Raw genomic sequence first — 56,240 nt, 5'->3', positions numbered from 1 at the left:
CGGTGCCACGTTGATGATGTGATTTAGGTCACACGACAGAAGATCACATCTCCCGGCGCCCCGCCTACGCCAAAGCGGTCGCTTCACTCTTGATCTGCATATATGTCATCGGGTCAGCAAGGATCCGACATCCAGCAGAAGATAACGGAGTGGTCACGCCGCGCGACGGCCGGAAAGACCTCTCGAAGCCGCTTCCACGCCGGAAGATCGCGCCTGTATGTTTCCTGCCATCCCTTTACTGACGCATGGGACGCAAGATGCGTTCCACGACAGCCCAAGGAGTTCCCCCCATGAAGCGCACTCTCGCTTTCAGTGGCGTCATCGCCGCCACTGGCCTCCTGGCCTCCGGCCTGGCCGCTCCGGCCCAGGCGTCGGGTGACGTCGCCAGCAAGCCGCTCGCCTCCACCGGCATCGCGGCGAAGAACATCGTGGGCTACTGGTACGCCGAGCACGCGGCGAACCTGATCGGCGCCACGCCGTACAACGTCGAGACCACGGTCCCGGCCAAGCACGTCTCGACCGGTGGTCCCGCCGCGGACACCAAGCCCGGTGTCGTCCCGGCGATCGGTGACGAGAAGAAGACCACCGCCAAGTCGAAGAACGTCAACCTGCCCAAGACCACGGGCAAGGTGTTCTTCGTCGCCAGCGACGACAAGCCGCACTGGTGCACCGCGACCTCGGTCCAGTCCGCGTACAAGAACCTGGTCGCCACGGCCGGTCACTGCGTGTACGACACCGAGTCCAACAAGGCCACGATGGACTACTGGGTGTTCGTCCCGGGTTACTACCAGGGCAAGACCCCGTGGGGCATCTACGTCGGCAAGCAGGCCTTCACGCACTACGACTACGACGTCTACGAGGACGCCGACCGCGACTACGCGTTCGTCACGGTCTACAACGGCCTCAAGGCGCCGCACGACGGTGTGCCGTACGGCGACGACAAGCCCAAGCCCACCGTCACCGGCGGCGAGGGCTGGGAGAACGTCGGCAGCTGGCAGGAGGTCACCAAGGAGGTCTACGACCAGTACAAGGGTTGGGACACCTTCATCGGTGACGTCCACGCCGTCAAGGACAACAAGGGTGTCTGGCACTACTTCGTCTGGAAGTTCGAGGACGCGGGTGCCCTGGGCGCCAACGTCGGCGGGCAGGGTCTGGCCTACAACCAGAAGCTCGGCAAGCCGGTCTTCGTCTTCGGCTACCCGAGCGGGTCGCACCCGGACGGCAACTACGCCTACTCCGGCAAGACCCTCAAGTGGAGCTACGGCAAGACCTTCGCCGCCACCGCGCCCTCCATCAAGGGCGACGAACTGCAGGGTGTCAAGTCCTCCTTCACCGGCGAGGGCTCGCTCGGCTCGGCGTGGCTGATCAACTACAACAACAGCCGTCGCCTGGGCTACCTGAACGGTGTCACCATCGCGGTGGCCGACCGTGACGGCAACAAGCGCATCGACACCAGCCTCTCCCCGTACTTCGACGGTGAGCTGTACGGCGTCTACAGCGCGGCCAAGAACCTCTGGTCCGGCTCGATCGCCTAGTCTCCGCTCGCGGAAACACGACGATCTCCCGAGGCAGGGGTCCAAACCCTGACTCACCAGGCTTCACCCGTAGGGCCCGGCTCACCAGCCGGGCCCTACGGCTTTTCCGCGAAGTAGTACGCGCGGGCCTGGACGCGCGAGCGAATTCCATGGACGCGCGATGTGCCGCTTCCGCCGGCTGGATTCCGACAAGGCCCGATGAGGGGCGTCAAGCGGATCACAAGTAACCGCTCACAGGTTTCACTTCCCCCTCCCCTCCCTCCCGGATGAATGTGAACTAATACGACATCCCGCATGGCTCCCGGCGGGGCGCCTCGGGCACCCCGAACGGCCTGATCGGCGACTCCGGGGCCGGCAACGGCCACGACACCGGCATCTCCCCGCACTCGGACGGCGATCCCCACGACGTCCACGAACACGCCGCCGATCTCCGATTCGACACAGATCGCCTGGCCCGACAGGCGAACATCGGGCAGGACCTCCCTCCTCGGAACGACGGAGAGTCCCCTGAATAGGCATTCCAATACCGATGATTCGCGCGACGCCGAGCGCTCACACCATTCACCGACGACCGCGGCATCGACCGCGAACCTGTGAAATCGCTCACGATCCATGCGTGGCCGAGTCGCCCCCGCCGGCTGGAATTCGCCCCCCCAGGCCACAAGGAGTTGACTTGGACTTCACTTTTCAGTGTTTCCATTCGTCACTTGGATTCGGCGGGTGTCGAGAGCAGGCCCCCAAGTGGATTACAAGTGCTCGCACCTACGGTGTGCTTCATCCCTTTCCTGACGGATGGGACGCATTGGGCGTCCCACGACAGACCAAGGAATTTCCCGAATGAAGCGCACTCTGGCTTTCGGCGGCCTCGTGGCCGCGAGCGGCCTCCTGGCCGCGGGCCTGGCCGTCCCCGCCAATGCACAGGTCCCCAACGACTCGGTCCCGACCGTCGTCCTGGCCAACACCAACATGGCCGCCAAGCAGATCGCCGCCTTCTGGTTCGGCGAGGCCAGGGCCAACCTGATCGGCGCCACGCCGTACAACGTCGAGACCAAGGTCGTCGCCAAGCACGTCTCCAAGGGCGGCCCGGCGGCTGACAGCAAGCCCGGCGTCGTGCCCGCGATCGGCGACGAGAAGAAGTCGACCGCCAAGTCCAAGAACGTCAACCTGCCCAAGACCACGGGCAAGGTGTTCTTCATCGGCGCCGACCACAAGCCGCACTGGTGCTCCGCCACCTCGGTCCAGGCCGCGTACCGGAACCTGGTCGCGACCGCCGGGCACTGCGTGTATGACACCGAGTCGAACAAGGCCACCCTCGACAAGTGGGTCTTCATCCCCGGCTACTACGAGGGCAAGACCCCGTGGGGCATCTACGTCGGCAAGCAGGCCTTCACGCACTACGACTTCGACGTCTACGAGGACGGCGACCGCAACTTCGCGTTCGTGACGGTCTTCGACGGCGTCCTGCCCGAGAGCGCGAGCTTCAACAAGGACTACTCGAAGGACTTCGAGACCGCGGCCGAGGCCGAGAAGGACGCGGCCGCGCTCAAGGCGGACAAGACCACCGCCTGGGCACGCGTCAAGGTCACCCCCTTCAAGACCGCGACCAAGGTCGCGCTCGACACCCCGGGCTCGGTGAAGGAGTTCGTCGACCGGGACAAGATCAAGAGCGAGTCCGGGGTGGCGGACAACCAGCTCGGCGACACGGCCAGCTGGCCGACCGGAACCGGCGCGGACGTCACCAGCATCCTCAAGACGGACTTCGACAGCGCCTACGCGGCCGCCGCCGCCGGCAAGAAGGGCACGGGGCCGGGGGACGGCGCCTGGGCGTGGAACGCGGATGAGACGATCCTCTTCCTGAAGCGCGGCACCACCTACACCACGCGCAAGTTCTGGGTGAACTACGACCTGGACTACAGGGTCACCGCGAAGGTCTTCTCCATCGGCCTCAAGAGCGTCGGCCGCCTGGGCGACAACGTCGGTGGCCAGGGTCTGGCCTACAACCAGAAGGTCGGCAAGCCCGTCTTCGTGTTCGGCTACCCGAGCGGCGCCCACCTCGACGGCAACCACGCCTACACCGGCAAGACCCTCAAGTGGAGCTACGGCAAGACCTTCGGCGTCCAGGTGCCCGCCATCAAGGGCGAGGAACTGCTCGGCACCAAGTCGTCGTTCACCGGCGAGGGCTCCATCGGCTCCTCCTGGCTGGTGAACTACAACAACAGCCGCCGTCTGGGCTACCTGAACGGTGTGACCATCGGCGTCGCCGACACCGACGGCAACAACCGCTTCGACACCAGCTTCTCCCCGTACTTCGACGGCGAGCTCTACGACGTCTACAAGCACGCCGCCAACCTCTGGTCCGGCAAGATCGTCTGATCGTTCGGCGCACGACGCCGATCCCGCACCGCGGGACATGATCATGGAGTAAAGGGATGTACTCCAAGGGCAAACAGCTCCACGCGCAGGGCCCGGCTCTCCAGCCGGGCCCTGCGCCTTTGGCCCGCGTGAAAGTGCGGGCTCCGACATCCACTGAACCCTGTGCCTTTTCCCGTCCCTCTCCGCTCCCGCCGGTCGCACAGGATCTTGCAAGTGAACTCCAAGTGCACCCTCATATGGTGCGTTCCATCCCTTTCCTGACGGATGGGACGCATGAGGCGTCCCACGACAGACCAAGGAAGATCAGCATGAAGCGCACTTTGGCTTTCGGCGGCCTCGTGGCCGCGAGCGGCCTGCTGGCCGCCGGCCTGGCCGCCCCGGCCAATGCCCAGGTCCCCAACGACTCGGTCCCGACCGTCGTCCTGGCCAACACCAACATGGCCGCCAAGCAGATCGCCGCCTTCTGGTACGGCGAGGCCAGGGCCAACCTGATCGGCGCCACGCCGTACAACGTCGAGACCAAGGTCGTCGCCAAGCACGTCTCCAAGGGCGGCCCGGCGGCTGACAGCAAGCCCGGTGTCGTGCCCGCGATCGGCGACGAGAAGAAGACGACCGCCAAGTCCAAGAACGTCAACCTGCCCAAGACCACGGGCAAGGTGTTCTTCATCGGCGCCGACCACAAGCCGCACTGGTGCTCCGCCACCTCCGTGCAGGCGAACTACCGCAACCTCGTGGCCACCGCGGGCCACTGCGTCTACGACACCGAGTCGAACAAGGCCACCCTCGACAAGTGGGTCTTCATCCCCGGCTACTACCAGGGCAAGACCCCGTGGGGCATCTACGTCGGCAAGCAGGCCTTCACCCACTACGACTACGACGTCTACGAGGACGGCGACCGCAACTTCGCGTTCGTCACCGTCTACAACGGCGTCCTGCCCACCGACGCCGGCCGGGCCAAGTACGAGAAGGTCTGGGAGACCGAGGCCGACGCCAAGAAGGACAAGCTCAGGATCGAGACCGACAAGACGACGGCGTACTCGAACATCGAGATCGAGACCGTCGTCACCGGCGACATCGTCGCCGTGGGCACGGCCGAGTCCAAGAAGATCGACGACATCACCGTCACCGAGTTCAAGCGGCTCAACCCGGACAAGGAACTCACCGGCGAGGGCCCGTGGGCCGTCGGCTCGGGCGCCTCCGTCCCGGCCGAGATCACCAAGGACGCCTACGCATTCGACGTGGACTTCTACGTCAGCACCGACGGGAAGGCCTACTACTTCCGCAAGGAGGTCAAGGGCGACAAGGTCAGCGCCATGCAGAAGCCCAACGAGGGCGGCAGCGGCACCAACGGCGACGGCCGTGGCGGTGGCGGCAACGGCGGTGGCGGCAACGGCGGTGGCGGCAACGGCGGTGGCGGCAACGGCGGTGGCGGCAACGGCGGTGGCGGCAACGGCGGTGGCGGCAATGGCGGTGGCGGCAACGGCGGTGGCCAGCAGACCAAGCAGTACAAGTACTTCAAGCGGACCTTCTGGGCGAACTACGACCTCGACTACAAGGTCTGCGCGCGGTACTTCTCGATCGCGCTGAAGGACGTCGGCCGTCTCGGTGACAACGTCGGCGGTCAGGGCCTGGCCTACAACCAGAAGCTCGGCAACCCGGTCTTCGTGTTCGGCTACCCGAGCGGGGCCCACCTCGACGGCAACTACGCCTACACCGGCAAGACCCTCAAGTGGGCCTACGGCAAGACCTTCGCGGTCCAGGTCCCCGCCATCAAGGGTGAAGAGCTCCAGGGCATGAAGTCCTCCTTCACCGGCGAGGGCTCCATCGGCTCCTCCTGGCTGCTGAAGTACAACAACAGCCGTCGCCTCGGCTACCTGAACGGTGTCACCATCGGCGTCGCCGACACCGACGCCAACAACCGCTTCGACACCAGCTTCTCCCCGTACTTCGACGGTGAGCTCTACGACGTCTACAAGCACGCCGCCAACCTCTGGTCCGGCAAGATCGTCTGATCGTTCGGCGCACGACGCCGATCCCGCACCGCGGGACATGATCACGGAGTAAAGGGATCTACTCCAAGGGCAAACAGCTCCACGCGCAGGGCCCGGCGTCCAGCCGGGCCCTGTGCCATGTCAAGGTAAATGCGCTGTAATCTTCCTCTTTACCGAGGCAAGGACGCGACGAGGCGTCCACGCAGAGCGCAAGGAGCGTCCGTGAAGCGCGTCGTCCTGCCCGCCGGGTGTGCGGCGGTCACCGCCGGGCTGCTCTGTTCCAGCGCGTTCGCCGGGTCCGGCACGCTCGTGCCCGCCTCCGCCCGGGCGTACGACATCACCGCCACCCGGGCCCTGGCCTCCGAGGCCCAGGTCCCCTCCGTGATGGCGTACTGGCTGGCCGGTGACGGCCAGGCCCTCACTGACGCGACGCCGTACGGGCTGCGGGCGAAGGTGATCGCCCGGCAGGCGCCCCAGGGCGGCGCGGCCGCGGACGGGAAGCCGGGAGGCGTGCGCCCCGCCGCGGAGAAGTCGGGCGGCGTCCGCCCCGCGGAGGACAAGAAGGCCGCGGCGACCTCCAAGAACGTCAACCTGCCCAGGACCGCGGGCAGGGTGTTCTTCACCGGTTCCGACGGCAAGCCCTACTGGTGCGCGGGAACCTCGGTCCAGGCCAGGTACCGGAACCTGGTCGCCACCGCCGGGCACTGCGTGTTCGACACCGAGAACGACGGCGCGCCGATGAGGAACTGGATCTTCATCCCGGGCCACCAGCGCGGCACGAATCCCTTCGGCGTCTACGCGGGCAAGCAGGCCTTCACCCACCACGACTTCGCCACCTATCGGGACCTCGACCGCGACTACGCGTTCGTCACCGTCTACAACGGTCTCGTGCCGCAGCCGTCCCGGGCTCCCGGCCGGATCAGGCTGGCCGACGGCGGCCCGCTCGCGGACGGTGTGGGCGGGCAGGGGCTCGCCTTCAACCAGGAGATCGGCCGCGTGGCCGTCGTCTTCGGTCACTTCGGGCCCAAGGTGCGCGGCGCGACGTTCCGTGCCCAGGATCCGTCCATCCGGGCGGACGAGCTGATCGGCCTGAAGTCGTCGCGTACGGCCGACGGGTCCGCCTGGCTGATCGGCTACCGCAAGGCCGGTCGCCTGGGCTATCTCAACGGCATCACGATCACCACGTCCGGCGGCGCCGCCGTCTCCCCGTACTTCGACAGCGAGTTGTACACCGTCTACACCGAGGCCCGGCGGGTCAGGTCCGGCGCGGTGCCCGGTGGGACCGTCCGCGAGGGCGCGAACGAGATCAACATTCTGTAACAAACCGCTCCGGCCATTTCAGGACTTATTGCTTCCTGAATGGGTGCTGTAGTTTTTTACCATCCCTTTACTGACGATAGGGGCGCAGTAGCGGCCCTCATCAGCGCAAGGAGCGAACCCCTCATGCGGAAGCGTCTGCTTCTCCCCCTCGGCGGCCTGGCCGCCACCGGCCTCCTGGCCGCCGCTCTGGTCACCCCCGCCACGGCCGCCCCGACCGTGTCCAAGGCGAAGCTCGCCTCGCCGGCCAAGGTCGCGGACATCATCGATTTCTGGACCGCCGACAGCGGCGCCAACCTCAAGGCCGCCAAGGCGTACGGCGCCGAGCACAAGCGCGTGCCGAAGCACGTCTCCACCGGCGGCCCCGCGGCCGACGGCAAGCCCGGGGTCATCCCGGCGATCGGCGACGAGAAGAAGGCCGGCGGCAAGTCGAAGAACGTCAACCTGCCCAAGACCGTGGGCCGGGCGTTCTTCGTCATCGACGGCGACATCTACGCCTGTTCCGCCTCCTCGATCCAGTCGCAGTACCGCAACCTGGTCGCCACGGCCGGCCACTGCGTCTACGACATCGACGGCAACAGCCAGACCGTGGACAGGTGGGTCTTCGTCCCGGGCTACTACGACGGCAAGGCGCCCTGGGGCGTCTACGTCGGCAAGCAGGCCTTCACCCACTACGACTTCGACGTCTACGAGGACGCCGACCGCGACTACGCGTTCGTCACCGTCTACAACGGCATCGGATACGACTACAAGAAGGACGTGCACGTCGACCTCGGTTCCCTCGGCGCGAACGTCGGCGGCCAGGGCTTCGCGTACAACCAGAAGGTCGGCCAGCCGGTCTACGCGTTCGGCTACCCGGCCGCGCCGCACGGCGATGGCGACTACGTCTTCACCGGCGAGAAGATGAAGTGGTGCTACGGCAAGCCGGTCTACCCGATCGTCGAGAGCAGCGTGAAGGTCGAGGAGCAGATCGGCCTCAAGTGCTCGATGACCGGCGGCTCGTCCGGTGGTCCCTGGATCCTCAAGTACAACAGCAACCGTCGCCTCGGTTACATCAACGGCGTCACCAGCCTCGGCGGCGACACCGACGGCAACAACCGCAGCGACATGATCACGTCTGCCTACTTCGACGGTGAGACCTACGGCGTCTACAAGGCCGCGCTCCCCCTGTGGTCGGGCTCGCTCGTGAAGAAGGACGGCTCGATCGGCATCACCGAGACCCGCTGATCCGTCCTTCCCTGAGGCCCGGCTCCGGCCGGGCCTCTTCTCATGCCCGGCCCCCCGGCCCCGCGTACGTCCGGCGGAGGCGCGGTGCGATCCCGGCGGGTTCGGATCCGGGCCGTGCCCTCCGATCACCCGTTTTGGGCACGGTCCCATCCCGCGCATACCGCGGACCCGCGATGTGACTCTTGTCACACGCGAGAAATGCAACCTTTTCGGTGTTCCGTGACCGCTTATGGCGTCGAATGCCGCTCTCATCAGCCGATCTGCGGAAACATCACCATTAGGTACCAGCACGCTGTGAGGCGAAAAATACCCGTTTGATAACGGCGTGATCACAGGATGCTGTGAGTCGGAGAGGGCGTCGAACGCCCCTTCGGGCGACAAGATCTTCGCTGTAGGGTCCCGGTCATCCCTTTACTGACGAACGGGACGCGGTCGCGTCCCGCGACAGCGCGAGGAGTGAACCCCAATGAAGCAGCGTGTGCTTCTCCCCCTCGGCGGCCTCGCCGCCGCCGGCCTCCTGAGCTCCGCTCTGGTCACCCCGGCCCACGCCTCCGGCGACGTCGCCGCCAAACCCCTGGCCTCCCAGACGCTCGCCTGGGAGATCGCGGCCTTCTGGTACGGCGAGGACAAGGCCAACCTGATCGGCGCCACGCCGTACGACGTCGAGACCAAGGTCGTCGCCAAGCACGTATCGACCGGCGGGCCCTCCGCGGACACCAAGCCCGGCATCGTGCCCGCGATCGGCGACGAGAAGAAGTCGACCGCCAGGTCCAAGAACGTCAACCTGCCCAAGACCACGGGCAAGGTGTTCTTCATCGGCGCCGACCGCGAGCCGCACTGGTGCACCGCGACCTCCGTACAGTCGAACTACCGCAACCTGGTCGCCACGGCCGGTCACTGCGTCTACGACACCGAGTCCAACAGCGCGACGCTCGACAAGTGGGTCTTCATCCCCGGCTACTACCAGGCCAAGACCCCGTGGGGCATCTACGTCGGCAAGCAGGCGTACACGCACTACGACTACGACGTCTACGAGGACGGCGACCGGGACTACGCCTTCGTCACGGTCTACAACGGCGTGCTGCCGGACAACAGCGGTGCCGAGGTCAGCGAGTCGGAGTACCGGAAGTACCCGCGCACCCGCGCGCTCCGCAAGCCCGAGGTCCGGGTCTACGAGACCAGGACCGAGGCCCTCGCCAACAAGGGCAAGGGCACGATCGAGGAAGTCGTCGACACCGGCCACGTGGTGGCGCACGGCACCCCGGGCTCGTCCGACTGGCTCGGCGTCACCCGCGGCGAGTACCTCCGCCTCACCGGGGGCGCGGAGGAGCAGATCGCCGGCAAGGTCGAGCGTACGGACACCAAGCTGGCCGCGGACGACCCCGCGGTGAAGGACAGGACGCTCCCCTACGCCAGTTCGGACGGCAAGAAGTACTACTGGGCCAAGGAGATCAAGCCCGCCGAGGGCGAGACCCCGGCCGAGTACGAGTACTACGTCAGCGAGTTCTGCGCGACCTACGACCTGGACTACAAGGTCACGCGGTACTTCGTGCGGACCTTCACCGACGTCGGCCGCCTCGGCGACAACGTCGGCGGACAGGGCCTGGCCTACAACCAGAAGATCGGCAAGCCGGTCCACGTCTTCGGCTACCCGAGCGGGTCACACCCCGACGGCGACTACGCCTACACCGGCAAGACCCTCAAGTGGAGCTACGGCAAGACCTTCGCCGCCTCCGCCAAGGAGATCAAGGGCGAGGAGCTGCTCGGCGTCAAGTCCTCCTTCACCGGCGAGGGCTCGATCGGCTCGTCCTGGCTGCTCAACTACAACAACGGCCGTCGTCTCGGCTACCTGAACGGTGTCACCATCGGTCTGGCCGACACCGACAAGAACAACCGCATCGACACCAGCGTCTCCCCGTACTTCGACGGCGAGCTGTACGGCGTCTACAAGGCCGCGGCCAACCTCTGGTCCGGCAGCATCGTGCCCAAGTACTAGAAAGTCGAAGTACTAAGAAGTAACGCGTGTCTGGTCGCGGTACGGAGCGACCGCTGATCGCCGGCGGCATGGTGCCCGCCGCCGGCCGGGCGGCGGTTCCACGACCGCGTGAGTGATCCGGTGACACGGGCGCCGCGTACGGGGCTCGGAAAGGGAACGGGGCCCGGCGACGAGCCGGGCCCCGTTCTCACGTACCGCTGTATGAGCCTGTGCCGACGCGAACCGCCGTCGCGCGGGTACGGCCCCGATTCAGCGCCGGGCGACACCGTCCAGGCGGGCCTGCTCGGCCACGGCCGTGATCACGGCGGGCGCGACGCGGGCGTCGAACGGCGAAGGGATGACGTAGTCCTCGGACAGGTCGTCCCCGACGACGGCCGCCAGCGCGGAGGCCGCGGCCACCTTCATGTTCTCGGTGATGGTCGTGGCCCGCACGTCGAGCGCGCCGCGGAACACACCCGGGAAGGCGAGCACGTTGTTGATCTGGTTGGGGAAGTCGGACCTGCCGGTCGCGACCACCCGCGCGTGCCTCCTGGCCACCTCGGGGTGGACCTCCGGAGTGGGGTTCGACAACGCGAAGACGATGGCGTCCGGGGCCATCGACATGATGGCCTCCTCGGTCACCGTCGAGCCCGAGAGGCCGATGAACACGTCCGCGCCGCTGAGGGCCTCCTCGGTCGAGCCGGTGAAGCCCGCCTTGTTGGTGTCCCTGGCCAGGGCCTCCTTGACGGGGTTGAGACCGTCGCGTCCGGTGTAGATGACGCCCTTGGAGTCCGCGACGGCGACGTCGCCGATGCCGGCGCCGAGCAGGATCCGGGTCACCGCCACGCCGGAGGCGCCGGCGCCCGCGATGACGGCCCGCAGGTCGCCCAGCGTGCGCCCGGTCAGCCGGGCGGCGTTCTGCAGCGCGGCGAGCGCGACAATGGCGGTGCCGTGCTGGTCGTCGTGGAAGACCGGGATGTCCAGCAGCGAGCGGAGCCGGTCCTCGACCTCGAAGCAGCGCGGGGCGCTGATGTCCTCGAGGTTGATGCCACCGAAGGACGGGGCGAGCCGGACCACTGTCTCGACCAGCGCGTCCACGTCGGTGCAGTCGAGGCAGATCGGGACGGCGTCGACGCCCGCGAACTCCTTGAACAGCAGCGCCTTGCCCTCCATGACCGGCATCGCCGCGGCCGGTCCGATGTCGCCGAGCCCGAGGACGGCGGTGCCGTCGGAGACCACCGCCACGACATTGGAGACCCAGGTGTAGTCGTTGACGAGTTCGGGCGTGTCGGCGATGGCGGTGCACACTCTGGCGACGCCCGGTGTGTACGCGAGGGAGAGGTCGTCCGCGTCGCGGACCGGAATGGTGGAGCGGACCTCCAGCTTGCCTCCGCGGTGGAGGGCGAAAGCCGGATCGACGTCGAGAGCGTCCAGAGAAGTGGAAGTAACAGTCACAGCGACCCCAGTGTCACGAGGAGTTCCTTCGGTAGACGCCGCAAGAGCGGACCGGCCCGGGCTTCGGTAGCCGCCCGGCGGCCGTCGCCGTTGACGGTCGTCTCTTAGGGGGTACGGGGGTCACCCGTTGTTTGATTGTGCCACATGTTGAGATGGCGCCTGCGAGCCCCTCTCGTTAACACAGTGTCAGAATTATTGCGTATGCAAGCTAACCTGCGGCATGTAATACTCGATGTCCGGTCTGATCACTTACAACCGTGGGTCGCAATTTGGACTTCACCTCATATGCCAAGCTCGCCGTACTCCTTGTCAACGGGCGCGACCAGCTGAAAACCCTCGATTCCCTACGCGAGCTGCTCACCGAGACCGGCCGCACCGAAGCCGCCGCCCGTGCCACCCGGCGAGATCTGGACGCGATCTGCGAGCTGCGCGAGGAGCTGACCGGCGTGTTCGAGTCCGCCGCGAGGGGCGACGGAGCCGACGCGGTCGAGCGGCTCAACGGGCTCCTCGTCCGCCATCCCGTCCATCCTCAGATCTCCGGCCACGACGGCCAACCCTGGCACATGCACCTGACCGAGGGCGGCCGGGTGGCCGACACTCTGGCCGTCGGCTCCGTCATGGGCCTGGCGACGGTCATCACCAGCCTCGGCATGGATCGGCTGGGCATCTGCCAGGCGCCGCTCTGCGGCAACGCCTACCTCGACACCTCGTCGAACCGATCGCGTCGCTACTGCTCGGAACGCTGCGCCAACCGCGTCAACGTCGCCGCCTACCGGGCGCGCAGACGTGGCACGGCGAGGCGGAAGGCGACCCGCGGCCAGTAACGCAGCACCACCCTTCCGACGATCTCGGACTCCGGCACCGATCCGAAGTCCCAGCTGTCCCGGCGTCCCGGGGCGCGCTGGTTGTCGCTCTCCAGCCACCAGCCCTCCCCGGTACGCCGGAACGCCCGCTTGACGATCAGGCCGTGCGGCCGCCGCGCCACCACCAGGTCGCCCTCCCTGACAGAGGCGCCGCGCCGTACGAGCAGACAGTCTCCGGGACGCAGGACGGGCAACATCGAGTCACCCACGACGCGCACCGTGGTGAGCACATCCCCCTCCACACATGGCTTTCTGAGACGAGTAAGGTCGGTCTTGGACAGTGCTGTCACAGCATTAAGGAAGGATTCCGATGCTCGCACGACTGCTGCGGCCCAAGCACGAGGCGTCCGCCCATTGCGACCTGCCGTGCGGTGTTTACGACCCCGCCCAGGCCCGCATCGAGGCCGAGTCGGTGAAGGCCATCATGGCCAAGTACGCCGACAATGACGACCCGGTGTTCCGCGCGCGCGCTCTCACCATCAAGGAAGAGCGTGCGGAGTTGGTCAAGCACCACCTCTGGGTGCTGTGGACCGACTACTTCAAGCCGCCGCACCTGGAGCAGTACCCTCAGCTTCACCAGCTGTTCTGGGACGCCACCAAGCTCGCGGGCGCGGCCGGTGCGAAGGGCACCGTCGATGTGGCGAAGGCCGACGACCTCCTGGGCAAGATCGACGAGATCGCGAAGATCTTCTGGGAGACCAAGGCCGCCTGAGCCTGAGATCGCCCCGACCCCGCCGGTACGTGACCGCGCGGGGTCCGGTCTTTTTCCGGCCGGTCTGATCCGTGGAATCGACACGGAACGCGCTCTGAGATCGCGACAATCGGCGCGTCCCAGCCGAGCAATCGCGGGCGAGTGGCGGTAGGTTGCAGTGAGCGGCAGTGCGCCGGCTCGATTTGGGGCGAGGAGGAACGTGACCGAGGAAACCGAGACGCCTGCGGTGGATCTGGCCGGGATCCGCGACGCTGTGAGCGTCCGGCTGCCCGCCGTGAGCGCCTATCTGTCAGTGCTGCGTACGGCGACCGCCGGGCTCGCGGCCCGGCTGGACTTCACCCTCGACCAGATCGAGGACCTCCGCATCGCGGTGGACGAAGCCTGTGCCATGCTCCTTCGGCAGGCGGTGCCCGGCACCGATCTGGTCGCCGAGTTCGAGCTCACCGGGCAGGAGATGACAGTCCGGGTCGAGGTCAACACCGTCGGCGTGACCGCTCCCAAGCGCGACGACTTCGCCTGGATGGTGCTCACCGCGCTGGCGGACGACGTCGACGCCATCTCCGACTCCCCCGATCACATGGCGATCGTGCTGCGCAAGCGGCGAGGCGCGGCGAGGCCGGCGTGACGGAAAGGACTCGTGCCATGGCCTCCGGCGACTCGGCGGTGCCCGACCGCGTGCGTGCCCGCGCGCTCTTCGGGGAGCTCGTGGAGTTGCCGGCCGACGACCCGAGGCGTCAGCGCATCCGCGACGAGCTCGTCGAGCTCCACCTCCCGCTGGTGGAGTACCTCGCCCGCCGTTTCCGTAACAGGGGCGAGTGGCTCGACGATCTCACCCAGGTCGCCACGATCGGCCTGATCAAGTCGATCGACCGCTTCGATCTGGCCCGCGGCGTCGAGTTCTCCACCTACGCGACCCCCACCATCGTCGGGGAGATCAAGCGTCACTTCCGTGACAAGGGCTGGGCGGTCCGGGTGCCGCGCCGGCTCCAGGAGCTCAAGCTCTCGCTCACCAAGGCGATCAGCGAGCTGTCACAGCGGGAGAGCCGCGCGCCCACGGTCGCCGAACTGGCGGCCCACCTGCAGATGACCGAGGAAGAGGTCCTCGAGGGCCTGGAGTCGGCCAACGCCTACTCCACCGTCTCCCTCGACGCGCCCGACTCCGGTGACGACGACGCGCCCGCCGTGTCCGACTCGCTCGGCATCGTGGACGAGTCTCTCGAGGGCGTCGAGTACCGCGAGTCCCTGAAACCGCTGCTGGAGCGTCTGCCTCCGCGCGAGAAGCGCATCTTGCTGCTGCGCTTCTTCGGCAACATGACCCAGTCGCAGATCGCGACGGAGCTGGGCATCTCGCAGATGCACGTGTCCCGTCTCCTCGCCCGGACCCTCGCCCAGCTTCGCGAGGGCCTCACCGCGGACGACTGAGTCGCCCTTCCAGGCGAGGTCCGCCTGGAAGGAGCGGTGTCCAGGGTGGTGCGTCGCAAGGCGGAGGGCGAGGCCGTGTGGCCGAGCCACGCCGGCAAGGGCATCAGGAAGCGTCCGGCCCGTCCTCGCCCATCAGCGCCTTCGTGGACTGCGGGGCCAGGAGTGTCACCAGGGCGATCACCGCGGCCACCACCAGCGGTATGCCGTAGGCGTACTGCTGGGACTGGATCAACGTGATCGCCACGGGCAACGCGAAGATCTGGGTGATCACGCCCGGACCCCTGCTCCAGCGCAGCATCTGGAGAATCCCCCACGCGACCCAGAGCAGACCCGCGCCGACCAGGATCCCGAAGGCCGCGACGAAGATCGAGCTGATCAGGTCGCTCGGCTTTCCGATCACGGTCTCGACGGCGACGTAGCCGCCCAGGGCCACGGCGGCGATGCCCTCGACGGCCACCATTGCGGAGGCGACGGTCAGGGTCTGGGGTCGGCTGCTCACAGCGGCCCACCTTAACAACATGGGCGGTAGGGCATGGTTCGTGCTCTACCCTTCAGGGCATGCGGGCTCTCCTTGTCGTCAACCCCAAGGCGACGTCGACCAACCATCGCACGCGGGACGTCCTGATGAGAGCGCTCGGCGCCGCCATGGATCTGACCGTCGAGGAGACCGGCTACCGCGGCCACGCGGCGGCGATCGCCGGTGCGGCCCATGAGAAAGGGTTCGACGCGGTGGCCGTTCTGGGAGGCGACGGCACGATCAACGAGACGGTCAACGGCCTGTTGCGCGCACAGCCCGCGACGCCCGCGGCCGACCGCCCCGCACTGATCGTCATTCCCGGAGGGAGCGCGAACGTCTTCGCGCGGGCGCTCGGCCTGCCCAACAACCCGGTCGAGGCGACCGGAGCGGCGCTGGAGGCGCTGCGGGACGGCCGTCGGCGCACGATCGGGCTCGGCGAGGCCGTCTGGGACCGGGACGTTTCGCACGGCGATTCAGGGGCAGAGCCGCCGACTGGCCCGCAAGGGTCACGTTATTTCACATTTTGTGCTGGGCTCGGGTATGACGCCGAGGTCGTCCGGGCCGTCGAGGGGTTGCGCAGCGCCGGTTGCAAGGCGACGCCCGCGCTGTATGTCAAGACGGCGCTCAGTCACTACTTCCTGACTGATCGCCGCAATCCGTCCATGCGGCTGGAGCGTCCGCGTCAGGCACCGCAGGGCCGGATCTTCATGGCGATCGTCTCCAACACCGCACCGTGGACCTATGCCGGGCCTCGCCCGATCAACCCGACACCATGGGCCGGCTTCGAGACCGGGCTGGACCTGCTCGCGCTCCGGAAGATGGGGCTCTCAGCCGTACTCGGCCTGGTCCGGCAGATTATCGGCGAGCGCTCGGGACTGCCGACGGGCCGGCACCTGGTCCAGGCCCACGACGAGGAGGAGTTCACCCTTTCCGCCTCCCGTCCGGTGGCCTTCCAGCTCGACGGTGACTACCTGGGAGAACGCGAACGCGTGCTTTTCCGGTCTATCCCGGACGCATTACAAGTTCTCGTCTAGGCCGTTACATGCGGTCATAGTGTGACGCATCCGACAGCCATAACCGGCAAAACCTTCTCCCAAACCTCTTGTGCGGTCTTGGCCTGCCTGAAAAGCTGAATGCGACGTCGGAACGTAGGACCTTTGCGGAGGCCACCGCCCCCCGGAGTGCCCCGACGATCAATGGACCAAGCCCAGTACGACCCGTGTTCTGGGCGAAAGTTCGCAGCAGTTAGTGAAAGACTTCACAAAGTTGACGGTCAGGAGCCGCGGAAGGCTCCACTTACGAAGGAGTGGAACGCATGGACTGGCGCCACCGCGCTGCCTGCCGTGACGTGGATCCCGAGCTTTTCTTCCCGATCGGCAACACCGGCCCCGCGCTCATGCAGATCGAAGAGGCGAAGCAGGTCTGCCGGCAGTGTTCCGTCATGGAGTCCTGCCTCAAGTGGGCGCTCGAGTCCGGCCAGGACGCCGGTGTCTGGGGCGGCCTGAGCGAGGACGAGCGGCGCGCGCTCAAGCGCCGGACGGCCCGTGCCCGCGCCCGCGCGAACGTGTGAAAATTCCCCCAAGAGACCACGCACAGACCGAATGCAACAGCATCATCATTTCGCGGTTGTTGCGGTCACATGAAAGGCGAGGGTCGCGTCCCTAAGGACGCGACCCTTACCCGGTTTGAACGGGAATGCTGATCGTGACTTCGGTCCCGCCGCCTTCCCTGGGAGCGATAGACAAGCGTCCGGAAAGCTCGCCTACCACCAGCGTGCGGACGATCTGCAATCCGAGGCTTGTGGTCGACTCCAGATCGAAATCGGTGGGCAGACCCTTTCCGTCGTCCGCCACCACGACCTCCAGGTGATCCGCGTCCCGGGACACCACGACCTGGATGCTCCCGCTCGCGTGTGAGAAGCCGTGCTCCACCGCGTTCTGCAGCAGCTCGGTGAGGACCATCGCGATCGGCGTGGCCACGGCCGCGGGCAGCACGCCGAAGCTGCCGATCCGCTTCGGCGTCACATGCGCCACGGAGACCTCGGCGGTCATGGCGACGACCCGGTCGGCGATGTCGTCGAACTCGACCATCTCCTCCGGCATCTGGGCCAGGATCTCGTGCACGATCGCGATCGACCCGACCCGCCGGACCGCCTCCTCCAGCGCCTCCCGGCCTTCGGGGTTGCCGAGCCTGCGGGCCTGGAGCCGGAGCAGCGCCGCCACGGTCTGCAGGTTGTTCTTCACCCGGTGGTGGATCTCGCGGATCGTGGCGTCCTTGGTCAGCAGCTCGCGCTCCCTGCGGCGCAGCTCCGTCACGTCGCGGATGAGCACCAGCGCGCCGATCCGGCCGCCGCCGACCACCAGCGGGATCGCCCGGAGCAGCACGACGATGCCACCGCGCTCCACCTCGGTCTCCCTCGGGGCACGGCCGCTCGCGACGTGCATCAGGTCCTCGTTGATCGGCTCGTCCCGGTAACAGAGGTCCGCCGTGGTCCGCCCGAGCTCCGCGCCGACCAGATCGGCCTGCAGGCCGAGCCTCCGGTACGCGGAGAGCGCGTTGGGCGAGGCGTAGGTGACCCGCCCGGCCCGGTCCAGCCGGAGCAGGCCGTCGCCCACCCTCGGCGAGCGGACGAGCGTCGGCTCCTCCTCGGGGAACGGGAACCTGCCCTCGGCCACCATCTGCGCCATGTCCGAGGCGCTCTGCAGGTAGGTCAGCTCCAGCCGGGACGGAGTACGGGCGGACGACAGGTTCGTGGAGCGCTGGATGACCCCGATGAACTCGCCGTCCAGGCCACGCCGTACGGGAATGGTCTCCTCGCGGACCGGGACGCCGCTGGACCAGTCCGGGTCGCCCTCCCGGCAGATCCGGTGCTCGTTCCAGGCGGTGTCGATCAGCGGGCGTTCGCCCGGCGCCACGACCATGCCGACCACGTCGTCGTGGTAGACGGTGGGGCCGGTGGTCGGCCGCATCTGGGCGACGGCCACCCAGCCGGAACCCTCCCTGCGCGGGATCCACAGGATGAGGTCGGCGAACGACAGGTCGGCGAGCAGCTGCCAGTCGGACACGAGCGAGCGCATCCACTCGATGCCCGCTGCGTCGAGTGTGGTTTGGCGGGACACCAGGTCGCTGAGAGTCGGCACGACTGCATCATGCGTCCGGAACCGGCCCGAAGGCGAATCCACCTGTCCGACCTGCAAAGATGCACCCATGAGTAGGCCACTCGACACATTGCGTACGGCCACCGCCGGTAGGGAGGCGGCCGGCCTGCGGCGTACCCTGCGCCCGCGCACGCCCGACCATGACGGGCTGATCGATCTGGCCTCCAACGACCATCTCGGGCTGTCCGGGGACGACCGGCTCATCAGGGCGGCCGTACGGGCGACGGAGGACTGGGGCACCGGTTCGACCGGCTCACGGCTCGTCACGGGCACGACACTGCTCCACGCGGAGCTGGAGGCCCGGCTGGCGGCCTTCACCGGGGCTCCCGGCGCCCTCGTCGTCACCGACGCCGTCTTCTCCGTCGACGGCGACCTCGCGCCGCTTCGCGCACTGCACGCCGCCGCCGTACGGCACGGCGCCCTCCTGATGGTGGACGAGGCGCATTCCCTCGGGGTCGTCGGCGAATCCGGCAGAGGCGCGGTGCACGCTGCCGGACTTGCGGGGAAATCACATATTGTGAGAACCGTCACGCTTTCCAAGTCGCTCGGATCTCAGGGTGGTGCGGTGCTCGGCGCCCCCGAGGTGATCGAGACGCTGATCGAGACGGGGCGTTCGTTCATCTTCGACACCGGGCTCGCCCCCGCCTGCGTCGGCGCCGCTCTGTGCGCCCTCGAGATCCTGGACGAGCGTCCTGAGCTGCAGAAACGGGCGTCGGCCATCGCGCGGACGCTCGCCGCGACGGCGCGCGAACTCGGCCTGGAGTCCGGTGGCCCGGCGGCCGCCGTGGTCCCGATCGTGCTCGGCCCGCCCGGGGCCGCGGTCTCATCGGCGACCCTGTGTGCGGAACTCGGCGTGCGCGTGGGATGCTTCCGCCCACCATCGGTGCCCCATGGGAGGTCGTGTCTGAGGTTGACCGCTCGGGCCAATCTGGGGTCCGATGACCTCGCGGTGATCAGGCGGGCGCTCACCGCCGTGGCCGAACGGAAGGTGGGCTAGTGAGCCGGCGAACCATCGATGACGGCGTGGGGGAGGCATCGTGACCGAACTGACCGAGGACACGCCGAGAGTCCCGAAGTACTACGACGTCAAGCGCAGCCTCCTTGAACTCACCAAGAGCCTGCCTCCGGGCAGCGCGCTGCCGCCCGAGCGCACGCTCGCCGTGCGGTTCGTGACGTCCCGGACGACCGTGCGGCAGGCCCTGTCGGAACTCGTGGTCGAGGGCCGCCTGTTGCGGATCCAGGGCAAGGGCACGTTCGTCGCCCAGCCCAAGGTCGCCCAGGTGCTCCAGCTCACCTCCTACACCGGCGATCTCCGCACCGTGGGGCTCGAACCGGACACCAAGATCCTGGACATCAGCTACATCACCGCGGACGAGCAGCTCGGCCGGCGGCTGGCGATCAATCCGGGGGGCCGGGTGCTGCGCATCCACCGCCTGCGCCTGGCCAACGGCGAGCCGATGTCGATCGACACCACGCACCTGTCCGCCCGCAGGTTCCCCCGCCTCCGGCGGGAGCTCGAGGCGCATTCGTCGCTGTACGAGACGCTGCACAACGCGTACAACGTGCGGCTGACCGACGCCGAGGAGGTCATCGAGACCGTCCTCGCCACGCCGTACGACGCGCAGGTGCTCGGCGTGGACGTGGGCCTGCCCATGCTGCTGCTCACCCGGCACGCCTTCGACGCCGACGGGCATCCGGTGGAGTACGCCCAGTCGCTCTATCGCGGCGACCGCTACAAGTTCGTCACGCGTCTGCGCAGGCCAACCCCCTAGGGTTGCCTGATGAGCATCCTTGTCGTCACCGGCACCGACACCGGTGTGGGGAAGACCGTGGTCACCGCGGCGATAGCCGTACTCGCTCGGGAGCGAGGGGCCACGGTCGCGGTGGTGAAGCCGGCGCAGACCGGCGTGGCGCCGGGCGAGCCGGGGGACCTCGACGAGGTGATCCGGCTGTCGGGCATCACGACGACGTTCGAGTTCGCCCGGTTCCCGGACCCGCTCTCCCCCGCCGCCGCGGCGCGCGAGTCGGGTCTGCCGTCGCTCTCCCTGGTGGAGTCGGCCGAGCGGATCCGCGAGATCGCCGAGTCCCACCGGCTGGTGATCGTGGAAGGGGCGGGCGGGCTCCTCGTCCGCTTCGACGAGGAGGGCTCAACGCTCGCGGACCTGGCGCACCTGCTGCACGCCCCGGTGCTGGTGGTCACGCGCGCGGGGCTCGACACGCTCAACCACACCGCGCTGACGCTCGAGGTGATGGCGGGCCGCGGCGTCGAGCCAGCCGGCGTCGTCATCGGCTCCTGGCCGGCCGAACCCGATCTCGCGGAGCGTCACAACGTCGGCGACCTGGAGATGCTCGCCGCCCGCCCGCTCGCCGGGGCGCTGCCCGAGGGCGCGGCCGCGCTCGACCGTACGGCTTTCGCCCATGTCGCGCGGGCGGGGATCGGTCCCACGCTCGGCGGCGGGTTCGACCCGGCCCGGTTCCGATCGACGCTGAGGCTCAGCCTGTGACCGAGACCGCGGAGCGCCCCAAGAGCGCGGACATCCTCCGGGCCGCCCGGGTCCAGGTTCCGGAGGAGGGCAGCAGGACCTCGGCCTCCTCTCCGACCTCAGGACGCCGATCAAGGCGCTGTCGCAGACCCTCAGTGGCTCTCCTTGGGTGTCGCGGGGTCCGCGCCCCATTCCGTCCATGAGCCGTCGTACACCCTGAGCCGATCGAAGCCGATCTCCCGGAGCGCGACGAAGGCCGCGCTGGCGGATATGCCGCCGCCGCAGTAGAGGATCGCGGGACGGCCGCGCTCGATGCCCGCCCGCTCGGCGAGTTCGCGGAGGTCGGCCGGCGCGCGCAGCAGGCCGTCGCCGTCGAAGAGCACGGGCGCGGGCAGCCGGGTGGCACCCGGAATGTGGGCGCCCGCGGCGCCGTAGGTCGCGTCCATACGGCAGTCGACGATGGCGGTTCCGCCCTGGTCGAGCGCGGCGACGACGTCGTCCTTGGTGGCCCGCAGGTCGCGGGCGAGCGGCACCGGATATTCCCGCGGGCCTGGCTCGACCACCTCGCCGGTGATCGGACGTCCCTCCCGCCGCCAGGCGGGCAACCCGCCGTCGAGGACGTGCGCCTTCGCGTGCCCGTACTGGCGCAGCGCCCACACCAGCCGGGCCGCCATGTAGATGCCGCCGTCGTCGTACGCGACCACGGTCGTGTCGGGACCCACTCCGGCGGCGCCGAGGACCCGCGCGAACCTCTCCGGCTCGGCGAGCTGCCCCTGGATCGGGTCCGTGTCGCTGGACAGGTCGCGTAGCCAGCTCAGGTACACCGCGCCGGGAATGTGCCCGGCGGCGTACGCTCGCTCGCCCGCGGTCTCGTCGTCGAGTTCCCATCGGACGTCCACGACGCGGACGTCCGGGGACGTCAGTCGCGAGGCGAGGTCGGCGGTGCCGATGAAGGCCGGTGACGAACTCATGATTCCTCCTGGGAGCCGAGATAGATCTCTTGTACGCGTGCCGAGGCGATCAGCTCTCCGGCGGGTCCGGACTCGACGATGTGGCCGGTTTCCAGAACGTAGGCGTGGTCGGCCAGCTCAAGGGCGAGCCTGGCGTTCTGCTCGACGAGCAGGATCGTGTGGCCGTCGTCGCGCAGCCCGGCCAGCGCCTGGTAGATCCGGCTGACGAGCTTGGGCGACAAGCCCATGGACGGCTCGTCGAGGATGAGCAGGGTCGGCCGTGACATCAACGCCCGCCCGATCGCCAGCATCTGCTGCTGGCCGCCGGAGAGCACGCCCGCCGCGTCCTTCAGCTTCGGCGTCAGCTCGGGGAAGGTGTGCAGGACGTGGTCGAGTCCCGGCTCCTCACGCCATCTCCGGGTACGCGTCAGCGTCCCCATGCGCAGATTGTCACGGACGGACAGGTTGGCGAAGACCCGCCGCCCTTCCGGGACGTGCGCGACGCCGAGCCGGGCCAGCCGGTGAGGGGCGTGCCGGCTCACGTCGGTGCCGCCGACCGTGACCGTGCCCGAACGCGGCGTCTGCAGGCCGAGCAGCCCGCGGATCGTCGTGGTCTTCCCCGCTCCGTTGGTGCCGAGCAGGCAGGTGACCTGGCCTCCGCGAGCCTCGAAGGAGACGCCGTGGACGACCTCCAGCCGCCCGTGGGCGACCCGCATGTCCCGTACGGAGAGAGCGGAGTCGGTCATGATTCCCTCCGGGGTGCGATCCGGTCGGCGTCGGGTCCGAGGTAGGCCTCGATGACGCGGGGGTCCGCCCGGACCTCGGCTGGTTCTCCTTCCATGAGCAGCTCTCCGTGGTCGAGCACCGCGATGTGGTCCGAGATCTCCATGACGAGTCTCATGTTGTGCTCGATGAGCAGGACCGCGGCACCGGCGCCGGCCATCCGGGTCACCTGCTCGCCCACGGCGCGCACGCTTTCCGCGGGCAGCCCGGCGACCGGTTCGTCCAGCACGACCACACGCGGTTCGAGGGCCAGCACCCGGGCGAGCTCGACCAGCTTGGCCTGCCCGAACGGCAGTGACTCGACCGGCGCGTCGGCCAGTGCCGTCAGGCGGAACCGGTCGAGCAGTTCCTCCGCCGCCGCGCGCGCCCGCCTGTCCGCGCGTCGTGCCCGAGGCAGGCCGACGACGGCGCTGAGCAGTCCCGCGCCCCCGCGTCCGTACGCGCCCATCACGACGTTGTCGATCACCGTCAGGCCGGTGAAGATCTCCAGGTTCTGGAAGGTGCGCGCCAGGCCCGCCGTGGCCCGCCGGTCGGGCCCTCTGCGGGTCAGGTCGTGCCCGGACACGTCTATCCGTCCCGCGTCCGGACGCTCGAAGCCGGACACGATGTTGGCGAGCGTGGTCTTGCCCGCGCCGTTCGGGCCGATGAGCGCGGTCACCGCGCCGGGGCGTGCCCGGAGCGACACGTCCCGCAGGACGCGGACCCCGCCGAAGCTCTTGGAGATCCCCGTTATGACGAGTCCCTCGTCGGTCACGACGCGCTCCCTTCCGTCGCCCGGGCGACGGCGGGCCGTGCCCCGCGCCGCGGCCATCGCGCGCCGGCCGCGCCCGCGACACCGCCGGGGAATGCCTGGACGACCACGAGGAAGACCAGGCCCACGATGAGCATCTCGTAGCCGGCGTACTCGGTGCCGAGCTCGTCGAGCGCGGTCAGCAGCGCGGCGCCGATCAGCGGACCCGCGGCTCGTCCCGCACCGCCCACGGTCAGGCCGACCACGCACAGCACCGCCGTCAGGAACCCGAACGACGACGGGCTGACGAAGGTGGCGTCGAAGGTCTCCAGCGCGCCCGCCACCCCCGCGTAGCACCCGCTGAGCGCGAACGCGAACAACCTCAGCCGGAACGCCCGTACGCCGCTGGCGACGGCGGCCGGTTCTGACGCTCCCAGCGCGCGCAACGCCCGGCCCGCCCGCGAACGCTCGAAGTTGTACGCGACGACGACACCGAGCAGGGCGAGGACGGCGGCCAGCACGTACATGGGGAGCGGGCCGCTGATCTCGATCCCCGCCACCGACAGCGCGGGAATGCCGAGCAGCCCGTTGGGGCCGCCGGTGACTCCCGTCATACGCCCGAACAGGATGTACAGGATGTAGCCCGCGCCCAGAGTCGCCATCGTGAAGTACGTCGCGCGCAGGCGCAGTGACGCCGCCCCGATCACCAGCGCCGCGACGGTGGCCAGCACCGGCGCGGCGACGAAGGCGAGCGCGGGCGGCACGTCCAGGCGGGCGGCGAGGATGCCCGCGGTGTAGGCGCCGAGGCCGTAGAAGCCCGCCTGGGCGAGTGAGCTCATCCGGGCGTAGCCGTTGATGAAGTTGAGCCCGGTGAGCAGCAGCAGCATCACGCAGAAGCGCAGCTGGATCGCGCGCGCGAAATCGGAGATGAAGATCAGCGGCATCGCCGCGAGCAGCACCGCGGTGATCACCGGAGTCGTCGGGCGCCATCGACGGATGCGCGAGACGGCCATCAGACGCGCACCACCTTCCGCTGGGAGAACAGGCCGGTCGGCCGGGTGAACAGAATGATCAGCAGGATCACGAACGCGACCGCGTCGCCGTAGGCGGCCGATCCGTAACCGGCGACCGCCGCCTCCACGAGCCCGATGACGAGTCCGCCGATCACCGCGCCGTAGAGGTTGCCCAGCCCGCCGAGCATCGCGGCGGCGAAGCCCTTGAGCCCGAGCAGGGTGCCGGACTCGTACGACATGACGGACAGCGGCGCCAGCCCGGCTCCGCCGAGGGCGCCGAGGACGGCGGCGATCACGAAGACCCAGCGGGCCACGCTGTGGAACGGGACGCCGAGCGACGTGACCACCTCGGGATCATCGGCCGCCGCCCGCAGGATCGTGCCCTGCCGGGTACGCCGGAAGAAGAGCGACAGGCCGACCGCCACGACGAAGACCACGGCGAGGTTCCACAACGTCTGCGTGTCGGCGACGGCGCCGCCCACACGCAGGGGCCGCTCGCCGAGGAAGTGCGGCAGCCCGTACGTCTTGCGGTCGGTGAGCAGCAGGACGGCCGCCTTGAGCGCGACCGCCAGCCCGATCGTGGCGATCGTGATGATCTCGGCGGAGCGGGCGCCGGAGAAGCGGCTCACGGCGAGCTCGGTCACCAGTCCCGCCACGACGCCCGCCGCCACCGCGCACAGGACGCTGACCGGCAGCGGCGGGTGCCACACCTCGTGGACGACGCCGGCGACGACACCGCCCACCATGACGTACTCGCCCTGGGCGAAGTTCACCGCGCCGGTGCCGTTGGCCACGACGCCGAATCCGACCGCGACCAGCGCGTACACCGCGCCCACGCTGAGGCCGGCGAACACCACTTGGAGCAGGAGATTCATCGCAGTCCTCGTTCTGGTACGGCGCCCGGCCGGGCCGGGCGCCCTGGCATCTCAGCCGGCGAGTACGAAGCGCTCGCCATCCCACTTGATCATTTCCACGCCGTCCGTGCCGAGGCCGCTGTGGTCCTGGGCGCTGTAGCGGAAGACGCCCGTGACCCCGACGTGCTCGCCGAGGGTCTCCAACGCCTTGGCCGCCAGCGGACCGTCGGTGCTCTTCGCCTTCCCGATCGCCTCGGCGGCGAGCATCAGGGCGTCGTACGCCTGGCCCGCGTAGACGTTGGGCTGCTCGTGGTACTTGGCCTCGTACGCCGCGGCGAATTCGCCGATCGTCTTCTTCTGCGGGTCCGAGTCGGGCAGCAGGTCGGCGACGGGAAGCTTGGGCGAGGACAGGACGGTGCCGACGCCCGCGTCGCCCGCCTGCTTCATGTACCGGTCGTCGACGAATCCGAAGCTGTGCTGGATCAGCGCCGCCCCGTCGGTCACGACCGTCCGCGCGTTCTTCAGGAACGTCACCCCCGAGCTGTCGGTCGTCCAGGCGAGGTACGCCTGCGGCTTCCCGGCGCCCAGCTTGGTCAGCAGCGGGGTGAAGTCGCCGGTCCCGGGGTCGAAGGAGGCCACCGCCAGTTTGAGGCCGGCGGCCGGCAGCTCCTTCTCGGCGACCTCGAGCGCGGACTGCCCGAAGCCGCTGGTGTCGGGGAGCAGCGCGACGTTCGTGACGCCCTTGGCCTTCCAGAACTCGATGATCTTTTGCATGACGACCGTGTCGTTGAACGTCGCCTTGAAGGTCAGCGGATGCTCGGTCTCCGGCTGCACGATGGCGCGCGCGCCCTCGGTGGCCACGAAGAGCTTCTTCGCCGACGCGGTCAGCTGTCCCATGGCGAGCGCGATGCCGCTGGAGCTTCCGCCGCCCACGATGGCGTCGACCTTGTCGTCGGTCAGCAGCTTGCGGGTCTGGGTCACCGCGGTGGAGGTGTCACCCGCCGGGTCGTAGAACTTCCACTCGATCTTCCTGCCGTCGATGCCGCCGCGCTGGTTGATCTGTTCGACGGCGAGCTCGGTGCCCTTGCGCATCTTGTCGCCGACGTTCGCGGCGGGGCCGGTGACCGAGTACAGCGTGCCGATCTTGATGGTGGCGGCGGAGTCCTCCGCACCGGCGTCCGCACCGGCGTCGGCGCCGGCGGAGCATCCGGCCGCGAGCGCCGCGGTGATCGTGAGGGCGATCGGCGTGGTCAGCCGCCACCGAAGTCGTCTGGTCATGGGTCTCTCCTGAGGGGATTCGCGACGCCTCGGCATCGCGGGAAAGCGTGAGGGAAACGGGGAGAAGGAGCGGGCGGAGACGGCGACGAGTCACCGCTCGCCTGAGGACGGGCCGGGGGTGTCGCGTTCCCACTGCTCGTCGGCCTGCCGGACGGCGGCGACGATGCCCTGGTAGCCCGTACATCGGCACAGGTTGCCGGCCAGCGCCGTACGGATCTCGCGCTCGTCCGGGCCGCGCCGCGCGGCGAGCAGCTCGTACGCGGCCAGCAGGAACCCCGGCGTGCAGAATCCGCACTGCAGGGCGTGATTCTCGGTGAAGGCGCGCTGGAGCGGATGCAGTTCCTCCGGGTCGGATGCGAGCCCCTCCACGGTCGTCACCTCGCACCCCTCCGCCTGTACGGCGAACATCAGGCAGGAACGCACCGAGGCTCCGTCGACGAGGACGGTGCACGCGCCGCACGCCCCCTGTTCGCAGGCCACATGCGTACCGGTCAGGGAGAGGTCCTCCCGCAGCGTGTCGGCGAGGGACTGTCTCGGTTCCACCGTCACGCGGCGGTCGGCGCCGTTGACCCGGAGACTCACCTCTCGCCGATCAGGCGACATCACGGTCATCCTGCCTTTCCACTGACCTTTCCACTGACCTTTCCACTGACCTTGCCGCCGCCTCTCCCGCGGCCCGCCGCAGTGCCCGGTCCAGGGCGCGCAGCGCCAGCCCGTGCACCAGCCGCCGCCGGTATCCGTCGGCCGTGCTCCACTCGGCGGCCGCGCGTGCCACCTCGGAGAAGGCCGCCGCCGACGGCCGGGCACCGATCAGCCGCTCCACGGCCGGCGGCCGCAAGGGGCGATCGCCCACCCCCGCGCAGACCAGCACGGCGTCCTCGACCACCGCACCGTCTGCGACGGGACCCTCGACCACGGGACCCTCGACCACGGGGGCCGCCGACAACGTCAGGGCGCACGCCACACCCGCCACGGGCCGGTCGGCGTACCGGCGGCCGTACTCCACCCAGGCCTGGCCGGTGCGGGAGGACGGCACGGGGAACCGGACGCCGGTGACCAGTTCGCCGGGGGCGAGGACGGTGCGGTACGCCGCGACGAAGAACCGTTCGGCGTCGACGACGCGGCTCCCGTTCGCGGACGCGATGCTCAGCTCGGCGCCGCAGGCCACCGCGACCGAGGGCAGCTCGGCGGCGGGGTCGGCGTGGGCCAGGCTCCCGCCGACCGTCCCACGGTTGCGCGTCGCGATCCGCCCGATCAACGGCAGCGCGTCGGCGAGCAGCGGGAGACGCGCGGCCACCTCGGGGTCCAGCTCCAGGCGGCGCTGCCGCGTCAGCGCGCCCACCTCCACGGCGTCGGCGGTGACGCGCACATAGTCGAGTTCCGCGACCCCGTTGACGTCGACCAGCACCTTCGGCCGTACGGTCCGCAGGTTGAGCAGCGGGACGAGGCTCTGCCCGCCGGCCAGCACCCGCGCGTCCGCGCCGTGGTCAGCCAGGTGGTCCAGCGCCTCGTCCAGCCGGCGAGGGCGGACGTAGTCGAACGGGGCGGGTTTCATGATCGGTTCAGGCTCCGATCGGGGAGCCGATGCGGGTGATGTCCCAGGCTTCGGTCATGTGCAGCGGCAGCACGTTGTCGCCGCCGATCTCCTTGAGCCGGAGCATCGTGTCATACGCCTCGAAGAGGTCGGTGTGCCCGCCCGGCGGGATGACCTTGAAGTGCTCGCTCTCCTCCTCGGAGGGGTAGAAGTTCTCCTTCAGCACGCACATGCCGGCGATGACGAACGCGCCCTCGCTGGTCGTGACGATCGCGGACTGCCCACCGAACGTGTGCCCCGGCGAGAGCACCAGGTCGAGACCGTCGGCGATCTGGTGCGACCCGTCCAGGAGCCGCAGGTCCATTCCCGCGATCTTGTCGTAGTGCTCCTTGGGGGCGAAGGAGGTGGCGAACATCTCGTGCGACGGGGTGGTCTCCCACTCCTTGCGCTGCACGTAGAACGCGCTCTCGCTGAACGGCTCCACCGTCATGCAGTGGTCCCAGTCCAGGTGCGACAGCACCACCACGTCGATGTCGCGCGGTGACAGGCCCCGGTCGGCGAGATGCCCGGTGATCGGCTTGACGTCGACCACGTCGGCGAACACCTGGCCCACGTGGACGAGCTCGCGGTCCTTCGGCCTGATGTGCTCGCCGTAGTCGGCGGCGCTGCACCCGACGTCGACCAGCACGTTGAGGTCCTTGCCCCGGATCAACCACGACACGTACGGGATGTCGATGGCGACACCGGCGTTGTGCATGTAGGTGAACCGGCTCTTCTCGCGGTGCGGCCCGTAGGCGACGACCATCGGTTCGATGGTGAACAAGACTGCTTCCTTCCCAGGTCTTATGTAGAAGTACGGGATCTCAGGAGGACGACTGCGGGCGATCCGGGTCTCCGATCAGCCCGGCCACGTACTCGGGCGTCAGCGGGGTGCGGTCCACTTCCGCCCCGAAGGGGACGAGCGCGTCGGCGACCGCGTTCGCCACGGCCGCGGGGGTGGAGATGACCCCCGACTCGCCCATGCCCTTGACTCCGTTCACCGTCAGCGGCGACGGCGAACAGTGGTGCCCGAGCCGTACGGGCGGGATCTCGGCGGCCGTCGGCAGCAGATAGTCGGCGAAGGACGTGGCCAGCGGAAGTCCGTCGGCGTCGAAGGGGATGTGCTCGTAGAGCGCGCCCCCGACCCCTTGCGCGAACGCGCCCAGCACCTGCCCCTCGACGATGAGCGGATTGATCATGGTTCCGCAGTCCTCGACCGCGGCGGCGTCGATCACGGTCACCCCGCCGGTCCACGGATCCACCTCGACGGCGACCATCACGCACCCGTTCGAGTACGTGGCCGGGGGATCGTAGAAGCGCGTCACCACCAGGTCCGGCTCGGGCATGACCTCCCGCACCGCCGGGTCGAAGTACGCCCGCTGGGCGAGCGCGCCAAGTGGGAGGGCCGGGCCGGAGTCGCCACGGACGTGGACGTGCCCGTCCGCGAAGACCAACTCGCCGGGATCGCGTTCGAGCAGCCCCGCGGCGATGGCGGCGAGCTTGTCACGCAGGTCCTGGGCGGCCAGGGCCAGCGCGCCCCCGGTCACTGCGGCCGTCCGGCTGGCCCGCGTCCCCGCCGTGCTCATCGGAACGGCCGCGGTGTCGTTCGCCAGCACGGTGACCTCGGCGGGATCGACGCCGAGCACCTCGGCCACGACCTGGGCCAGCGACGTGGCGTGCCCCTGCCCCTGCGAAGGGGTGCCGACCGCCACGGTGACCTCGGCCGAGGGTTCCATCGTGATCCGGACGCTGTCGTGGGACGAGAACGACCACGATGACTGGGCCGCCCCCTCGGTGCCCCAGCCGCTCGGCTCGACGTACGGGCTGACACCGATGCCGATGTAGCGGCCGGTCTCGCGGGCGACCCGCTGCCGCTCCCGCAGCCCCGAATAGTCGATCAGCTCCGCGGCCGTGTCGAGGGACTCCACGAAGCTGCCGCTGTCGTAGACCATTCCGGTGGGCGAGGTGTGCGGGAACTCCCGTACGAGGTTCTGCCGCCGCAGGTCCACCGGATCGCGGCCGAGCAGCCGCGCGGCGCGGTCGATGAGGACCTCCCGCGCCGAATGACTGGCCGTCCACCCCACACCCCGGTAGGCCGAGATCGGGGTCTTGTTGGTCAGGACCGCGGTCACCTGCCACGCCACGTCGCGGATCCGGTACGGCCCGGGGAGCAACCCCGCGGAGAGGTAGGACTCGATCAGTGTGCTCGCGCTGTTGTAGGAGTACGCCCCCGAGTCACCGAGAATCCGCGCCCGGATCGCCTCGAAGGTGCCGTCGGCGGCGACCGCGAGCTCCATGTCGATGATCTGGTCCTTGGAGTGCGGCGCCGCGGTGATGTTCTCCCTGCGGTCCTCCACCCACTTCACCGGCAGGCCGGTGGCGCGCGCGGCCAGCGCCACCGCCACCTCCTCGGGGGAGGCCGGGATCTTCTGCCCGAAACCGCCGCCGACGTCGGGGACGAGGACCCGGATCCGCCCTTCCGGCATGTCCAGGCAGGCGGCAAGCTTGCGGCGCAACAGATGGGGCGACTGGGTCGAGCTGTGCACGGCGAGGCGGTCGTCGGCCCGGTCGTAGCTCGCCAGGCAGCCGCGCCCCTCCATCGGCGCCGCGACGAAGCGCCCGGTGGTGAACCGGCCGCTCAGCACGTGCGCCGCTCTCGCGAAGGCGGCGTCGACGTCGCCGTGTTCACGGCCTCCCTCGTACACCACGTTGGTGGGGAGGTCGTCGCACAGCCGCGTCGTCCGCTCGGTGCGCGCGGCCTCGGGGTCGGTGAGGACCGGCAGCGGCTCGTAGACGACCCGGACCAGATCGGCGGCGTCCTCGGCGACGGCCCGGCTCTCGGCCAGGACGACGGCCACCGCCTCGCCCGCGAAGCGCGCGCGGCCGGCCGCCAACGCGGGCTGCGGCGTCTTGCGCAGATCCGGCACCGCGACGGCGTCGAGCAGCGGCCGATGCGGCAGATCGTCCGCCGTCAGGACCGCGCGCACGCCCGGCAGGGCCCGCGCGGCGGCGGAGTCCACGGCGACGATCGCGGCGTGCGCGTGTGGGGACCGCACGAAGCAGGCGTGCGTCACCCCGGGCACCGTGACGTCGGCGAGATAGCGCCCCGCTCCGACGAGGAGCCGGGGGTCCTCCCTCCGGGTCAGCCTGGCGCCCAGCGCGCTCCCGAAGGACGTGACCCGAGGCGGCCGCGAGCCCATGCACCCTCCCCACACGACAACGAGCGATTTCCTGCGATCCCGCACAGCAATGATCAGTACGCGTTCACGAGCGAAAGGCGGGCATATCCGCAGCTACCGAAGGGGCGTCCAGGACGTCCCCGCGCATGCCCAACGCGATCGCCGATCAGTTACTGTTCGGACAGACAGGAAAACCATACATTACCTATCTAGTAGATTGGAAATATGGTCCGAACCCTCGGCCTGTACTACGGTGACGGGGTCTCGCCATCAGCCCAGGCGACAGCGACCACAGGGGGAACCACCGCGTGCCCAGCCCGAACCGCAGATCGGCCGACGGCCGTACGGACGAGCCCGCCGCGGAGCACGACTCCGCGGGCCGCCGGCGCGACCCCGGCCGCTCCCGGCAGGCGATCCTCGACGCGGCCGAGCGGATCTTCGCCAGGGAGGGCTACGACGGGGCCAGCCTCGTCGCCATCGGCAAGGCCGCGGGCGTCTCCGGGACACTTCCCGCGTACTTCTTCAAGGACAAGGCGACCCTCTACGCCGCCGTCGTCGAGAGGCTGTTCGACCACCGCGACCACACACTGGAGCGGCTCGTCGAAGCGGCGATCGCCGCCCTCGACGAAGGAGAGGACGGGCTGCGCCGCGGCCTGGACATCCTGGTCGGCGGATACCTGCGGTTCCTGCTCGACCACCCCGCCTTCGTACGGCTGATGTCGCGCGACGCCCTGGAGATGGGGCGGGCCGGCCGCGCGACCACCCCGCGCCATTCCGCGGCGTACGAACGCGGTCTGCGCCGGTTCATCGCGGCCCTGCCGTCACAGCCGGGCCCCGGAGTCGACCCCGACCAGCTGCTCATCAGCGTCGTGGCGCTCTGCTTCTTCCCGATGGAACACGACGCGACCATGCTCGCCGGCATGGGCTACCGCGCCTGGAGCACCGGCTTCGTGGAGAAACGCGCCGACCATGTGGTCGACGTCCTGCTCCGGGTCCTGGCCGGGCCCGGCGGCACGGGGTGACAGCGGAGCGTCACCCCGTGCTCGGCGGGACAGGTCAGCAGGACGAGTCGTAGGCGCAGAGCTTCACCGTCATCTTCTTCGCGTCCACGAGGTTGCGGGGGTAGACGTCCGCCTTCGTGAAGAACGACGCGTACGCGCGGTAGACCGCTACGGCCCGGCCGCGCCGTACGATGACGGCCCGGCCGCCGCCCGCCTTGGCACTCGAACCCTTGTAGTTCTGATAGCTCACCTTGAGCGCCTCGGCGCCGAGCTTCAGCGGGGTGGCCGTGTAGACCTCCGACAGGCCGCCGCCCGCCGGGTGGACCCGGCAGTCCTTCACAGCCTTCCGTACGGCGGCGAACGCCTGCTTGGCCCGTGCCTCGCTGCCGTAGACGACGAGTTGCTCGACGACGGAGCCGTCCGGTTCCGCGTGGGTCAGGGTGCGGGCGGCGGAGCGGCCGGTCCGGCCGACGCCCTTCTCCGTACCGCAGGGGTTGAGGTCCAGCGGCTCCGCGGTGGCCTCGCTCACGAACCAGGGGAACTCGGCGTTGAGGTTCGCGCGTGCTTCCTTCTCGTGGATCAGGAAGTTCTTGGGGATCTTCGTGGCCTTCGTCGCCGTCGTGGCCTCCGTCGTCGCCGCGTACGCGGGGACCGGGATCGCCGCCAGGACGGCCAGGGCGGCGACCGCGCCCATCATCGTCTTCACGTCCAGGATGATGTCATTCAGGTGTAGATCCGTCGTCTGGCGGGCAGTGGCGACTCATCTATCCCCCTATGTGACTGGCTGGTAGGTTTCCCGGCATGGAGTCAGCAGCGAAGCACGCGGGCGACATCGCGGTCGCCGTTTCCCAGGCATACGGCGTCGAGACCATGTTCACGCTGTCCGGAGGACACGTCTTCCCCCTGTACGACGGCGCGGTGCACGAGAACATGCGCATCCTCGACGTGCGGCACGAGCAGAGTGCCGTCTTCGCCGCCGAGGCGACCGCGCGGCTCACCCGAAAGCCCGGCCTGGCGGTGCTGACCGCCGGTCCCGGCATCACCAACGGCGTCTCCGGCGTCGCGACGGCGCACTACAACGGCTCCCCCGTCGTCGTGATGGGAGGCAGGGCGCCGCAGTCCCGCTGGGGCTCGGGCGCCCTGCAGGAGATGGACCACCCGCCGCTGTTCGAATCCATCACCAAGCTCGCCTTCACCGGCTCCGGTGCCGACACGATCGGCCAGGACGTCGAGATGGCCTACCGTACGGCTCTCGCGCCCCACCGCGGCCCGGTCTTCATCGACTTCTACATGGACCACCTGTTCGCGCCGTCGCCCGAGCGGACCACCGAGACGCTCGCGCCGTCGCCGCTCGAACCGGACACCGACTCACTCGCCGACATCGCGAAGCTGATCGCCGCGGCCGAACGGCCGGTCCTGGTCCTCGGCTCCGACGTGTGGATGGACCGCGCCGAAGAGGCCGCGCGCGACTTCGCCGAGGAGTACCGCCTGCCGGTCATCCCCAACGGCCAGGGCCGGGGCATCCTCCCCTCCGGGCACGACCTGCTCGTCACCCGGGCCAGGGGGCTCGCCTTCGGCCAGGCCGACCTCGTCATCGTGGTCGGCACGCCGCTGGACTTCCGGCTCGGCTACGGATGGTTCGGCGGCAAGGACGGGGCTCCCCTGGCCAAGGTCGTGCACATCGCCGACGCCGCCTCCCAGCTCGCCACGCACGTCGGCCTGGCCGGCTCCGCCGCGGGCGACCTGTCCCTCACCTTCTGGGGCCTCGCCGCCGCCTGCGCGACCGCCGGGGTCGATCCGAAGGCGTACGCGCCGTGGGTGTCCACCCTGGCCGAGACGGCCTCCGCCGCGATCGCCGGTGACGCCGAGTTGCTCGCCTCCGACGCCGACCCCATCCACCCGATGCGCGTCTACGGCGAGCTGGGCCGGATCCTCGCGGACGACGCCGTGGTCATCGGTGACGGCGGCGACTTCGTGTCCTACGCCGGCAAGTACGTCGAACCGCGCAACCCGGGCAACTGGCTCGACCCCGGCCCGTACGGCTGCCTCGGCACCGGGCTCGGCTACTCGATCGCCGCACGGCTCGCCCGGCCCTCCTCCCAGGTCGTGCTGCTCCTCGGCGACGGCGCCGCCGGGTTCTCCCTGATGGACGTGGACACGCTGGTCAGGCATCGGCTGCCGGTCGTCATGATCTGCGGCAACAACGGCATGTGGGGCCTGGAGAAGCACCCCATGCAACTGCTGTACGGCTACGACGTGGCCGCCGACCTCCAGCCCCAGTGCCGGTACGACCAGGTCGTGACGGCACTCGGCGGCGGTGGAGAGCTGGTGACGTCGCCGTCCGAGATCGGCCCCGCGCTCCGGCGGGCCTTCGACTCGGGCGTGCCGTACCTGGTGAACATCGCCACCGACCCGGCGGTCGCCTACCCCCGCAACACCACCGGAATCTAGTCCCCGACCGGCGAGGCTTGCCCGGAAGGAGCGGAAATCGCCGGGGGCACTAGTTAGGGGAGGCGCCGGGGTCGGGGATGGCCGAGGGCGACACGCTGGGCGTCGCGCTGGGACTGGGCGACGCGCAGGCGATCTTCGTCACGAAGATCTTGATCGTGGCGCCCTCGCGGGCCGACTCGCCGCCCTTCGGATCCTGGGCGGTGACCTTCGTGCACGCCCCCGCGCCTCCGGCGACATTCACCTTGGCGTTGAACCCGAGGGCCTTCAGCTTGGCGATCGCCTTCTCCTCGGTCAGGCCCATTACCGAGGGCACCTTCTCCATGGGCTCCTCGCTCTCGCTCGGGCTGGGAGAAGGGCTCGGCGACGCCGACGGTGACGGCGACGGCGACGGGGTCCGCGTCGGCCTGTTGACGACCGGGGGCGGCGTCAGGACGGGGGTCGGCGTCGGGGTCCTACGCCTCGTCTTGCTCGTCGACGGACTGGACGTCGGCGTCGCGGTGTTCACGTCCAGCGGCGAGGTCGTGGACGTGCCGGGCTGGTCGGTGCCGGACGCGGCGAGGGCGTTGATGCCGAGCGCCGCGAGCCCGGCGAAGACGGCGAGACCGGCCGCCCCCGCGGCGATCGGCGCTTTGCGGCTCTTCCTGCGACGTGAGCTCCTCGGCCCGGGCGAGGTCGCCGCCGTACCCGTCGCAGGAACCGCCGGACTCTCCTCCCACGCCTCGGCGCCGTACGCGCGGTCCGCCTGGGTCGGGTAGTCGGACGAGGCGTATCCCCCCGCGTCCGGGGCGTATCCCCCGGTGGGGGGGCCGTACCCGCCGGTGGCCTGGGAGTATCCTCCGGTGGCCTGGGGGTATCCGCCGGTGGCCTGGGGGTATCCGCCGGTGGCTGGAGGGTATCCGGCCGCGGCCGGCCCGCCGAGGTCGGGCCCCGAGAGAGCCGTACCGGGATCGGCCGGCTGCTGGAGCTGCGGATGGATGGGTCGCATCGAGGGGTGCACGGACCTGCGGGCCGCCTCGCTCATCGTGGCGGCGTCCGGCCAGCGCCGGGCGGGATCCTTGAGCAGTGCCCGCTCCACCACCATGCGCACAGGCGGCGGCACGTCCGGAGGCAGCGGCGGCGGCTCGTCCCGGATGTGCTGAAGCGCGATGGCCACCGGGGACTCGCCGTCGAAGGGCCGCCTGCCGGCGAGGCATTCGTACGCCACCACGCCGAGGGCGTAGACGTCCACGGCGGGTGTGACGGGCGCGCCCTCGGCCTGCTCGGGCGCGCAGTACGCGGCGGTGCCGAGGACCATGCCCGCGTCGGTCAGGCGGCTCGCTGCGTCGGCCCGCGCGATGCCGAAGTCGGTGAGCACGAGCGTGCCGTCCTGACGGACCAGGAGGTTGCCCGGCTTGACGTCCCGGTGGACGATGCCGCGCTCGTGCACGGCCTGGAGCGCGGCGGCGGCCTGCGCGATGAGCTCCATCGCGGGCTCGGGGCCGATCCGGCCCAGCCGCGTCAGCAACCGGTCGAGCGGCTCACCGTCCACGAACTTCATCACGAGGTACGCCGTCGGCCCGTCTCCGGGAACATCCGTCACGCCGTAGTCGTAGACGTCGACCACACCGGGGTGGTTGACGGTCGCCATCGCGCGGGCCTCGCCCTGGAAGCGGACGGCGAATCCGGGGTCGTCGAGCCTGCCGGGGAGCAGCACCTTGACGGCGACGGTCCGCGCGAGAACCATGTCCTCACCGCGCCAGACCTCGCCCATGCCACCGGCGCCGAGCCGGGCGTCCAAGCGGTAGCGCCCCGCCAGCGTCATCCCCTGGGCCACCATGTGCCCAATACCCCCTCATGTTCCCCGGAGTTGTCCAACAAAGCAGATTCGTATCTCGGGAAAGTCACGACCGGATCACGGAAGCCTGCATGCTGAGCATGAGCCTACGCGCGAGTGATCCCATGCTCGGAACAACGGGCGAACCACCCCTGCGGGTTCACCTGGACCACCATGCGCCTGCGGCACTGCGCACAGTAGCGCGGCTGCTCCAGAGTGCGGGCGACGACGCACGCCGCTGATCATCCTCACCGGACGGCCCACCACAGTGGTCGCAGAACACGTTCACGGCCTCCTAGCGTAGGACTACTAGGCTGGAATGCATGACGCTAGCTCCTGGCCTGCGCGCCAACGTCCTCATCATGGTGGAGCGAGAGGACACCGCGATCAGGGTGGGCAGTGGAGACGTGCCCGTTCTGGGCACGCCCAGACTGCTATCGTTCGCCGAAGGCGCGACGGTCAAGGCGGTCCAGCGCTACCTGGAGCCGGGCCAGACCTCGGTGGGTACGCGGGTCGAGTTGGAGCACCGCGCGCCCAGCGCCGTCGGCATGCATGTGGAGATCTCCGCCGAGCTGACCGACGTGGACGGCAGGCGACTCGTCTTCGCCATCACCGCCGTCGACAAGACCGGAAAGCTGGTCGCCGCCGGGAGGATCGAGCGGGTCGTCGTCGACCGGGAACGGTTCCTCGGCGCGCTCTGACCCGGAGGGGCCCAGTCGAGTCCGACGAGCCACGCCCCTGCGCACGGTCGGCATCCGCCAGACGCTCACCTAGTCGATGACGGCGATCAGGTCGCCCCCCTGGATGACGTCGCCCTCGGCGACCTTGAGCTGCGCCACGACGCCCGCGTCCTCGGCGAGGACCGGGATCTCCATCTTCATCGACTCCAGGATGACGAGCGTGTCGCCCTCGTCAACGGTGTCACCCTCGGCGACGACGATCTTCCAGACGTTCGCCACCATCTCAGCGCGTACTTCCGCCACCACAACACTCCTCTTCATTCGGCGATCCACTCACCGACCCCGGCGGATCCATGCCGGGACCGGCTTCCAGCACCATCAGGCCGGCGTCATGACCTCATGCGGGGCACCAGCCCGGTGTCGTAGTCCCCGCTCGCGAGCTCCGGGTGGTCCAACAGCTCGGCGCAGAAGGGCAGGTTGTCCTTCGGCTCCTCGACGGGAACGCGGCAGCCGGCCGATCTCCGCAGCGTCGCGTACGGCGTCCGCCAGGTCGGTCACCGGCGCGCGGGTGCCCGTGGCGACCGAAACGCCCGGGACGCCCGCGTTCTCCATCAGGTTCGTTGATCTTGCCGCCCATCCGGACGATCGCCTCGGGAGCCGGGCCGATCCAGACGAGACCTGCCTCGACGACCGCGCGCGCGAACGGCAGGTCCGCGTCAGCGTCCGAGTAGACCGCGGCCGCCCGCAGCCCCATGCGCCTCACCGTGCGGATGATCCGCCGGGCGATCTCGCCGCGGTTGGCGACAAGGACTGACTCGAACACGCAGCCAACCCTACGGGGGTCCCCCAGTGATCCCCTGCGCTTGATTCCAACTGAAGGCGACCCGCGAATCTGTAGGGTCGGCACAAAAGCAGCTCTCCATCGCACCGCGTTCACGGCGAGCCGGTGCGACCTCTCCTACAAGTGGTTCACCGTGGGCCGATGCCGACCTCTGTTACAAGCGGTTCACCACGGTGAGCCGGTCGACCACCCGCGCCATCGCCTCGATCACGGCGGGATCGTACTCGGTGCCGATGCCGAGCCTGAGCCGCTCCAGCGCCGCCGCCGCCCGGTCCCGGTCGGCGGATCCCCCCACCAGGTCGTCGTACGCGTTGGCGGCCTTGATGACCCGGCTGGCCGTCGGCGGCGCATGGTCGACGGTGTCGCACTGGCGGCGGACGATCTCGGCGACCCCGTGCAGGACGCCGGTCTTCCTGATCACCTCGGCCCCGAGCTCGGCGATCCGCTTCGCCTGCGACGGATCGGTGAGCACGGTGGCGCCGCCCGGGATCGGGTCACTCAGGGAGAGCTGCCCGATGTCGTGCATGAGGGCGGCGTACTCCAGCTCCAGCAACTGGGGCTCCGACATGCCGAGCTCCCTACCGACGGCGACCGACAACGTGCTGACCCGGCGGGAGTGGCCGGGCTCCACGTATCCCCCGACCTCGGTCACCCGGCTCAGCGCCCGCACCGTCTGCAGGTAGGTCGCCCGGATGCCGGCGTACTTGCGGAACGCCACCTGCGTCACGAGCAACGGCGCGGCGAACACCAGCAGGGCGGTCATGTTCATGCTGTGCGCGGCGAGCGCGAGCAGCGTTCCTGACGCGGCCACCGCCGCGCCCAGCGGCGCGCCCATCCGCAGTTCATCGCGTACGGCGACGCCGAAGGCGGTCCTGACCTGCTCGGCCCTGAGCATCGCCGCGATCACCACGTCGGCCGTCAGCATCAGCACGATGAGGGCCGCCATCACGCCCAACGCCGGCCACCAGTTGCCGTCGATGGCGATCGAGTAGAGGGGTGCGGTCAGCGGCCGGTAGGCGAAGGCCAGCAGCGAGCCGGCCAGCAGCCTCCTGGCGATCGCGTCAAGCCGAGGCGGGCGGCCCACGGCGAGATGCGGCAGCGCTCCCGCGATCATGCCCACCGACATGACGGCGACGACCTGCAGCGCCGTCTGCCTGGCGGGTTGGCCGCCCACGTCGAGCAGAAGCGCGTACCCGATCGCCGCCGCCGTGGAGATGGGCGCCACCTCGCGGTTGCCCGGCATGGTGAGCCTGGCCAGCTCCCCCACCGCGATCAGCGCGCCGAATCCGATCGCGACCTGCGAGTCGACCAGCCCGTTCGCCGCCGTGTGGGAGATCCCCGCCACGGTGAGCATCCCGGCGGCGCAAATGAGGAGTAACTGGCCCGAGTCGAGCCCGCGCATCGCCCTGGCGGCGGTCATGAGTCCTCGCCCTCAGCGTTCTGAGATGACCTGGATGGGCATGGTCGGGTCGTCGTGATCCTTCGCGGTGGTCACCACGGCGCCGGGCGGCGCGGGCACCGCGCGCGGCGGCTCCCAGCCGTGGCGGTCGAGGGCCTTGATGAACGTGCTCACCATGACGGGGTCGAACTGCGCGCCCGCGCTCTTGCGTAGCTCGGTCACGGCCTCCTCGATCGACTTCGCCTTGCGGTAGGCCCGGTCGGACGTCATCGAGTCGAACGCGTCCGCCACCGCGATGATCTTGGCGAACTCCGGGATCTCGTCACCCGCGAGGCCCATGGGGTAGCCCTTGCCGTCATGCCGCTCGTGGTGGTGCATGATCCCGGCGAACGCCTCGTCGAGGAAGTCGATGCCGCGCACGATCTCCAGGCCGCGCATCGGGTGCAGCTGGATCGCCGCGTACTCCTCCTCGGTCAGCTTGCCGTCCTTCTGCAGGACCTTCGTGGGCACGCCCAGCTTGCCGACGTCGTGCAGCATCCCGGCGTATCTGATCGCCCGCAGCCGCTCGGTGCCCATGCCGATCTCCTCGGCGATCATGGAGGACGCCCGGGACACGCGGGTGCAGTGCCCCCGCGTGTAGTAGTCCTTCGTCTCCACCGCCTGGCACAGCGCGGCGATCGTCGCGTCATAGGAGCGCTGCTGGGCGTGATAGTGCCCGAAGGCCCAGCGCGCCACGAACAGCGGGATCAGCACCAGCACCGCCGAGATCGACTGGACCGTCGCCCACAACCCGGCGATCAGCAGCCCGAAGGTCGCGTAGCCGAGATAGGACACCAGGATCTGGACCGTGCCCCGGAGCGCCACCTGGTCCCTGCCCACCCCCTCGGCCAGCAGGAGGATGACCGCGGTCAGGCCGAAGTTGATCAGGACGAAGGCCCCGGTGGCCGCGCCGTACGGGATGATCACGCCGGGGAAGTCGTCCTCGCGAGGCAGGCCCACGATGCCGCCGGCGTGCTGGAACGCCACTCCCGCGGCGTATCCGCAGATCACGAACTGGGCGCCGTTGAACAGCCGCTTCACGACCGGCAGGCCCGGCCGCACACTCACCACGGCCATGAGCCCGACCAGCGCGGCTCCCTCGGGGCCGACCAGCACCACGGCGGCCAGCGCGGCGGAGAAGCTCACCGAGATCGCCGCCTGCGGCACGTTGAGCACCGTCGGTACGGACTCGCACACCAGGAACAGCAACGCGAGCACGACGAGCGTCGGAAGCTCGGCCTGGTCGAACCACCCCGGAGAGACGGCGCTGTCGACCACCAGTGCGGCGGCGGCTCCGATCAGTACGACGAAGTAGACCTTTGCCCGCCACGGCAGTTCCCGCATGCGGCCACCTCGCGCCCTCAGGTCCAGGAGATCCCGGAGGTCACGCCGGTCTCGGCCACGAACACCACCACAGGGGCGAGCAGTAACAACGCCGCCAGCATCTTGGTGGCCATCCTGTTGAACATCGCTGCCTCCACATCGAATTCGCCCACAGGCTACAGAAGCCAAGGTGCCCGGTCAGAGAGCTCGGCGAACCGCAGCCAAACCGTAATCAAGCAATCACGCTGCGCTCATTTGCCCTACTTCGTCCGGCGATTCGGCGCGTCCGCGAGCGGCTGCTTCCCACGTCATCCCCACAACGCGAGAACAGCGACCGTTCACCGACCGTCACCCCACCACTGGCCCGGAACTCGGTTACGTGCCCGGCGTCCATCCCCGTAAACCCAGAGGTCCCACAGGCCACGGGCCGACCCGTACGGCGGAGCGCTCTCAGGCGACACCAGAGGCGACACCCTGATGGACGCCCGGCGCGGCGATCGAAGCGGTCTCGGGAGCAGTGTGCGACGGCGTGGATCAGTGTGCGATGTCGGGCGGTGTGCGGCGGCGGATCAGGAGCGTGCGGCGGCCCAGGCGACGGTGGCCTTGAGACCGGTGGCGAGGTCGGTCCGCGGGCGCCAGCCGAGGCCCTCGCGGGCCGGCTCGGGATCGACGGCCATGGCGGGCAGGTCGCCGAGGCGGGCCGGGGCGAGGCCGGGCTCGTCGGGGGCGCCGGCCGCCGCGGCGATCAGCGTGTGCAGCTCGCGGTCGGTCGTCTGCACGCCCGTGCCGAGGTTGAACCTGCGCCCGTGGCCGTCGGTGCCGCAGGCGCGGGCGAAGCCGTCCACGACGTCCTCGACGAAGATGTAGTCCCGCGTCTGGGAGCCGTCGCCGTACAGGACCGTGGGTCGCCCCGCCAGCAGGGCGTCGGTGAAGATGGCGACGACCCCCGCCTCGCCCTCCGGTGACTGGCGCGGGCCGAAGACGTTGGACAGCACCAGCGTGGTGTACTCCAGCCCGTGGAGCGCGCTGTAGGCCGACAGGTACACCTCGCCGCTCAGCTTCGAGGCGGCGTACGGCGAGCGCGGGTCGGTGGGGGCGTCGCCGGGCACGGGGATGACGGCCGGCCTGCCGTACACCGCGACGGAGGAGGCGAAGACGACCTTGCGCGATCCCGCGCGGTGGGCGGCCTCCAGGACGTTGACGGTGCCCTCGACGTTCACCCGCGCGTCGTGCGTCGGGTCGGCGACGCTCTTGCGGACGCTGATCTGCGCCGCCAGATGGCAGATCACCTCGGGACGCCACGCCTCGGCCGCCGTGGCGAGCGCGGGGTCCCGCACGTCGATCGCATGCAGGTCGGCGTCCGGATTGCGGTTGCCGCCGGACGACATGTCGTCCACGACGGCGACCTCGTGCCCGTCGGCCAACAGGCGGTCCACGAGGTTCGAGCCGATGAAACCCGCCCCGCCGGTGACCATTACGCGCATGCCCGCCCCTTCGTCAGGTGTACGGGGTGATCCTAATCGCCGAGCTCGGACCGCACCTGCGCGATGCGCGCGAGGATCTTGGTGCGCAGGTCGTCCGGGACGGGATCGCAACCGCAGTGCTTGGCGACGAGTTGCTTGACGACCTTCTCCAGGCCGTACTCCTCCAGGCAGGGGCCGCACTCGTCCAGATGCTGACGTATGTCGGCGCGCCTGACGTCGTCGAGCTCGCCGTCGAGGTAGCTGTAGACCCGGTCCAGAACCTCGCCACAGTCGGTGTCGTGGTGGTCGCCGCAGCTCATCGCCCCTCCTCGTCCCGCACCAGGCCGCGAGCGCGCGCGTAGTCCTCGAGCTGCGTTCGCAGTTGTCTCCGGCCGCGATGCAGTCGCGACATCACGGTCCCGATAGGGGTCCCCATGATGTCGGCGATCTCCTTGTACGGGAAGCCCTCGACGTCGGCAAGGTACACCGCGATGCGGAAATCTTCGGGGAGCGCGGCCAGCGCGTCCTTGACATCGCTGTCGGGCAGGTGCTCAAGGGCCTCGACCTCGGCCGACTTCAGCCCGGTGGAGGTGTGCGACTCCGCGCGGGCGAGCTGCCAGTCCTCGATCTCCTCGGTGCCGGCCTGCTTGGGCTCCCGCTGCTTCTTGCGATAGCTGTTGATGAAGGTGTTGGTGAGGATGCGGTAGAGCCAGGCCTTGAGGTTCGTCCCCTCCTGGAACTGGTGGAACGACGCGAAGGCCTTCGCGAAGGTCTCCTGCAGGAGATCTTCGGCGTCTGCGGGGTTACGGGTCATCCGGAGCGCGGCGGAGTACAGCTGGTCGAGATACGGCATGACGTCGCGCTCGAACCGCTCGCTGCGCTGCTCCAGAGTCTCCTCCACTGTCTTGGAGACCGGACCCACCCCCTCTAGGACGCCGTACGTAGCCGAGAATACCGGCAGGGTAGCGGCGTCTTTCTCCTGGGCGTCGGGCACGAGCAACGCGTTCATGCCCAACTGCAACAGGGCGGGCGTAGAGTCTGTTCCCGGTACGTTTTCGAGGTACGAACACCCATGTTTGGGGAAGGACCTACGTACCGGCTGGTAGCCCGGAAACCGAGTTTCCGCTATCTCATGTCGACTTCTGAGATAGCCATAGTCCAGGAGCCGCTCGTGCTGCCCATTCCGGCCAACGAACTCAATGGCTCGGGAGCCCTCGGGCCGTACTGGACCTTCTACCACGCGGTCGTCGCCGAACAACTCCGCCAATGGCTGCCCGAGCGTCCCTCCCTGCTGCTCGACCTGTCCGGCGGCCGCGGCCGCTGGACGGCTCAGGCGGCACGGGCGGGACACCGGGTCATCCAGGTCATGGACTTCCGGCGACTCTCCGAACCGTGGCTGCGCGACGCGTCCGACCGCGTGCAGAAGGTCCGTGCCGACGATCTCGACTTCCTGCCCGACGCGTGCGTGGACGCGGTGATCGCGGAGGAACGCGCGCTCTCGGTCGAGATCATGGCCGAGTCCGTGATCGAGGACGTCGCCCGCGTGCTGAAGCCCGGCGGGAGGACGCTGGTGTGCGTCGACTCGCTGGTCCTCGGCATGGCGATACTCGCCGAGCAGAACTACTGGGCGCATCTGTGCCAGACGGGCGAGGTCATGCTCGTTCCCTGGCCGGACGGCAGCATCACCCGCTGCTTCACCAGCGTCCAGCTGCGCGAGCTGATGACGGCCGCCGGGCTCGAAGTGGAGTGGGTGCGCCCCCGCACGGTGCTGTCGCCGTCCACGGTCGACCACGTGCTGGGCACGGGTGGCCACTCGCTGGCCCGCCTGGTCCGGACGGAGCTGGCGACCCGGCCGGACGAGGAGGACACCGTCGGCATCCACCTCGTGGCGAGCGCGCGCAAGAAGGGCTGAGCCTGCGGTTCCCCGCCGTCCTGGCTTCCGGCTCCCACGCCACGGCTCAGCGGCGGCGTTCGCGCTTCGACTGGCACTGAACGCAGCGTGCCGCCTCCGGACGGGCCTCCAACCGGCCGTCCGGGACGAGCCCGCCGCAGTCCACGCATGTGCCGTAGGCGCCGTCGTCCAGCCGCCGCAGCGCGGCCAGTACGGCGACGCGGTGCCGGGACTCGACGTCGATCACCGCCTGGACGCGGTCGGCGTCGGGTGGGTCCGCCTCCTTGAGCACGCCGATGGAGCGGTCGAGCTCGTCGAGCAGGGTTTCCAGGCGCATGCGCGCGGTCGCGGGGTCCACGGATCCGCACCTCCGGGAGCATGGGGCGATTCGCAGGGAAAGGAGCCCCCGGCCTCCCTTTCCTCACCGGATGCCCGCTTGGCGCGCCCTTTACACTCCGCGTTCAGAAGAGCACGGCGGGCTCGCCGTCACCCGGAAGCGGCTCGATGAGATCAGGACCGTTGTGGCGGACGTTGTTGACCGCGGTCGAGACGGGATATGCCTCCAGCCGACCGGCGAGGGCCGGGACCAGCAGGCGGCCCGCGTCGCTGACACGGGGGTCGAGCCACTCGGCCCACCGGTCCCGCTCGACCATCATCGGCATGCGGTCGTGGATGTGGCCCACCCCGTCCTCCGCGCTGGTGGTGATCACCGTGCAGGTGCACAGCCACTTGAGCGGATCGTCGTCGGGCCGGGACGGGTCCTTCCAGAACTCGTACAGCCCGGCCATGGCCATGACTCCGCCGTCCTCGGGATGGATGTAGTACGGCTGCTTCGCGGGCTTGGCCCCCTCGGGCGCCGCCATCCACTCGTAGAAGCCGTCGGCGGGGAGCAGACAGCGGCGTGAAGCGAACGCCTTACGGAAGGCGGGCTTCTCGGCCACGGTCTCCACCCTGGCGTTGATCATCCGGGAGCCGATCGACGGGTCCTTCGCCCAGCTCGGCACGAAGCCCCACCGGATCACGCGGAGCTGGCGCACCGGCCGTTCCGCGCCCTCGGTCCTGGGCACGCGGCTCATGACCGCGTAGACCTTCTTGGTGGGCGCGACGTTGTAGTCGGGGCCGAGCTCCTCCTCTGTGTCGAGCTCGATCTCGAACTCCTCCATGAGCTCGTGCCGCTTGCGCGCCGACGCGTACCTTCCGCACATACCCCCCACCTTGCCATCACCCGGGCCGCCGCGCGGACCCCGACAGCGGCCGGACCTGCCGGTAGGCTTTCGTGCATGCCGACCCAGCCCCTGTGGCCCGCTCCCGTAGCGACCGGGCCGATCGACGCGACCGTCCGCCTGCCCGGGTCGAAGTCCGTGACGAACCGGGTGCTGCTCCTCGCCGCGCTGGCGCAGGCCCCCGGTTCCGTACGGCTCGCACTGCGCAGCAGGGACGCGGACCTCATGGTGGCGGCGCTGCGCTCCCTCGGCGCGGAGATGACCGCCTCGAACGAGAGCGTGTCGAGCGCCGACTGGGCGATCACGCCGGGGCCGATCAGGGGCGGCGCGTCCATCGACGTCGGTCTCGCCGGGACCGTGATGCGGTTCGTGCCGCCGGTCGCGGCCCTCGCGGACGGCGAGGTCTTCTTCGACGGCGACCCGCACGCGCGCAAGCGGCCGATGGGGCCGATCCTGGGCGCGCTGCGCGCCCTCGGCGCCACCGTGACCGCCGACGCGCTCCCGTTCACCGTACGCGGGCCGATCACGGGCGGCGAGGTCGTGCTGGACGCCTCGATCTCCTCGCAGATGGTGTCCGGGCTGCTGCTGGCCGCGCCGCGGTTCGAGAAGGGCGTCACCGTACGGCACAGCGGGCCGCCGGTCCCCTCCATGCCGCACATCGCGATGACGGTGCACCTGCTCCGCCAGGCCGGTGTCGAGGTCGACGACTCCGAGCCGGACGTGTGGCGGGTCGAGCCCGGCCCCATCGCCGCGAGGGACGTAATCGTCGAGCCCGACCTGTCGAACGCCGCGCCCTTCCTCGCCGCGGCGCTGATCACCGGTGGCGCGGTCACCGTGCCGGACTGGCCCGAGGAGACCACACAGGGCGGCGACCAGCTCCGCCACCTGCTCACCGACATGGGCGCGACCGTGACGCGCACGCCGTACGGCCTGCGGGTGACGGGAACCGGCCAGGTGCGGGGCATCGAGGCGGACCTGCACGAGGTCAGCGAGCTGACCCCCACGATCGCCGCGCTCGCGGCGCTGGCGGACGGCCCGTCGCGGATCAGCGGCGTGGCGCACATCCGCGGGCACGAGACCGACCGGATCGCCGCGCTGGCCATCGAGATCAACAAGCTCGGCGGCGACGCCCGTGAGACGGACGACGGCCTGGAGATCCGGCCGCGTCCGCTGTCGGGCGGGGTCTTCCACAGCTACGAGGACCACCGGATGGCCACGGCGGGAGCAGTGATCGGCCTGGCGGTTCCCGGCGTCGAGGTGGAGAACATCGCGACCACGGCCAAGACCCTCCCCGACTTCGCCGGCATGTGGGCGGACATGCTGGCGGGCACCGAGGGCAGGACCACGACGACCGAGACGCCGTGACGGGCGTCGATCGTTCCCGCGCCGGGCGCGCGGGCGCCGGAGAAGGACGGACAGGCTGAGCAAGCGGAAGTACGACGAGGACGACGTCAGGATCCGGCCGGGCAAGGGCTCCCGGCCCAGGACCCGGCTTCGCCCTGCCCACGAGAAGGCCGTCGAGGGCTTCATCGTGGCTGTCGACCGCGGCCGCTACACCTGCCTGGTGGGATCGGTCCCCGTCGTCGCGATGAAGGCGCGTGAGCTGGGGCGCAAGGGCATCGTGGTCGGCGACCGCGTCGCCCTGGTGGGCGACGTGAGCGGCCGGCCGGACACGCTCGCCCGGGTCGTCCGGGTGGAGGAGCGGCGCTCGATGCTCCGCCGCAGCGCCGACGACACCGATGACGTCGAGCGTCCGGTCGTGGCCAACGCCGACCAACTCGTCATCGTCACCGCGCTGGCCGACCCTCTCCCGCGGCCCCGGATGATCGACCGGCTCCTGGTCGCGGCCTTCGACGCGGACATCGACCCGCTCCTCTGCCTGACCAAGGCGGATCTCGCGTCCCCCGACGAGCTGGTCGCGCACTACGAGCCTCTCGGCGTGCCGTACATCGTGGTGAGCAAGGGGGGGCCGCTGGACGAGCTGCGCGGCCACCTGGAGGACCGGATCAGCGTGCTCGTCGGCCATTCGGGGGTCGGCAAGTCGACGCTCGTGAACGCGCTCGTTCCGACGGCCGACCGCGCGGTCTCCCACGTCAACGTGGTCACCGGCCGCGGCCGGCACACCTCGACCTCGGCGGTGGCGCTGGAGCTGCCCGAGGGCGGCTGGATCATCGACACCCCCGGCGTGCGCAGCTTCGGCCTGGCGCACGTGCACGTGGAGACCGTGCTCGCGTCCTTCCCCGATCTGAACGAGGCGACGGTCGAGTGCCCGAAGGGCTGCACCCACCTCGGGGACGGGTGCGCCCTCGACCGGTTCGTGGCCGAGGGGCACGCCGATCCCGCCCGCCTGGAGTCCCTGCGCCGGCTTCTGATCAGCCGCGAAGGCGGCGAGGACACACCCTGACCGTCCGGTGTCCGGGCTCGTGAGCGGCCCAGGCCGGCGCCGCCGGCCTTCGGCCCGGGGCCTGTCTGCTTCCTGGAATCGGTCATGGACGGTGGAACACGAGTCGTACTCCTCGGGCAGGTCCCGCCACGGGCTGCCGGTGGGGAACCGCACCGACTGGTCGGGTCCTATTTCATGAAATTTGACGAATTCGGGTGATCCCGCTGAGCGCATGTCCTACCTTCATCCCATGCGCATCAAGCCGATCATCCTGGGTTCGGTAACCGCGGCCGCCCTGCTCGCCGCCGGAGGCACCGCTCTGGCCGGCACCTCGGCCGGGGGCGACACGCCGACCAAGGTGTGCGGACCCGACTTCGTGGTGCAGCGGTCGGTCACGTTCAAGGGCGCGGCCACGTACCTGCTCTACAACGCGGACACCAAGAGCGCCTGCGCGGTCACGATCAAGACGACCAACCTGCGCAAGCGCACCAAGATCTGGGTGGCCCTGGACGTGAAGAACGCGGGCGTGGTCAAGAACGAGGAACTCACCGTCGATCACACCGTTCCGGTCTACCACTACGCGCCCGTGGGCACGCGGGTGAAGTTCTCCGGCGGCATCGACGGCGGCGCCACGTCTGGCACGGACTACGCCCCGATCAAGTAGAGCGCGGAGTCTCCGCGGGGCCCGGGATCGCCGTCGATGACACCGGGCCACCGGGCTAGCGGTTGGGGCGCAGCGTCCAGGAGACCGTCATCTCCGAGACGACGACGTCGTCGGCGTTCCTGATGTCGACGGCGACACCGAACTCGGGACGCTTTCCCTCGTCGAGTTGGGCCAGGACCTCGGCGCGATCGGCCCCCAGCGTCGCGATGGCGGTCACCTCTCCCTTTGCCAGCTTGAGATAGCGGATCTCGGCCGCGGTGGCGAGAGGGACGGCCCGGGCGAGTTGGTCGCCGAAGGCCGACAACATGGCCGCTCCGGAGGCCGACTCCGCCAGGGAGAACAGGGCGCCCGCGTGCGGTCCGCCGACGTGATTGTGCAGGTCGCCCCGGTCGGGAAGGCGGGCGGCCGCCCTTCCCGATCCGATCGAGTCGAAGGAGATCCCGAGCAACCGGGCGAAGGGCACGCTGTCCAGCATGAAGGCACCGATGTCCATGGCGGAATGTTACTCTTCAGTACGATCTGGGGCGATCCCTCATCTGATGTGATCGACCCCCGACGCGATAGCGTTGACCCCTGTGACCGGCTACAGCGACGATCTGCGTCTCGCACATGTGATGGCGGACGCCGCGGACGACATCACGATGCGCCGCTTCAAGGCGGTCGACCTCAAGGTCGACACCAAGCCCGACCTCACACCGGTCAGCGACGCCGACCGCGCGGTCGAGGAGGCCATCCGCGGCACGCTGCGCCGCGCCCGCCCCCGTGACGCCGTCGTGGGCGAGGAGTTCGGCAAGACCGGCTACGGCATGCGCTCGTGGGTGATCGACCCCATCGACGGCACCAAGAACTACGTGCGCGGCGTCCCGGTCTGGGCCACCCTCATCGCGCTGATGGAGGAGGGCAAGGTCGTCGTCGGAGTCGTCTCCGCGCCGGCGCTCAGCCGTCGCTGGTGGGCCGCCAAGGGCGGTGGGGCGTGGACCGGCCGCAGCCTGACCAAGGCCACCCGCTGCCAGGTCTCCGGCGTGGGCCGCCTCGCGGACGCCTCCCTGTCCTACTCCAGCCTGAGCGGCTGGGAGGAGGAGGGCCGGCTCGACAACATGCTCGACCTCATGCGCGGGGTCTGGCGCACCCGGGCCTACGGCGACTTCTGGTCGCACATGATGGTCGCCGAGGGCGCGGTCGACATCTCCGCCGAGCCCGAGTTGTCGCCCTGGGACATGGCCGCGCTCACTGTGATCGTGGAGGAGGCCGGCGGCACCTGCACCGCCGTGGACGGCACCGCCCCTCTCGACGGCGGCAGCATGGTCTGCAGCAACGGCCTGCTGCACGGCGAGGTGCTCAAGCTCCTGACCAGGGACTGAGGCCCTTCAGAACCTCACAGTCGCAGGGCCTGACAGATCCGGCGCCGCACAGATTCAGTGCTTCACAGCGCGAGGGTCTGCGACACGGCCGACATGAGACTGCCGTGGTACGCCTCGCCGTACAGGCAGACGTGCACGAGGAGCGGATGCAGCTGGTGCATGGGCACCCGCTCGCGCCAGCCGTCGGCCAGTGGCGCCGCTTCCCGGTAGGCCGCGAGGATCGTGTTCAGGTGCGGGGCTCCGAAGAGGGCCAGCATGGCGAGATCGGTCTCCCGGTGCCCGCCGTGCGCGGCCGGATCGATGAGAACGGCCCGCTCCGCGGTCCAGAGCAGGTTGCCGCTCCAGAGATCCCCGTGGATCCGGCTCGGCGGCTCGGCCACTCCTGAGACCTCCGGGATGAGCGCGCACGCCTCCTCGATCAGCTTCACGTCCTCCGCAGCCAGCCACCCGCCGTCCCGTGCCGACCGTACGAACGGGAGGACGCGGCGCTCGACGTAGAAGGACGGCCAGTCCGGCGCGGGCGCGTTGTCCATGGGCAGCTCGGCGATGTGTCCGGGCCACGGGGCGCCGAACTCCGCCGCGCCCGCTCCATGCAGCGCCGCCAGCTCGCGTCCGAACCGCTCGGCCGCCCCGGCGGTCGCGTTCGCGGGCTCGATCCACTCCAGGACCAGCTCGCCGCCGTCCGACCTGATCACCTCGGGTACGGCGACGGCGCCGGGCTCGGCCAGCCAGCGCAACCCGGCCGCCTCCGAGGTGAAGTCCGCCCCACGCTTGACGAAGACCCTGCGGCCGTCGAGCTCGCCCTCGTACAGGGTCCAGGCGTGGCTGGACCCGAGGTCCCTAGTGATCCGCAAGGTGCCTGGCCAGCCCTTCGGACGCGGCCTCGACCATCCGGAGGACGTCGCGGAAACCCGCGTGACCGCCATAGTAGGGATCAGGCACCTCGGCTTCCGGCGGAGACGAGGGGTCGAAGGAGCGGAACAGGCGCACGTCGGCCTCCGGCGGGGCGAGCCGCCGTACGGCGCGCAGATTGTCGGCGTCCATCACCAGGACGAGGTCGCGCTCGGCGAACCAGGAGCGGTCGAACCGCCGCGCGCGGTGAGCCGAACCGTCGTATCCGCCGGCGGCGAGCGTGGCCAGCGCCCGCTCGTCCATGGGCGCCCCGACATGCCAGCCTCCGGTGCCCGCGCTGTCGACCTCGACGTCGATGCCGTGTTCCTCCAGCGTGCGGCGGAGCACGATCTCCGCCATCGGAGAGCGGCAGATGTTGCCCATGCAGACCAGGCAGATGCGCTTCATGGGTTCATATTCCCAGCTCAGGGCGACGCGGCGAAACCGCCACAAGAGCGACTGTGCCCGTTCACTGTCCGTTCACCTTTAACAGGGCATTAAGTCACCTTGACTCTTTAGCGTCCTACCCGTTGAAAGACCAAAGTGGGAGGACACAACCGTGAAGTATGCAGGCCGGCTCGCCGCGGCCGCCATCGCCGGCGTGCTTTCGCTCGCTGCGTGCGGCACCGATGACAACACCGCCGCCGACAGCGGCGCCACCGCCGGCAGCTCCTCCGCCGCAGCCGGCGGGTTGTCCGGAACCATCAACGCGGCCGGCTCCTCGGCGCAGGCGAACGCGATCGAGGAGTGGAAGAAGGCGTTCCAGTCCGCGAACTCCGGGGTGAGCATCAACTACCAGCCGAGCGGTTCCGGCGCGGGCGTCCAGGCGTTCATCCAGGGCACCGTGGCCTTCGCGGGCTCCGACTCGGCGTTGAAGGACGACAAGGGCGAGCCCGCGCAGGCCGACGCCCGTTGCAAGACCGGCAAGGCGATCAACCTTCCGATGGTCACCGGCCCGGTCGCGGTCGTCTACAACCTTCCCGGTGTCGACGGACTGCAGCTTTCGCCGAAGACGATCGGCGGCATCTTCAACAGCACGATCACCAAGTGGGACGACGCGGCCATCAAGGCCGACAACCCTGACGCCAAGCTGCCCTCCACCCCGATCCAGGCGTTCCACCGCTCGGACGAGTCGGGCACCAGCGACAACTTCACCAAGTTCCTCAAGGCGACCGCCGACTGGCCGTACGAGCCCGCCAAGGCCTGGCCGGCCGAGGCCAAGGGGCAGGGCTCCAAGGGCAGCGACGGCATCGCCTCCTCGGTGAAGACGACCGAGGGCGCGATCAGCTACGTCGAGCTGTCGTACGCGGAGAACTCTCAGCTGCAGAAGGCCAAGGTCGCCAACGGCTCCGGCGAGTTCGTCGAGCTCACCCCGGAGAGCGCGGGCAAGACCGTCGAGGCCGCCGAGATCGCCGGCACCGGCAACGACCTGAAGCTGTCGATCGACTACGCCACCAAGGCGGCGGGCGCCTACCCGATCGTCCTCGTGACGTACGAGATCACCTGCGAGAAGGGTCTGTCCACCGAGGACGCCAAGCTCGTCAAGTCCTTCCTCACCTACACCGCCAGCGACGAGGGCCAGCAGGCGCTCAGCGGCCTCGGATACGCACCGCTCCCGGCCACCCTGCTGGGCAAGGTCCGCACCGCCGTCGAGGCGATCTCCTAACCCATATGGTCACGTCACCACGTACACGCGAAGGCGGACCGGCCGTGCGCCGGTCCGCCTTCCGGCGCAGCCGCGGCGACGGCCCGTTCCGGTTCGCCTCGACCGGAGCGGGCGTCGTCCTTCTGGGGATCATGGCGGCGATCGGGGTCTTCCTCATCGTCAAGGCGATCCCCGCCCTCCAGGCCAACACCTCGCACTTCCTGACCGAGAAGGTCTGGAACCCCAACGCGGTGCAGCCGGCCTTCGGCATCGGCGCCCTCGCGTTCGGGACCGTGCTCAGCTCGTTCCTGGCGCTGATCATCGCCACCCCGGTCGCGATCGGCGTGGCGCTGTTCATCTCCCACTACGCGCCGAGGCGGCTGGCCGCCCTCCTCGGTTACGTCATCGACCTGTTGGCCGCGGTTCCCAGCGTCGTCTACGGCCTCTGGGGCGTCGTCTTCCTGGTGCCCTTCATGCGCGGACCGTCGGAGTTCCTCAACACGTACTTCGCCTGGATCCCGCTGTTCGGCGGCGACCAGGTGGTCGGCAAGTCCATGCTGACCGCCGCGATCGTACTGGCGATCATGATCCTGCCGATCATCGCCGCGATCTCCCGCGAGGTGTTCCTCCAGGCGCCGAAGACGCAGGAGGAGGCCGCGCTCGCCCTCGGGGCCACCCGCTGGGAGATGATCAGGATGGCCGTGCTGCCGTTCGGCCGTCCCGGCGTGATCAGCGCCGCGATGCTCGGCCTCGGCCGGGCCATGGGCGAGACGATCGCCGTCGCGCTCATCCTCCCCGCGACCTTCGGGATCTCGTTCGAGATCCTCGGCCCGAACGGCAACAGCATCGCCGCCAACATCGCCAACGGCTTCGGCGAGGCGACCGCCACCGGCCGTGGCGCGCTGATCGCGTCCGGCCTCGTCCTCTTCCTGATCACGCTGGTGGTGAACATGGGCGCCCGTCTGATCATCGCCCGCCGGAAGGAGTTCTCGAGGACATGACCACTGTCCCAACGGGCATCCAGCCCATCTCGACCGGCCGCCGGGTGAAGGACCGCATCGTTCACGTGCTGGTCTACCTGGCATTCGCCATCGCGGTCATCCCCCTGATATCGGTGCTGTGGCTGGTCGTCAAGAACGGCATGCAGCGCTTCGACCTGGAATTCCTCACCCACTCGATGCGCAACATCGGGGCCAGGGACGCCGGAGGCGGCGCATACCACGCGATCATCGGCACCCTGGAACAGGTGCTTCTCGCCTCGCTCATCGCGGTGCCGATCGGCCTGCTCACCGCCGTCTATTTGGTGGAGTACGGCAGCGGCGGCCGGCTGGCCCGGTCGATCAGCTTCTTCGTGGACGTCATGACCGGCGTCCCATCAGTCGTTTCCGGCCTCTTCGTGCTGGCGTTCTGGATTCTCGCCCTCGGCATGCCGTTCTCCGGGTTCGCGGGCGCCATGGCGTTGTCGATCCTGATGATGCCGGTGGTGGTCAGATCGGCAGAGGAGATGCTGCGCCTCGTGCCGAACGACCTCCGCGAGGCGGCGTACGCGCTCGGGGTCCCGAAATGGCGCACCATCGTCAAGGTCGTGCTGCCCACCGCGTTCACCGGCATCGTGACCGGCGTGATGCTCGCCGTCGCCCGCGTCGCCGGCGAGACGGCCCCGCTGCTGCTCACCGTCTTCTTCACCGACTCCATCAACAACGACCCGTTCAACGGGCCGCAGATGGGTCTTCCCCTGTACGTCTTCGACCAGGCGGGACGGCCGACCGACACCGCGATCGACCGCGCGTGGACCGGAGCGCTCACCCTGATCCTGATCGTCATGCTGCTCAACCTGGTGGCGCGCCTCATCGCGTGGTGGCGCTCGCCCGCGAAGAGAGGGTCTTAGGACATGGCCAAGCAGATCGAGGTCGCCGGACTCGACGCCTACTACGGAGCGCACAAGGCCATCGAGGACATCACGATGACCATCGAGCCGCGCGCGGTGACGGCGTTCATCGGGCCTTCAGGGTGCGGCAAGTCCACGTTCCTTCGGACGCTCAACCGCATGCACGAGGTCATCCCCGGCGCCCGCGTCGAAGGCAAGGTCCGTCTGGAGGACCAGGACCTCTACGGTCCCGACGTCGACCCGGTATCCGTACGCCGGACCATCGGCATGGTGTTCCAGCGGCCCAACCCGTTCCCGACGATGTCGATCTACGACAACGTCGCCGCCGGCCTCCGGCTCAACGGGCGGTTCTCCAAGTCCGAGCTCGACGGCATCGTCGAGAACTCCCTCAAAGGAGCCAACCTCTGGAAGGAGGTCAAGGACCGCCTGCACAAGCCCGGATCCGGCCTCTCCGGCGGCCAGCAGCAGCGCCTCTGCATCGCCCGTGCCATCGCCGTACGCCCCCAGGTCCTGCTGATGGACGAGCCTTGCTCGGCCCTCGACCCGATCTCCACGCTCGCGATCGAAGACCTCATCTCGTCGCTGAAGCGCGACTACACGATCGTGATCGTGACGCACAACATGCAGCAGGCCGCCCGCGTCAGCGACAAGACCGCGTTCTTCAACCTGGCGGGACAGGGCCAGCCCGGGAAGCTCGTCGAGATGGACGAGACCTCCAGGATCTTCACCAATCCCGGCCAGAAGGCGACCGAGGACTACATCACCGGCCGTTTCGGCTGATCCAGGATCTGGACGGAACGAAACCAGCGGACACGGAACTTAAGCAGAGCGGAAGGGGAGGCATCGGGGTGACGCTACCCGCGGTGGAGGGGGACACTCGGTCTGCGCCCATACTCCTGGTGGCCGATCCGGACAGCGACCTGATCCGGCAACTCGCGGCCGCGCTCGAACCCGAAGGCGTCGAGGTGACCGGCGTGGCCGACGGTGCACAGGCACTGCTCCAGGCGGGCGCCCTCCAGCCCGATGCCGTCCTGATCAGCGCCTCCCTCCCCATCATCGGCCCGCTCGACTTCGTCCGTGCCGTACGCCTCGATCGAGCCGTACCGGTCCTGCTCGGCATCGACTTCGGCAGCGATGCCGAGCAGGCCGTACACGCTCTCGCGGCAGGTGCGACGGCCTGCGTGGCCCGCCCGTACCGCGTTCTCGAGCTGCTCCCCCTCGTCCAGGCCGCCTTCCGCCGCCAGGAGATCGACCGGGCCGTCCTGGTGATCGGAAACGTGGAACTCGATGTCACGGCCTACCAGGTCAAGGTCAGCGGGAAGATCGTTCATCTTCCTCTGCGGGAGTTCGAGCTCCTGCACTACCTGATGCGCAACGCCGACCGTACGGTGACACGCGACCAGATCATGCGAAACGTCTGGCACTCGGCCGACACCATGTCCACGAACACCATCGCCGTTCACGTGAAACGGCTACGGGCTCGGCTCGGCGACGTTGACGACAGAATGATCCAGACCGTCCGCGGCGTCGGCTACCGCCTCGTCTCCAGCTGATCACATGACCCACGGCGCCTGAGTCCAGCAACCGCCGCGGTGGGCCGGTGCTTGTAGACGCTGTGTTGTGGGACGAGCCGCGCTGGCTGTGTCCTTAAGGCCCACGGCTGTGGGGCCAGTCGCGGTGGCCAGTGCCTGTAGACGCCGCATTGTGGGCGGAGCCGCCATGGCCGGTGTCTGTGCGGCCTGCGGCTGTGGGGCCAGTCGCGGTGGGCCGGTGCTTGTAGACGCTGTGTTGTGAGACGAGCCGCGCTGGCTGGTGTCCGTAGGCACGGCGACGGGGGCTTGCTCCGGCCGGCCGTGATAGTTGCGATCAGGTGCATACCGCTGTCGCGGTCGCGGG

General features: G+C 69.4%; 57 protein-coding genes. 28 read left to right on the top strand and 29 right to left on the bottom strand.

The annotated features are described in order from the left end of the window. Window positions 1-290: 290 nt before the first annotated feature. From AB0I59_RS16320 to AB0I59_RS16295, 6 genes are all read left to right on the top strand, one after another. Entirely contained in the window at window positions 291-1,535 is a 1,245-nt protein-coding gene (locus tag AB0I59_RS16320) for a trypsin-like serine peptidase (RefSeq protein WP_061255161.1), read from the top strand. 837 nt (window positions 1,536-2,372) lie between these two features. Continuing rightward, complete coding sequence (locus AB0I59_RS16315) at window positions 2,373-3,908, top strand: trypsin-like serine peptidase (RefSeq protein WP_358133501.1); 1,536 nt, start codon at window positions 2,373-2,375, stop codon at window positions 3,906-3,908. 308 nt (window positions 3,909-4,216) lie between these two features. After that, window positions 4,217-5,920, top strand: a complete 1,704-nt coding sequence (locus tag AB0I59_RS16310; protein WP_358133498.1) for a trypsin-like serine peptidase — start codon at window positions 4,217-4,219, stop codon at window positions 5,918-5,920. Between the two features lie 201 nt (window positions 5,921-6,121). Continuing rightward, complete coding sequence (locus tag AB0I59_RS16305) at window positions 6,122-7,219, top strand: trypsin-like serine peptidase (RefSeq protein ID WP_358133495.1); 1,098 nt, start codon at window positions 6,122-6,124, stop codon at window positions 7,217-7,219. 123 nt (window positions 7,220-7,342) lie between these two features. Continuing rightward, complete coding sequence (locus tag AB0I59_RS16300; protein ID WP_061255163.1) at window positions 7,343-8,443, top strand: trypsin-like serine peptidase; 1,101 nt, start codon at window positions 7,343-7,345, stop codon at window positions 8,441-8,443. A 466-nt stretch (window positions 8,444-8,909) separates the two neighbouring features. Continuing rightward, window positions 8,910-10,439 (top strand): trypsin-like serine peptidase, encoded by a 1,530-nt coding sequence (locus AB0I59_RS16295; protein ID WP_061255164.1) that lies wholly within the window; start codon window positions 8,910-8,912, stop codon window positions 10,437-10,439. A gap of 249 nt (window positions 10,440-10,688) precedes the next feature. On the opposite strand, the gene AB0I59_RS16290 is transcribed toward AB0I59_RS16295, so the two are convergent. Then, the gene (locus AB0I59_RS16290) at window positions 10,689-11,873 is read right to left on the bottom strand and encodes an NAD(P)-dependent malic enzyme (RefSeq protein ID WP_061255165.1); all 1,185 of its coding nucleotides are present in this window, start codon (window positions 11,871-11,873) and stop codon (window positions 10,689-10,691) included. Window positions 11,874-12,130: 257 nt separating this feature from the next. Here AB0I59_RS16290 and AB0I59_RS16285 point away from each other — a divergent pair, with 257 nt between their 5' ends. Continuing rightward, window positions 12,131-12,697, top strand: a complete 567-nt coding sequence (locus AB0I59_RS16285; protein WP_358133490.1) for a CGNR zinc finger domain-containing protein — start codon at window positions 12,131-12,133, stop codon at window positions 12,695-12,697. Here the strand turns inward: AB0I59_RS16285 and AB0I59_RS16280 are convergent. Further along, window positions 12,643-13,026: a S24 family peptidase gene (locus AB0I59_RS16280; protein WP_358133487.1), complete on the bottom strand. Its 384-nt coding sequence runs from the start codon at window positions 13,024-13,026 to the stop codon at window positions 12,643-12,645. The two genes, AB0I59_RS16285 and AB0I59_RS16280, sit on opposite strands and share 55 nt — an antisense overlap. Before the next feature lie 20 nt (window positions 13,027-13,046). Between AB0I59_RS16280 and sodN the strand changes: the two genes are divergently transcribed. The 3 genes from sodN (at window position 13,047) to AB0I59_RS16265 (ending at window position 14,870) form a co-directional block, all read left to right on the top strand. Beyond that, entirely contained in the window at window positions 13,047-13,448 is a 402-nt protein-coding gene (gene sodN / locus AB0I59_RS16275) for a superoxide dismutase, Ni (RefSeq protein WP_061255167.1), read from the top strand. 199 nt (window positions 13,449-13,647) lie between these two features. Beyond that, window positions 13,648-14,073 carry an ATP-binding protein gene (locus AB0I59_RS16270; protein ID WP_061255168.1) on the top strand — a complete coding sequence of 142 codons (426 nt, stop codon included), beginning with the start codon at window positions 13,648-13,650 and terminating at the stop codon, window positions 14,071-14,073. A 17-nt stretch (window positions 14,074-14,090) separates the two neighbouring features. Further along, on the top strand, window positions 14,091-14,870 hold the full coding sequence (locus tag AB0I59_RS16265) for an RNA polymerase sigma factor SigF (protein ID WP_174552356.1): 780 nt from the start codon (window positions 14,091-14,093) through the stop codon (window positions 14,868-14,870). Between the two features lie 103 nt (window positions 14,871-14,973). Here AB0I59_RS16265 and AB0I59_RS16260 read toward each other — a convergent pair whose 3' ends face one another. Next, on the bottom strand, window positions 14,974-15,369 hold the full coding sequence (locus AB0I59_RS16260; protein ID WP_061255169.1) for a hypothetical protein: 396 nt from the start codon (window positions 15,367-15,369) through the stop codon (window positions 14,974-14,976). A 59-nt stretch (window positions 15,370-15,428) separates the two neighbouring features. On the opposite strand from AB0I59_RS16260, the gene AB0I59_RS16255 reads away from it, so the two are divergent. Continuing rightward, entirely contained in the window at window positions 15,429-16,421 is a 993-nt protein-coding gene (locus AB0I59_RS16255) for a diacylglycerol/lipid kinase family protein (protein WP_061255170.1), read from the top strand. Between the two features lie 281 nt (window positions 16,422-16,702). After that, window positions 16,703-16,957, top strand: coding sequence for a WhiB family transcriptional regulator (locus tag AB0I59_RS16250; protein ID WP_061255171.1), 255 nt, complete (start codon window positions 16,703-16,705; stop codon window positions 16,955-16,957). 106 nt (window positions 16,958-17,063) lie between these two features. Here AB0I59_RS16250 and AB0I59_RS16245 read toward each other — a convergent pair whose 3' ends face one another. Next, the gene (locus tag AB0I59_RS16245) at window positions 17,064-18,527 is read right to left on the bottom strand and encodes a sensor histidine kinase (protein ID WP_061255172.1); all 1,464 of its coding nucleotides are present in this window, start codon (window positions 18,525-18,527) and stop codon (window positions 17,064-17,066) included. A gap of 67 nt (window positions 18,528-18,594) precedes the next feature. On the opposite strand from AB0I59_RS16245, the gene AB0I59_RS16240 reads away from it, so the two are divergent. From AB0I59_RS16240 to bioD, 3 genes are read left to right on the top strand one after another with little or no spacing between them, the layout of a single operon-like run. After that, entirely contained in the window at window positions 18,595-19,542 is a 948-nt protein-coding gene (locus AB0I59_RS16240; RefSeq protein ID WP_358133480.1) for an aminotransferase class I/II-fold pyridoxal phosphate-dependent enzyme, read from the top strand. 49 nt (window positions 19,543-19,591) lie between these two features. Continuing rightward, entirely contained in the window at window positions 19,592-20,317 is a 726-nt protein-coding gene (locus tag AB0I59_RS16235) for a GntR family transcriptional regulator (RefSeq protein WP_061255266.1), read from the top strand. Window positions 20,318-20,326: 9 nt separating this feature from the next. Further along, window positions 20,327-21,049 (top strand): dethiobiotin synthase, encoded by a 723-nt coding sequence (gene bioD / locus AB0I59_RS16230; RefSeq protein ID WP_061255174.1) that lies wholly within the window; start codon window positions 20,327-20,329, stop codon window positions 21,047-21,049. 131 nt (window positions 21,050-21,180) lie between these two features. Here bioD and AB0I59_RS16225 read toward each other — a convergent pair whose 3' ends face one another. The 10 genes from AB0I59_RS16225 to AB0I59_RS16180 all read right to left on the bottom strand — a co-directional run bounded on the left by AB0I59_RS16225 (window position 21,181) and on the right by AB0I59_RS16180 (window position 31,409). Further along, window positions 21,181-21,999, bottom strand: a complete 819-nt coding sequence (locus AB0I59_RS16225; RefSeq protein ID WP_061255175.1) for a sulfurtransferase — start codon at window positions 21,997-21,999, stop codon at window positions 21,181-21,183. Then, window positions 21,996-22,724, bottom strand: a complete 729-nt coding sequence (locus tag AB0I59_RS16220; RefSeq protein ID WP_358133476.1) for an ABC transporter ATP-binding protein — start codon at window positions 22,722-22,724, stop codon at window positions 21,996-21,998. Before AB0I59_RS16220 ends, AB0I59_RS16225 begins: the two co-directional genes overlap by 4 nt. Further along, window positions 22,721-23,515 carry an ABC transporter ATP-binding protein gene (locus AB0I59_RS16215; protein WP_358133473.1) on the bottom strand — a complete coding sequence of 265 codons (795 nt, stop codon included), beginning with the start codon at window positions 23,513-23,515 and terminating at the stop codon, window positions 22,721-22,723. The genes AB0I59_RS16220 and AB0I59_RS16215 overlap by 4 nt, the downstream gene beginning before the upstream one ends. After that, window positions 23,512-24,504 carry a branched-chain amino acid ABC transporter permease gene (locus tag AB0I59_RS16210; RefSeq protein ID WP_061255177.1) on the bottom strand — a complete coding sequence of 331 codons (993 nt, stop codon included), beginning with the start codon at window positions 24,502-24,504 and terminating at the stop codon, window positions 23,512-23,514. Before AB0I59_RS16210 ends, AB0I59_RS16215 begins: the two co-directional genes overlap by 4 nt. Continuing rightward, entirely contained in the window at window positions 24,504-25,379 is an 876-nt protein-coding gene (locus AB0I59_RS16205; RefSeq protein ID WP_061255178.1) for a branched-chain amino acid ABC transporter permease, read from the bottom strand. The genes AB0I59_RS16210 and AB0I59_RS16205 overlap by 1 nt, the downstream gene beginning before the upstream one ends. A 51-nt stretch (window positions 25,380-25,430) precedes the next feature. Next, the gene (locus tag AB0I59_RS16200) at window positions 25,431-26,636 is read right to left on the bottom strand and encodes an ABC transporter substrate-binding protein (RefSeq protein WP_358133468.1); all 1,206 of its coding nucleotides are present in this window, start codon (window positions 26,634-26,636) and stop codon (window positions 25,431-25,433) included. A gap of 90 nt (window positions 26,637-26,726) precedes the next feature. Continuing rightward, window positions 26,727-27,239 carry a (2Fe-2S)-binding protein gene (locus tag AB0I59_RS16195; RefSeq protein WP_358133465.1) on the bottom strand — a complete coding sequence of 171 codons (513 nt, stop codon included), beginning with the start codon at window positions 27,237-27,239 and terminating at the stop codon, window positions 26,727-26,729. Then, on the bottom strand, window positions 27,229-28,191 hold the full coding sequence (locus tag AB0I59_RS16190; protein WP_358133462.1) for an FAD binding domain-containing protein: 963 nt from the start codon (window positions 28,189-28,191) through the stop codon (window positions 27,229-27,231). Before AB0I59_RS16190 ends, AB0I59_RS16195 begins: the two co-directional genes overlap by 11 nt. A gap of 7 nt (window positions 28,192-28,198) precedes the next feature. After that, window positions 28,199-28,993 (bottom strand): N-acyl homoserine lactonase family protein, encoded by a 795-nt coding sequence (locus tag AB0I59_RS16185; protein WP_061255182.1) that lies wholly within the window; start codon window positions 28,991-28,993, stop codon window positions 28,199-28,201. 40 nt (window positions 28,994-29,033) lie between these two features. Further along, window positions 29,034-31,409 (bottom strand): xanthine dehydrogenase family protein molybdopterin-binding subunit, encoded by a 2,376-nt coding sequence (locus tag AB0I59_RS16180; RefSeq protein ID WP_358133459.1) that lies wholly within the window; start codon window positions 31,407-31,409, stop codon window positions 29,034-29,036. Between the two features lie 287 nt (window positions 31,410-31,696). Between AB0I59_RS16180 and AB0I59_RS16175 the strand changes: the two genes are divergently transcribed. Continuing rightward, a complete protein-coding gene (locus AB0I59_RS16175; RefSeq protein WP_358133456.1) occupies window positions 31,697-32,410 on the top strand; it encodes a TetR/AcrR family transcriptional regulator in 714 nt (237 codons plus the stop codon). 34 nt (window positions 32,411-32,444) lie between these two features. Here AB0I59_RS16175 and AB0I59_RS16170 read toward each other — a convergent pair whose 3' ends face one another. After that, window positions 32,445-33,095: a sensor domain-containing protein gene (locus tag AB0I59_RS16170; RefSeq protein WP_061255185.1), complete on the bottom strand. Its 651-nt coding sequence runs from the start codon at window positions 33,093-33,095 to the stop codon at window positions 32,445-32,447. Window positions 33,096-33,190: 95 nt separating this feature from the next. Here AB0I59_RS16170 and AB0I59_RS16165 point away from each other — a divergent pair, with 95 nt between their 5' ends. Beyond that, window positions 33,191-34,840 (top strand): acetolactate synthase, encoded by a 1,650-nt coding sequence (locus AB0I59_RS16165; protein WP_061255186.1) that lies wholly within the window; start codon window positions 33,191-33,193, stop codon window positions 34,838-34,840. 49 nt (window positions 34,841-34,889) lie between these two features. Here AB0I59_RS16165 and AB0I59_RS16160 read toward each other — a convergent pair whose 3' ends face one another. Beyond that, window positions 34,890-36,656 carry a serine/threonine protein kinase gene (locus AB0I59_RS16160; protein ID WP_358133452.1) on the bottom strand — a complete coding sequence of 589 codons (1,767 nt, stop codon included), beginning with the start codon at window positions 36,654-36,656 and terminating at the stop codon, window positions 34,890-34,892. Window positions 36,657-36,760: 104 nt separating this feature from the next. After that, window positions 36,761-36,868, bottom strand: coding sequence for a biotin synthase auxiliary protein BsaP (gene bsaP / locus AB0I59_RS42225; protein ID WP_494410551.1), 108 nt, complete (start codon window positions 36,866-36,868; stop codon window positions 36,761-36,763). Between the two features lie 108 nt (window positions 36,869-36,976). Here bsaP and AB0I59_RS16155 point away from each other — a divergent pair, with 108 nt between their 5' ends. Then, complete coding sequence (locus AB0I59_RS16155; RefSeq protein WP_061255188.1) at window positions 36,977-37,354, top strand: thioesterase family protein; 378 nt, start codon at window positions 36,977-36,979, stop codon at window positions 37,352-37,354. A gap of 69 nt (window positions 37,355-37,423) precedes the next feature. Here the strand turns inward: AB0I59_RS16155 and AB0I59_RS16150 are convergent, their stop codons facing one another. The 7 genes from AB0I59_RS16150 to AB0I59_RS16120 form a co-directional block, all read right to left on the bottom strand. Further along, on the bottom strand, window positions 37,424-37,636 hold the full coding sequence (locus tag AB0I59_RS16150; protein ID WP_228645549.1) for a biotin/lipoyl-binding carrier protein: 213 nt from the start codon (window positions 37,634-37,636) through the stop codon (window positions 37,424-37,426). 94 nt (window positions 37,637-37,730) lie between these two features. After that, window positions 37,731-38,156 (bottom strand): biotin carboxylase N-terminal domain-containing protein, encoded by a 426-nt coding sequence (locus tag AB0I59_RS16145; protein WP_358133447.1) that lies wholly within the window; start codon window positions 38,154-38,156, stop codon window positions 37,731-37,733. A 172-nt stretch (window positions 38,157-38,328) separates the two neighbouring features. Then, entirely contained in the window at window positions 38,329-39,594 is a 1,266-nt protein-coding gene (locus AB0I59_RS16140) for an HD-GYP domain-containing protein (RefSeq protein ID WP_061255190.1), read from the bottom strand. A gap of 12 nt (window positions 39,595-39,606) precedes the next feature. After that, a complete protein-coding gene (locus AB0I59_RS16135; protein WP_061255191.1) occupies window positions 39,607-40,956 on the bottom strand; it encodes an HD-GYP domain-containing protein in 1,350 nt (449 codons plus the stop codon). A 548-nt stretch (window positions 40,957-41,504) separates the two neighbouring features. Next, window positions 41,505-42,419 carry an NAD-dependent epimerase/dehydratase family protein gene (locus AB0I59_RS16130; RefSeq protein ID WP_061255192.1) on the bottom strand — a complete coding sequence of 305 codons (915 nt, stop codon included), beginning with the start codon at window positions 42,417-42,419 and terminating at the stop codon, window positions 41,505-41,507. A 32-nt stretch (window positions 42,420-42,451) separates the two neighbouring features. Next, window positions 42,452-42,718: a mycothiol system anti-sigma-R factor gene (rsrA, locus tag AB0I59_RS16125; protein WP_061255193.1), complete on the bottom strand. Its 267-nt coding sequence runs from the start codon at window positions 42,716-42,718 to the stop codon at window positions 42,452-42,454. Continuing rightward, complete coding sequence (locus AB0I59_RS16120; protein WP_061255268.1) at window positions 42,715-43,320, bottom strand: sigma-70 family RNA polymerase sigma factor; 606 nt, start codon at window positions 43,318-43,320, stop codon at window positions 42,715-42,717. The genes rsrA and AB0I59_RS16120 overlap by 4 nt, the downstream gene beginning before the upstream one ends. Window positions 43,321-43,569: 249 nt before the next feature. On the opposite strand from AB0I59_RS16120, the gene AB0I59_RS16115 reads away from it, so the two are divergent. Further along, on the top strand, window positions 43,570-44,310 hold the full coding sequence (locus tag AB0I59_RS16115; protein WP_061255194.1) for a class I SAM-dependent methyltransferase: 741 nt from the start codon (window positions 43,570-43,572) through the stop codon (window positions 44,308-44,310). Window positions 44,311-44,356: 46 nt separating this feature from the next. Here the strand turns inward: AB0I59_RS16115 and AB0I59_RS16110 are convergent, their stop codons facing one another. Both AB0I59_RS16110 and AB0I59_RS16105 read right to left on the bottom strand, forming a co-directional pair. Next, entirely contained in the window at window positions 44,357-44,647 is a 291-nt protein-coding gene (locus AB0I59_RS16110; RefSeq protein ID WP_061255195.1) for a TraR/DksA family transcriptional regulator, read from the bottom strand. A gap of 103 nt (window positions 44,648-44,750) precedes the next feature. Further along, a complete protein-coding gene (locus AB0I59_RS16105; protein WP_061255196.1) occupies window positions 44,751-45,494 on the bottom strand; it encodes an SOS response-associated peptidase in 744 nt (247 codons plus the stop codon). A gap of 75 nt (window positions 45,495-45,569) precedes the next feature. Between AB0I59_RS16105 and aroA the strand changes: the two genes are divergently transcribed. The 3 genes from aroA (at window position 45,570) to AB0I59_RS16090 (ending at window position 48,559) form a co-directional block, all read left to right on the top strand. Then, on the top strand, window positions 45,570-46,877 hold the full coding sequence (gene aroA / locus AB0I59_RS16100) for a 3-phosphoshikimate 1-carboxyvinyltransferase (RefSeq protein WP_358133439.1): 1,308 nt from the start codon (window positions 45,570-45,572) through the stop codon (window positions 46,875-46,877). Window positions 46,878-46,968: 91 nt separating this feature from the next. Continuing rightward, the gene (gene rsgA, locus AB0I59_RS16095; RefSeq protein WP_358133834.1) at window positions 46,969-47,916 is read left to right on the top strand and encodes a ribosome small subunit-dependent GTPase A; all 948 of its coding nucleotides are present in this window, start codon (window positions 46,969-46,971) and stop codon (window positions 47,914-47,916) included. A gap of 229 nt (window positions 47,917-48,145) precedes the next feature. Then, window positions 48,146-48,559, top strand: a complete 414-nt coding sequence (locus tag AB0I59_RS16090) for a hypothetical protein (protein ID WP_358133436.1) — start codon at window positions 48,146-48,148, stop codon at window positions 48,557-48,559. Between the two features lie 55 nt (window positions 48,560-48,614). Here AB0I59_RS16090 and AB0I59_RS16085 read toward each other — a convergent pair whose 3' ends face one another. Then, on the bottom strand, window positions 48,615-49,052 hold the full coding sequence (locus AB0I59_RS16085) for a DUF4442 domain-containing protein (RefSeq protein ID WP_061255200.1): 438 nt from the start codon (window positions 49,050-49,052) through the stop codon (window positions 48,615-48,617). An 82-nt stretch (window positions 49,053-49,134) separates the two neighbouring features. Between AB0I59_RS16085 and hisN the strand changes: the two genes are divergently transcribed. Next, the gene (gene hisN, locus AB0I59_RS16080) at window positions 49,135-49,920 is read left to right on the top strand and encodes a histidinol-phosphatase (RefSeq protein ID WP_082776795.1); all 786 of its coding nucleotides are present in this window, start codon (window positions 49,135-49,137) and stop codon (window positions 49,918-49,920) included. A gap of 62 nt (window positions 49,921-49,982) precedes the next feature. On the opposite strand, the gene AB0I59_RS16075 is transcribed toward hisN, so the two are convergent. Together AB0I59_RS16075 and AB0I59_RS16070 are read right to left on the bottom strand one after the other, a co-directional pair. Then, window positions 49,983-50,774, bottom strand: coding sequence for a fructosamine kinase family protein (locus tag AB0I59_RS16075; protein WP_061255201.1), 792 nt, complete (start codon window positions 50,772-50,774; stop codon window positions 49,983-49,985). Then, window positions 50,761-51,219 (bottom strand): low molecular weight protein-tyrosine-phosphatase, encoded by a 459-nt coding sequence (locus tag AB0I59_RS16070; protein WP_358133431.1) that lies wholly within the window; start codon window positions 51,217-51,219, stop codon window positions 50,761-50,763. Before AB0I59_RS16070 ends, AB0I59_RS16075 begins: the two co-directional genes overlap by 14 nt. A gap of 151 nt (window positions 51,220-51,370) precedes the next feature. Between AB0I59_RS16070 and pstS the strand changes: the two genes are divergently transcribed. The 5 genes from pstS (at window position 51,371) to AB0I59_RS16045 (ending at window position 55,897) form a co-directional block, all read left to right on the top strand. Next, a complete protein-coding gene (pstS, locus tag AB0I59_RS16065) occupies window positions 51,371-52,477 on the top strand; it encodes a phosphate ABC transporter substrate-binding protein PstS (RefSeq protein ID WP_061255203.1) in 1,107 nt (368 codons plus the stop codon). A gap of 5 nt (window positions 52,478-52,482) precedes the next feature. Continuing rightward, complete coding sequence (gene pstC, locus AB0I59_RS16060; protein WP_061255204.1) at window positions 52,483-53,457, top strand: phosphate ABC transporter permease subunit PstC; 975 nt, start codon at window positions 52,483-52,485, stop codon at window positions 53,455-53,457. Then, window positions 53,454-54,344 carry a phosphate ABC transporter permease PstA gene (gene pstA / locus AB0I59_RS16055; protein ID WP_061255205.1) on the top strand — a complete coding sequence of 297 codons (891 nt, stop codon included), beginning with the start codon at window positions 53,454-53,456 and terminating at the stop codon, window positions 54,342-54,344. The genes pstC and pstA overlap by 4 nt, the downstream gene beginning before the upstream one ends. Before the next feature lie 3 nt (window positions 54,345-54,347). Next, window positions 54,348-55,124, top strand: coding sequence for a phosphate ABC transporter ATP-binding protein PstB (gene pstB / locus AB0I59_RS16050; protein ID WP_061255206.1), 777 nt, complete (start codon window positions 54,348-54,350; stop codon window positions 55,122-55,124). Window positions 55,125-55,243: 119 nt separating this feature from the next. Beyond that, complete coding sequence (locus AB0I59_RS16045; protein WP_358133425.1) at window positions 55,244-55,897, top strand: response regulator transcription factor; 654 nt, start codon at window positions 55,244-55,246, stop codon at window positions 55,895-55,897. Window positions 55,898-56,240: the final 343 nt, after the last annotated feature.

Origin of the sequence: Microtetraspora glauca, from assembly GCF_040656155.1 — a bacterium.
Lineage (GTDB): Bacteria > Actinomycetota > Actinomycetes > Streptosporangiales > Streptosporangiaceae > Microtetraspora > Microtetraspora glauca.
This window is presented reverse-complemented; position numbering and strand designations above follow the sequence as displayed.

Bases quoted from the DNA above. Each gene is read 5' to 3' on its own strand.
- AB0I59_RS16320 (WP_061255161.1), top strand. From the start codon at position 291: ATGAAGCGCACTCTCGCTTTCAGTGGCGTCATCGCCGCCACTGGCCTC.
- pstC (WP_061255204.1), top strand. From the start codon at position 52,483: ATGGTCACGTCACCACGTACACGCGAAGGCGGACCGGCCGTGCGCCGG.
- AB0I59_RS16255 (WP_061255170.1), top strand. From the start codon at position 15,429: ATGCGGGCTCTCCTTGTCGTCAACCCCAAGGCGACGTCGACCAACCAT.
- AB0I59_RS16250 (WP_061255171.1), top strand. From the start codon at position 16,703: ATGGACTGGCGCCACCGCGCTGCCTGCCGTGACGTGGATCCCGAGCTT.
- AB0I59_RS16160 (WP_358133452.1), bottom strand. From the start codon at position 36,656: ATGGTGGCCCAGGGGATGACGCTGGCGGGGCGCTACCGCTTGGACGCC.
- AB0I59_RS16205 (WP_061255178.1), bottom strand. From the start codon at position 25,379: ATGAATCTCCTGCTCCAAGTGGTGTTCGCCGGCCTCAGCGTGGGCGCG.
- AB0I59_RS16220 (WP_358133476.1), bottom strand. From the start codon at position 22,724: ATGACCGACTCCGCTCTCTCCGTACGGGACATGCGGGTCGCCCACGGG.
- AB0I59_RS16200 (WP_358133468.1), bottom strand. From the start codon at position 26,636: ATGACCAGACGACTTCGGTGGCGGCTGACCACGCCGATCGCCCTCACG.
- AB0I59_RS16225 (WP_061255175.1), bottom strand. From the start codon at position 21,999: ATGAGTTCGTCACCGGCCTTCATCGGCACCGCCGACCTCGCCTCGCGA.
- AB0I59_RS16190 (WP_358133462.1), bottom strand. From the start codon at position 28,191: ATGAAACCCGCCCCGTTCGACTACGTCCGCCCTCGCCGGCTGGACGAG.
- AB0I59_RS16315 (WP_358133501.1), top strand. From the start codon at position 2,373: ATGAAGCGCACTCTGGCTTTCGGCGGCCTCGTGGCCGCGAGCGGCCTC.
- AB0I59_RS16295 (WP_061255164.1), top strand. From the start codon at position 8,910: ATGAAGCAGCGTGTGCTTCTCCCCCTCGGCGGCCTCGCCGCCGCCGGC.
- AB0I59_RS16300 (WP_061255163.1), top strand. From the start codon at position 7,343: ATGCGGAAGCGTCTGCTTCTCCCCCTCGGCGGCCTGGCCGCCACCGGC.
- AB0I59_RS16265 (WP_174552356.1), top strand. From the start codon at position 14,091: ATGGCCTCCGGCGACTCGGCGGTGCCCGACCGCGTGCGTGCCCGCGCG.
- AB0I59_RS16155 (WP_061255188.1), top strand. From the start codon at position 36,977: ATGACGCTAGCTCCTGGCCTGCGCGCCAACGTCCTCATCATGGTGGAG.
- pstB (WP_061255206.1), top strand. From the start codon at position 54,348: ATGGCCAAGCAGATCGAGGTCGCCGGACTCGACGCCTACTACGGAGCG.
- sodN (WP_061255167.1), top strand. From the start codon at position 13,047: ATGCTCGCACGACTGCTGCGGCCCAAGCACGAGGCGTCCGCCCATTGC.
- AB0I59_RS16240 (WP_358133480.1), top strand. From the start codon at position 18,595: ATGAGTAGGCCACTCGACACATTGCGTACGGCCACCGCCGGTAGGGAG.
- AB0I59_RS16195 (WP_358133465.1), bottom strand. From the start codon at position 27,239: ATGTCGCCTGATCGGCGAGAGGTGAGTCTCCGGGTCAACGGCGCCGAC.
- AB0I59_RS16310 (WP_358133498.1), top strand. From the start codon at position 4,217: ATGAAGCGCACTTTGGCTTTCGGCGGCCTCGTGGCCGCGAGCGGCCTG.
- AB0I59_RS16210 (WP_061255177.1), bottom strand. From the start codon at position 24,504: ATGGCCGTCTCGCGCATCCGTCGATGGCGCCCGACGACTCCGGTGATC.
- pstA (WP_061255205.1), top strand. From the start codon at position 53,454: ATGACCACTGTCCCAACGGGCATCCAGCCCATCTCGACCGGCCGCCGG.
- AB0I59_RS16140 (WP_061255190.1), bottom strand. From the start codon at position 39,594: ATGACCGCCGCCAGGGCGATGCGCGGGCTCGACTCGGGCCAGTTACTC.
- AB0I59_RS16135 (WP_061255191.1), bottom strand. From the start codon at position 40,956: ATGCGGGAACTGCCGTGGCGGGCAAAGGTCTACTTCGTCGTACTGATC.
- AB0I59_RS16070 (WP_358133431.1), bottom strand. From the start codon at position 51,219: ATGAAGCGCATCTGCCTGGTCTGCATGGGCAACATCTGCCGCTCTCCG.
- AB0I59_RS16090 (WP_358133436.1), top strand. From the start codon at position 48,146: ATGCGCATCAAGCCGATCATCCTGGGTTCGGTAACCGCGGCCGCCCTG.
- rsrA (WP_061255193.1), bottom strand. From the start codon at position 42,718: ATGAGCTGCGGCGACCACCACGACACCGACTGTGGCGAGGTTCTGGAC.
- AB0I59_RS16105 (WP_061255196.1), bottom strand. From the start codon at position 45,494: ATGTGCGGAAGGTACGCGTCGGCGCGCAAGCGGCACGAGCTCATGGAG.
- AB0I59_RS16165 (WP_061255186.1), top strand. From the start codon at position 33,191: ATGGAGTCAGCAGCGAAGCACGCGGGCGACATCGCGGTCGCCGTTTCC.
- AB0I59_RS16130 (WP_061255192.1), bottom strand. From the start codon at position 42,419: ATGCGCGTAATGGTCACCGGCGGGGCGGGTTTCATCGGCTCGAACCTC.
- AB0I59_RS16085 (WP_061255200.1), bottom strand. From the start codon at position 49,052: ATGGACATCGGTGCCTTCATGCTGGACAGCGTGCCCTTCGCCCGGTTG.
- aroA (WP_358133439.1), top strand. From the start codon at position 45,570: ATGCCGACCCAGCCCCTGTGGCCCGCTCCCGTAGCGACCGGGCCGATC.
- bioD (WP_061255174.1), top strand. From the start codon at position 20,327: ATGAGCATCCTTGTCGTCACCGGCACCGACACCGGTGTGGGGAAGACC.
- AB0I59_RS16180 (WP_358133459.1), bottom strand. From the start codon at position 31,409: ATGGGCTCGCGGCCGCCTCGGGTCACGTCCTTCGGGAGCGCGCTGGGC.